A 57671-nucleotide genomic window follows, 5' to 3' on the forward strand; every position below is an offset into this window, starting at 1 on the left:
TATGGGTTGTTGGTTCGATTGCTTCTATTATGACCGCTTTTTATATGTTCCGATTGATGTATTTAACTTTCTTCAACGACTTTAGAGGAACGGAAGAACAAAAACATCATTTACACGAAAGTCCTGCTTTAATAACTATTCCATTAGTAATTTTAGCAACATTGGCCGCAATTGGTGGTGCAATTAGTTTACCAGGACACAGTTGGTTAAATCATTATTTAGCGCCATTATTCGCACATAAATCACACGAAGCCCATACTTTAGGAACAACTGAATATACGTTAATGGCAGTGGCAACTATTGGAGCCTTATTAGGAATCGCAATAGCTTACTCTAAATATTTAAAGAAAAAAGAAATTCCAGTTGCCGATTCAGAAGTTAAAGGTATACACAAAGTTTTATCTAATAAATATTATTTAGATGAAATTTATATGGCAACAATTGTGAAACCAATCTATATGATATCCAATTTTGCTAAAAAATATGTGGAGAAATTTATTTCACAAGCAGTTATTGGAATAGGTGGTGCAACATATGCATTATCTATTAAAGGGAAGAAAATTCAAAATGGTAATATTGGTGTGTATTTATTTGCATTCATATTCGGAATGGTTGGGTTTTTAGTTTATGTATTTATAATTCGAGATGTAAAATAATGGATATTAGTATCGTTTTAATTGTATTATTAGTTGGCGCAATTGTCACCTATTTATCAGGGAACAAGTTCGCACCTAAAATAGCTTTAGTTTCAAGTATTGCTGCTTTCGGAGTGACACTATTATGTTTAAATGCTTATCAAGCAGGTGAAAATTTAGATGTAAATACATCTTGGATTACTCAACTAAACATAAACTTCGCCTTACACGTTGATGGTTTATCTTTAGTGATGTTATTATTAACAACTGGATTATTACCCTTAATTATCTTATCTGGATTTATTACAAAATTTGAAAATTCAAGATCTATTTATGCATTAATGCTATTTATGGGATTTGCAATGGCAGGAACGTTTTTAGCCTCTGATGGAATTTTATATTACATTTTTTGGGAAATTGCATTAATTCCAATTTATTTTATTGCCTTAAATTGGGGTAACGGTGATTTGGAAGAACGTAAGAAAGCGATTTTAAAATTCTTTATTTACACGTTTGCCGGATCCTTATTTATGCTTTTAGCTTTCATTTACTTGTACACAAAAGGTGGTAGTTTTGATATCAATAAATTATATGCATTACAACTAACAACTTCAGAAAAAACATATATTTTCGTTGCTTTCTTTTTAGCATATGCTATTAAAATTCCTTTGATTCCTTTTCATACTTGGCAAGCTAACACGTATAGCAAAGCGCCTGCTGTAGGTACGATGTTATTGTCTGGGATTATGTTGAAAATGGGATTATATAGTGTGTTAAGATGGCAATTGCCGTTAACGGATGAAGTAGCAAAAGCACACATTCCATATATTGTTGCATTATCAATTGCAGGAATTATTTATGGTGCGATTGTAACATTAAAACAAAAAGACATTAAAAAGTTTTTAGCCTATTCTTCTTTATCACACGTTGGACTGATAGCTGCTGGTTTATACTCTTTAACTTTTGAAGGATTTCAAGGTGCAGTTTTACAAATGCTTTCTCACGGAATTGTAATTGTTGGATTATTTTATGTTGTAGAATTAATTTATAACCGATACAACACCTACGAAATTAAAGAAATGGGCGGAATCAGAATTCAAGATACTTATTTTGCTTCATTATTTATGATAATAATGTTAGCCTCTGTTGCGTTACCAACTACATTTAATTTTATTGGCGAATTTAATTTACTTTACAGTTTATTTAAAGTAAACATTTGGTACGCGGTAGTAGCAGGTACAACAATTATTTTAGGCGCATTTTATATGTTACGAATGTTTCAAAAAGTAATGTTAGGATCAGAAACAAAATCATTTCAAAGAATAACAAATCAAGAAAGCATTGTATTAGTAATAATTGTAGGTTTAACAATTTTCTTCGGATTATTTCCACAACCAATTATCGATTTAATTACGCCAAGTTTACAATCAATTTTAACTCAAATTAAATAATAATCATCATAAAATGACTACATTAATTGCTATAATAGGAATCGGAATATTTTGTTTATTAGCAGAAATAATGAATCTAAAAAAGATTATTATTCCTGTATCAATAATCGCCTTAATGGCATTATTTGGTGTAAACTTAATTGATGAATTACCTGAAATATCAGGTTACGAATCTATGATAATTTCAGATAAATTTGCAAAAGCATTTTCAAGTTTATTTATTTTATTAACGGCTTTGCTTATTTTAATGAGTGCGCCGAGCTACAAAAACAGTTCAAAATTATCAGATTTTATTTCGATAAAAATATTTATGCTTTCTGGAGCAGTGGCAATGGTAAGTTTCAGTAATTTAGCTATGTTTTTCTTAGGAATTGAAGTGTTATCTATTGGATTATATGTATTAGCAGGAAGTGATAGATTAAACATAAAAAGTAATGAAGCCGGTATGAAATACTTTTTAATGGGTTCTTTTGCTTCAGGTATTTTATTATTTGGAATTACGATGTTATACGGTGCAACAGGTACTTTTGATATCGGAACATTATACGAAGCATCAATTTCTGCAAGTACTGAATTTTGGTTTTACATAGGTGTGATTTTAATTACAATTGGAATGCTATTTAAAGTAGCCGCTACACCAATGCATTTCTGGGCTCCAGATGTGTATGAAGGTTCTCCAACTCAAGTAACGGCAATAATGAGTACGTTAGCTAAAGTTGCTGCTATGGCTTCCTTCTTTAAATTGATTACGATATTAAACAGCCAAATGCTTTACAGTTATACACAAGTAATAGTTGTAGTGGTAATTGCAACTATGTTATTTGGAAACGTAATGGCACTTCGTCAGAAAAAAATAAAAAGAGTTATTGCATATTCAGGAGTTTCTCATACCGGATTTATGCTTTTAACTTTATTAAACATAAATGCCGCAGAAAACAATTTATTATTTTACGCCGCATCCTATGCAATAGCAGGATTAGCAGCATTTTCAGTAATTCTATTTGTTACTAAAAATGAAGACAATGATTTCATAGACAACTTTAATGGCTTAGGTAAAAAAAATCCATTAATGGCTTTTATTATTACCATTGCTTTATTATCAATGGCTGGAATTCCAATTTTAGCTGGATTTTTTGCTAAGTTTTTCTTGTTAAATCAAATAATCGCAAGTGGTTTTATTGGATTGGCAATTGTTGCTATTATTAATTCAATGATAGCTGTATACTACTATTTTAAAATAGTAATTGCTATGTATACAAAAGAACCTACTTATGGCAAAGAATACGCTAATCATTCAGAATATTATATAGTTGGAATAGTTGCTACAGTACTATTAATTCTGATAGGAATTTTCCCAGATTCGATACTGAATTTAATATAAGAAATAAGAGAGTCCAAATTTACATTTGGACTTTTTTTACAACTCAATTAAAACAGAAACAGCATTACCGCCAAATCCAACGGCATTTACCAATACACTTTTTAATTTCTTAGTCGTATTTTGATTTTTATAAAAAGGGGATTCAATGAAATGTTGATTTTGAAGCATTAATATAGCCAATTCTATACTTAATAATCCAGAAGTAGCAAACGTATGCCCTACTTTCCACTTATTTGAAGTTAACAAAGGTAAATTGTTACCAAACACTTTTTTTATAGCTTCAAACTCCGTTTTATCACCCTGAATAGTTCCAGGTGCGTGCATTACTATCGCATCTATATCATCAACGACATAGCTCCCAATAGCCATTTTCATCGATTTTTGAAAACATTCTGCCTCAGTTGAAATAGAAGTACTACTTGATAAAATTTCTGTGGCAAAGCCAATTCCTGTAATTTTTGCAATTGCTTTTTCTGAATTAAGTGATAATGATAAACAAGCTGCCGCTTCACCCAAAACCATAGTATTTGAAGCTTTTTCTAAATCCAAACATCTATTGGCTAAAGCAGTATCTTCATTAGAATACACTTTTAAGGCCGTCATTTGACTTAACGTAAATGGTGTTAAAGGTGCTTCACTTGCCCCAACTAAAAACTCATTGCTCATTCCCGATTGCAACCAAGCAATTCCGTTTAACAAAGCGTGTAAACCTGTAGAACAAGTAATAGAATGGGAGATTTCTGGGCCATCTGTTTGTAAATCGTGCGACACCCAACTCGAAATATTACCTAAAGTTGTAGCTGGAGAGGTAAACGAAGAAACCGATCCTTCATTAATAAAATCAGTATGGTACTTTTCAAATAATAAAGTGGCGCCTCGAGAAGAACCAAAATTAATTCCAATATTTTTTTTGGAAAAATTACAGTTTTCAAAGCATTTTCTGGCAACCAAAATCGACATTACTACCGATTTATCTAGATGTTTATATTTTGAATCTGAACTTATAATAGTATTTAAAAAAGTAATTTCTTTATCTGAAAATTTAGAAACCCAATATTCTTTTTTATTGGCTGTCAGCTTTTGAAACAATGAATTTTTCTGCAAATAATTGGCCCAAATTTCGGCAGAAGTAATTCCTAATGCAGATATAGAAGCAATTGAATGTATATAAACGGGTTGTTTTAACATGGAATCTCGTTTAAAGCTTGTTCGATAGTGTTATAAATTTGTTGTAAACTTTCTTTTGAAATAATGTAAGATGGTAAAATATAAATCACATTGCCGACTGGTCGTAAAATAACACCTTTATCTATAAAAAAATTATAAAATTGATTGCGCAAATTACTATAATACGATTGTTTTTCAGAAACCTGAATTTCTAAAGCAAAAATAACCCCTAAAACACGAGTAGATTTTACCTTTGAATGTTTAGAAATATGTTTTTCAAACTCAAGATGCGAATTGTTAATTCTATTGATATTTTCATAAGTATCAGGCTTTTCTAATAAAGAAATACTCGCTAAAGCTGCCGCACAACCTGTTGGATTTGCCGTAAATGTGTGCCCGTGTAATAATGCTTGATTCACGTTATCACTCACAAAACCATCAAAAATTTCTTGTGAAAAAGTCGTTATCGCCATTGGAATTGTGCCACCCGTAAGTGCTTTACTCAAACACATCATATCGGGTTGGTTTTTCAAATAATCACAAGCGAAAAGTTTTCCTGTTTTTCCAAATCCTGTCATCACTTCATCTGCAATGGTGAAAACGTTATTTTTCTTACAAAATGAAAGCAACTTGTCTAATTCAGCAGCATCGTACATAACCATTCCAGCAGCACCTAAAACCAAAGGTTCGAAAATAAAAGCAGCGACTTCATTTTCAGAAATTGCTTTTTCTAATGCTAATTTAGAAATTTCTTCATTGCCCTTTGTAGGTACTGGAATTCGGATTACATTAATTAATGCTTCTTGAAACGCTTCGGTAAACAAGCCAATACCACTTACTGCCATAGCTCCAAAAGTATCCCCGTGAAAAGCATCCTCAAAAGCAATTATGGTGTTTTTTTTAATTCCTTTATTATAATGATATTGAAAGGAAGCTTTTATAGCCACTTCCACTGCCGTAGAACCATTATCAGAATAAAAGAACTTTCTTTGATTTGAAGGTAAAATTTCAACTAACTTTTCAGCTAATTCTACTACGACATTATGCGTGAAACCACCAAATAAAACGTGCTCTAACGTCGTAAGTTGTTTGTAAATAGCATCGGCAATAATCGTATTACTATGCCCGAAGGGATTCACCCACCAAGACGCAATAGCATCGATATATTGCTTCCCGTTTTCGTCCCATAAAAATTCGTCTTTCCCTTTTACAATTGCAGGAAAATGCGAATTTATTTTATGTTGTGTATACGGATGCCAGTTATATAAACTATCTTTTTCTGAAAGTGTCATTTTTTTTTAGAATATAGAAAATAGAGATTAAAAAATGATGCTCGTAAATTCTAAAATTATAATGCAAAGATAAAGGCTATTTCTATATTCTATTCTATTTTTTGAAGATTTTCTCGAAACAAATCCGCGTAATATTTAATTACATTTTGGTCGAAATACGGTTCGTTGTCAATTCTTCCAATCATAGGAACATTTGTTTTCTGTAAAATGATGCTTTCTGTAGCTTTATTTTCATCACCAGAAAAAATAATTCCTGCCACAGTTAACTTTCTTGATTTTAGAATTTCAATGGTCATTAAGGTATGATTGATGCTTCCTAAATAATGACGAGAAACCACAATTACCTTGTAATCAGGTTGAATAATATCAATAACGCAATTCTTATTATTCAAAGGAACTAAAATTCCACCGGCCCCTTCAACTACCAAAACATTTTTAGTTTTGGGCTGCTTAATTTCATTTAAATCTATTGTAATTCCATCTATTTCCGCAGCATAATGTGGGCTTGCGGGAGTTAGCAACGCGTAAGCATTTTCATGAAAAGTTGTAGTAGTATTCGATACGTATTTTTCCACTTTAATTGTATCAGAATTATCTAAATCGCCCGCTTGTATGGGTTTCCAATAATCGGCTTCTAAGGCTTCTACAATAATTGATGAGGCGATAGTTTTGCCCACATCGGTTCCGATTCCTGTTATAAATAGTTTCATTTTTTTGAATTGTTTCGCAGAGATTCACAAAGTGTTCGCAGAGCTACACAAAAATACAAATAAAACTTTGTGAAACTCTCTGTTGAATTTTTTTATTTAAAATTCAAAGTTACAGTTTTCGCATTTATATTTTTGTTTAGAGAATAAGGGCATAGATAAAGTTAGTAAACCATAAATAAAGGCTAAAAAAGATTTAATATCTTTAATAGTGGTGACCATCGTGATTTTTTGAGAACCACAATTTGGACAAGATAATAATTCGCCTTTATCGTCAAGAGAATACTCTGGGATATCATCTAAAATTTGTTTTGATTGTTGAACATCTTCAGAATTTACAAATAATTTCACACCTCCTAAAGCATTACTCAATAATGGATCGGTATTAATTGTGTTTTCATTTTGCAAAAACACTTCAATGCCTTCTGATTCTAATTTTCCTTTAAATAAATACGCTTCGGAGGAGAATTGATAATTAGCAATTTCAATTAATGATTTTCTCATATTTATTAAAGAATTAGTTCACTTAATTCGTCTAATACGCTTTTCATTTCTTGTTCTGTATTATAAGAATGTAAACAAAATCGCAATCTTTCTTGACCTTCTGGAACGGTTGGCGACAAAATTGCTTTCACTTCAAAGCCTTTTTCTTGCAATTGAGCTGCGATTTTTTTAACATTATTATTTCCAGGAATTATAGCCGAATGTATAGCCGATTTACTATAAACAAATAAGGATTTTATCCCTAATAGTTGCTTTTGTTGATTGAAAAAAGTAATGTTCTCTTTTAATTTTTGAAGTTCATCCGATTGATTTAAATTTTGATAGGCTACTAAAATTGTAGCTACAGAATGAGGCGAAAGTCCGGTTGTATATATAAAACTTCTTGAAAAATTGACTAAATATTCAATTAAATCTGCATTTCCTAAAATAGCAGCACCGTGACAACCCAAACCTTTTCCAAACGTCATAATTCTGGCAAAAACTTTATTTTGAAGTTGTTGCGATTGAATTATGCCTTCGCCTTTTTCTCCAAACACACCCAATGCGTGCGCTTCATCAACCACTAAAAGTGCCTTAAATTTTTCTGAAAGCTGCACTAATGTTTCTATGTTAGGCGTATCGCCATCCATAGAAAAAACAGATTCTGTAACAATATAAATGGTTTGGAATTCGGAGTTTGTAGTTTGAATTTTGGAAATTTTTGATTCTAAATCTTCGTAATCGTTATGTTGAAATTTATACGATTTGGCGTGACTCATTTGAATGCCATCACGAATGGAAGCGTGACATAACTCGTCATATAAAATAACATCATTTCTTTGCGGCACAGCGCTAAAAAAACCAACATTAGCATCGTAACCCGAATTAAAAATTAAAGCGGCTTCAGATTGATGAAATGTCGCAATATATTTTTCAGTAATATCATACAAATTATGATTTCCTGAAATTAATCTGGAACCTGTTGCTCCATTTACTTTAATATTATTCTCAACTAAATATTGGTGTGTGGTTTCGAATATTTCTTCGTTTTTAGCAAACCCTAAATAATCGTTGGATGAAAAATCAATTCCATTTATAGGCGTAGGCAATTTTCGTAAAGCATTTGTTTCTTTTCGAAAAAGTAATTTTTGCTGAAGTACATTTGGAATTTTCATAATGTAAAAATAAAAAAATCCCGATAAGAAAACACTTATCAGGATTGTTATTTTAATAAATAACGTTTTAGTCTGCTAAAACAATTACTTTATTGTTATTCATTTCTATAGTACCAGACTGAATGGCTAACCAATACGTTTGCTCATTTACTTTTGTAAATTTAGCTTCGTTGTTTTTATCAATATTAAAACTTGCTGCACTGATTTTAACATTTCCTTTTTGTAAAATGGAAACTACAGCCGCGTGATTGTTTAACATTTGAAACTCGCCATTAATTCCTGGAACAGAAACGGATGTTACTTCTCCTGAAAATAAAGTGGCTTCTGGTGATACTATTTCTAAAATCATACTTTTATTATTGATAATTAATAATTGAAATGGATAATTAATTGTCAATTATCAATTGATAATTGTCTATTTATTATGCTTCTGCTAACATTTTTTCTCCAGCTTCAATAGCTTCTTGGATACTTCCTTTAAGGTTAAATGCTGATTCTGGTAAACGATCTAATTCACCGTCCATAATCATATTAAATCCTTTGATAGTATCTTTAATATCAACTAAAACACCTGGAATCCCTGTAAACTGTTCCGCTACGTGGAAAGGTTGAGATAAGAAACGTTGTACTTTACGAGCACGAGATACGACTAATTTATCTTCTTCAGATAATTCTTCCATACCTAAAATCGCAATAATATCTTGTAATTGTTTGTAACGTTGTAAAATTTCTTTTACTCTTTGCGCACAATCATAGTGCTCATCACCTAAAACTTCAGGCGTTAAGATACGAGAAGTAGAATCTAATGGATCTACCGCTGGATAAATACCTAACTCAGCAATTTTACGAGATAATACTGTTGTTGCATCTAAGTGAGCAAACGTTGTTGCTGGTGCCGGGTCAGTTAAATCATCCGCAGGTACATAAACCGCTTGCACCGATGTAATAGAACCCGTTTTTGTTGAAGTAATACGCTCTTGCATTACCCCCATCTCTGTTGCCAAAGTTGGTTGGTAACCTACTGCAGAAGGCATACGTCCTAAAAGTGCAGATACTTCAGAACCCGCTTGAGTAAAACGGAAAATGTTATCTACGAAGAAAAGAACGTCTTTTCCTTGTCCTGTTCCAGCTCCATCACGGAAATATTCCGCAATAGATAATCCTGATAAAGCTACACGAGCACGAGCACCAGGTGGCTCATTCATTTGTCCGAAAACGAAAGTAGCTTTAGATTCTCTCATTCCTGGCATATCAACTTTAGATAAATCCCATCCTCCATTTTCCATAGAGTGCATAAATTCATCACCATATTTTATAATTCCAGACTCTAACATCTCACGAAGTAAATCATTTCCTTCACGCGTTCTTTCACCTACTCCTGCGAATACTGAAAGTCCACCGTGACCTTTTGCAATATTATTAATTAACTCTTGAATTAATACCGTTTTACCAACTCCAGCACCACCGAATAAACCAATTTTACCTCCTTTTGCGTAAGGTTCAATTAAGTCGATTACTTTAATGCCTGTAAATAAAACTTCAGATGAAGTAGCTAAATCTTCAAATCTTGGTGCGGCACGGTGAATTGACATTCCGTTGTCTCCGTCTTTAGGTAATTCACCTAAACCATCGATAGCATCACCAATAACGTTGAATAAACGACCATAAACATCTGGTCCAATTGGCATTTTGATTGGATTTCCTGTTCCAACCACTTCAGTACCTCTTGATAAACCATCAGAAGAGTCCATTGAAATAGTACGTACCGTATTTTCTCCAATGTGAGATTGTACTTCTAAAACCAATTTAGTACCGTCTTTTTTAGTAATTTCTAACGAATCATAAATTTTTGGAAGTTCTCCGTTAGTAGTGTCAAACACTACGTCTACAACTGGTCCAATAATTTGTGCAACTTTTCCTGTAACTTTAGACATTGCTTATGTATTTATTTAATAGCTATTTATTATTGAAAAAAACATACTTTTTTCAGAGTGCAAAGATAGTTTTTTTAGATGCAATTATGCAATATATTTTTTGACTTTTTTTCAATAAAAAAGCGAAATAGTAATTATTTCGCTTTTTTGTATATTTTATATATTTTATTTTGTTTTATTATTTAATTCAAAAATCCTTTTAAGTATGAAAATAAACTAACATTATGAATCTCAAAAGTTACATTTCAAAAAAACCCGATTCATTCTATGAATCGGGTTTGAAGTTAATTTATAATTAATTTTTTAATTTGCTTTATTAAAGTATCGGAAGTAATTTCAACCATATACAATCCTTTAGACAAATCAGATGTATTTATTTGCACCTCTTTGGAGTTTACTCCATTTACTTCTTTCACTTTTTTCCCTAAAATATCATAAATTACAATTGATTTTATATTTTCAGAATTACTTTGTAAATAAACTTGAACAAAATTTGAAGCAGGATTTGGAACTAATAAAAAATTACTCGTTTCAAATACTAAATTCCCTAAAATTGAAACAAATTGTGTATTAAAGGTATTTGTTACAATTGCAGGATTTGTATCAAAGTAAATATTTGCAGTATTTGGAACAATATCTCCAATAGCAAAACCTGGTTTTAATTTTATTTTAAAGAACACATAACCTTTACTCATCTCCTCATTTGAAAGCGCAGGCGGTAAATTAATATAATCAAACTTCCATATGATTTGGTTATTTATTCTTTCCATTACGTAACCATGACTTGCATTAATCATTTGTATGCTAGTTTCATCTAATTTTGAATCTAGTAAATCTTCAATTTTTACACTAATAGCATTTGCGGTTCCTTCGTTTTGGAAACGAATGGTGTAGTAAAGGTAATCACTAGCGGCAAATTGATTAAATTGAATTTCTTTTCCATGCGATTCCATTTTATCATTTGGATCATATGAAGCTACTACAATTTGAGAATTTGAAAAAGCATTATTAGATACGTTAATATCTGAAGATGGAGCAGAAACTGTTGCGTTATTTATCAGTACATCATTAATATTCACAATAGGTATTGCTGGAACACTCATTGTAACATTGATAAAACGAGTTTCATAAGGAGTTAAATTTGTGAAATCATATGTAAATCCTGTTGCACTACTAACAATTCCAGGCTGAGAAACAGATGTTATTGTAGCGTTAGTGTCCTTTGTAAATGAGATTTGTCCACTTGCTGTTGCAACACCTAAATTCCTATATACAATTTTATTAGTATAGTTAAATCCAGGTCTTGGTGGAGAAACCGAGACTATGGAAACAGCTACATCATTATAACCAGAAACTAGAGTTATAGGGAAATATAATGTTTGTGTACCACTTCCTAATGCAATGCTTACATCATTATAATTGGTTGTTCCAGCAGAATAATATGGCGCATATTCTGAACTTAATGTATAACTAAAATCATATGTGTTAATTGGGTTTGAATCATAAACGGTATACATTCCAAAAGGAGAAGAAATATTACTTATTGGTCCTGAATTATTTTGTTGTGATACAAATGAGCCATAAGTGAAATTAACCTCACCACTATCTTTAACACCGTTATTATTTGCATCAACATAGGAAATTAAATTAACTTTATCTGAACATTGCGGCGGGCCAGTAGTAAAACTTCCAGCTTTAATAAAAACAGCAGAGTCAAAAGCACTATCACTTCTATCAGCAACAACTAATTTAATATGATAAGGATGATTAGGAATAATAGCTGATGAAGCAGTCATTTCAGCAGTTTGTCCATTAAAATTTATTGCTGAAGTATAATTAGTAGCTCCCGAATAATAAGTGTCGAAAAAACCAGGGTTTACGGAAGCACAACTACTGTTATAAAGTGTATCTCGAATTGTAACTACTGATACTGGCGCTGATGTTCCAGGTACAACTGCTAAATTTGTGGTAACACCTGTTACTAAATCTGTAAGTAAAAAAGCAAAAGCATCTGCAAAAGTACATTGAAAAGTTCCATATTCATCAGAAGCAAATAAAAAATTAAAACTCATAAATTCGTTCAAACTTGTGAAATCAAATTCAAGTTTTGATGCGTTTTTTGAATTCATTGCTGTTCCTGTAGCTGTTAAAATAATATTTTCAAGCTCTGAATCACCTGTCCAAGTAGCAGAGCCATCACTTAAAATGGATGTATTCGGCCCAGGTACATTATTTACATTCCCAGTAGAAAGAACAATTCCAGATGATAATGGAAAAGTTGGGTTTGTATTTGTAAAATATCCAATACCGTTAGTTGAACCAAAATTCGTACCCGTACTAGAAGTCACATTAGAAATTGTGATACATGGATTATTTACTAATACATTCGTAACTAATTGTTCATTTGTATACGTTGTTGAATTTGTGACTAAAGGTGGTAATGTTATATATGGAGTAAAAGCATAACCTGCAGACCAATTACTAATAAAATTAACCCCACAAATTGCTCGTACATAAAATTTATATGTAACTCCAGTTGTTAATCCAGATACAGTATGAGAATTCACATTTACTATTGTTCCAACAGATGTATTTGTTGGTGCAGTTTCAGTTGCCAATGTAACAATTACTTCCCATTGGGTTGCAGAACCAACAGCCCAAGTTAATATTGCACTTGTCGGACTAATCCCATTTGTAGTTATTAGAGTGGGAATTGAACATGTTGATGTTGTAAAAATTGATGATAATGCCCAATTGCTTGAACTTGTTGAAGAACAAACTGATCTTACATATGCTTTATACGTTGTGCCAGATAATAACCCTGAAGCTGTATAAGAATTTGTATTTGTCAAAACACCTGTTGAAGACCCAGTTGGAGCAGCCATAGATGATGGTTGAATGATTATTTCCCATTGAGTTGCTGCATTATTTTCAGTCCAAGAAACTGTTGCTGAATTAAATGAAATTGCAGATGCTACTACATTTGTTGGTTTTTGACAAAATGTAAATGGTCCGCAAATTACATTTGCATCCCAACCAGGTTTATTTACTGAACTATCACTTCTGAATCTAAAGGTTAGACAACCATCAGGACTAGAAGAAGTAATTACTTCGGGAATTGATGTACCCCAAAAAGCTCCAGGTAATCCACCAGGAACATTTGCCGCTGGATTCGTACTAGAAATTTGTGGAGCAGTAATTGAATTCCCATTGTAAACATATAATCCATCCCAGTTTGCTTCTGTATCAAATGAATTAAAAATTACACTTACCATTTCACCTGCCGTTGATGGACAAATAACATAAGTAATATCTGAACTGTTTGCATAATTTGCTGTCAAACCTCCATTATCAATAAAGGTTCCCCCACAAACTGGAGGTGATAATTCAGTTGTTACAGTAACAGGAATTGACCAAAAGCTTGATTCTGAAAGAGAACAAACTGATTTAACATAAAGATTGTAACATGTCCCTGGTAATAATCCTGTGAAAACAAATGGATTTGTGGTGACATTTGTACCAATACTTGTATTAGATGGAGCTGTACCACAAGGCAAAGCAATAACTTCCCAAGAAGTTGCAGTACCAGTTTCAGTCCAAGCTAATGATACTGTATTTGTAGTTACTAACGAAGTTAATAGCGTTGATGGCATTAAACATGTTGCAGCTGGAGCACATGTTACATTAGCAATCCAACCTGGTTTGTTAACTGCATTGTCACTTCTAAATCTAAAAGTTAATGAGCCATCTGAACTTGACGACGTTATAGATCCAGGACTAATAGTACCCCAGAAAGCTCCAGGTAAAGCACCAGGAATATTTCCTGCTGGATTTGTACTAGAAATTTGTGGAGCAGTAACAGAGTTTCCATTGTAAATATATAGCCCATCGAAATTTGCTTCTATTTCGAAAGACGTAAAAGTTACTGTTACAAAATCTCCTGGATTATTTGGATAAATAGTTACTAAGTAATCACTATTATTTGCATAATTTGTAGTTGCACCTTCAGGATCAGTAAAAATTCCTCCACAAACTGGTGATGTTTGTGCAAAAGTTAATAGGGTTCCGAAAAATAATGCAAAAAAACTTAAAAGTAATTGTTTTTTCATGATTTGTTGATTTATAATTTCCAAATATAGATTGATTTTTAATGACTTACAAACAAAAATCAAGTTTTTATATAAAAACAATCTCAACTTCAATGAAATATAGTTATAGCTAAAGACAATATAGAAGATTTCAACAACTATTTTATTGTTTATTAACAGAATTTTTTGTGTTTCGAAATTTAAATTTGTAAGAATAATTATTAATTAATACTTAAAGGTATAATTATACTATTTTATTAATAAGAACATTTTGTTAAAATTAAAATCGAATAGGTATCTAATTTTAATATTTTTCAATAAAAAAGCGAAATAGTAATAATTTCGCTTTTTTATTTATTCTACTGTAACGGATTTTGCTAAATTTCTTGGTTGATCCACATTACAACCTCTTAATACTGCAATATAATAGGATAATAATTGCAACGGTATTGTAGTTAATAAAGGCGTTAATGCTTCCGAAGTTTCTGGGATTTCAATCACGTGATCTGCTAAAGCCCTTACTTGCGTATCCCCTTTAGTTACAACTGCAATAATTTTTCCACTTCTAGATTTTATTTCTTGAATATTACTTACCACTTTATCATAATGCCCTTTATTTGGTGCAATTACTATAACTGGCATTTGTTCATCAATTAACGCGATTGGTCCATGTTTCATTTCGGCAGCTGGATATCCTTCAGCGTGAATGTATGATATTTCTTTTAATTTCAATGCGCCTTCTAATGCTACCGGAAAGTTAAACCCTCTTCCTAAATATAAAGCGTTAGGTACATCTTTATAAATATTTGCAATTTGTTTACAAACTTCATTAGTTTGCAACGCTTCTTTTACCTTTTCTGGAATCATTTCTAATTCCAACAAATATCGTTGGTAATCAGAATGATTCATAGTTCCTTTAGCTTTAGCTAATCGTAATGCTAAAAGAGTAAGAATTGTAATTTGAGTAGTAAATGCTTTTGTAGAAGCTACTCCGATTTCTGGACCCGCGTGTGTGTATGCTCCAGCATGAGTTTCTCTTGAAATAGATGAGCCTACAACATTACATACGCCAAAAACGAAAGCGCCGTTTTCTTTGGCTAATTTTATAGCCGCTAAGGTATCAGCGGTTTCTCCTGATTGAGAAATAGCAATTACCACATCGTCTTTATTTATGATAGGGTTTCTGTATCTAAATTCTGATGCATATTCTACCTCAACAGGTATTCTTGCAAATTCTTCAATAATATATTCGGCTACCAAACCTGCATGCCATGATGTACCACAAGCAATAATTAAAATTCGTTTGGCATTAGTAAATTTTTCTAAATTGTCTTCCACCCCTGACATTTGAATGATTCCTTTATTGGCCAACAATCTACCTCTATAAGTATCTTTAATTACATTTGGTTGCTCATAAATTTCTTTTAACATGAAATGTTCGTAGCCTCCTTTTTCAATTTGTTCTAAATTCATTTGCAATTCTTGAACGTAAGGATCTACTAAAGAATCATCTTTAATTTTACGAACTTTCATTGGTTTATTCAAACGAATAATTGCCATTTCTTCATCTTCTAAATATATAGCATTTGAAGTAAATTCAATAAATGGAGAAGCATCTGAAGCTACAAAATATTCGTCTTCACCAATACCAATTGCTAAAGGTGAACCTAAACGCGCACAAACAATTTCGTCTGGCTTGTTTATATCAAATACTACAATTGCATAGGCACCGACTACTTGATTTAAGGCAACCTGTACTGCTTTTCCTAATTTTAAATTGTCTGTTTTCTGAACGTCTTCAATTAAATTAATTAATACTTCAGTATCCGTATCAGAATGAAAAACATAACCTCTTTTAATTAATTCTTTTTTTAAAGGTTCGTAATTTTCAATGATTCCATTATGTACAATGGCTAATTTCCCAGAATTTGAAAAATGGGGATGTGAATTTACATCATTTGGAACTCCGTGAGTCGCCCAACGTGTATGTCCAAAACCTATATGACCGTCTATAGTTATTTCTTTCGCAACTTTTTCTTCTAAATCGGAAACTTTCCCTTTAGTTTTACAAAGTTTTAAATTTTTTCCGTCATATAAAACTAAACCAGCACTATCGTAACCACGATATTCTAATCTTTTTAATCCTTTAATAATTATTGGATATGCTTCTCTATGACCAATATAACCTACGATTCCACACATATAAATAGTGATTTAATTTGGTTTTGTATAATGTATAACTAATTTTAATTTTTTAGCTGCGTCTGCTGGTGCATTCGGATTTGTTCCATGAAGTACAACACCTTGTTGTTCCATAATTGAAGCTACTGGGAAATATTCAATGTCATCTGTTGAAACAGTTGGTGTATTATTCACATCAAAAGGTGATTTGTAATAATAATTATTGCTGTAATTAATATTATCTGTAACTGTAAGTCCTAATCTAACGTTTTTATTCAAATCAACATTTGTACTGTTAATTAAATTATTTATATGTTGTGTAATTCTAATTTTATATTTAATTCCTTTTTTATCCGCAGTATCATCACGTTCGATAATACCTCCATAAATTAATTTATTGTATTTTGTATTTGAATTTGTTGTAGCATCAAAAGAATAATCTACTAAAGGTTTTTGATTCGTAGCATCAAATAAATATAACCTTTCTGCTTCTAATTGATTGGCGCCTGCCATTGCTGTTTTATCTATATAAAACTCTAAGTATGCTTCATTAATTAACCATCCTTTTAATCGTAATTGATCCAATTCATCTGGGATTTGATTGGCTCCAGTAACCAATTGTCCATTAACTGGTTTTAAAACATCGGTATCTCCAAAAACATCCAAATATACTACAGAACCTTTTCCTCCTTTTAGATATAATTTAGAGTCTTGTCCTGTTACTTGGTTTGAAGCTGACAAACCAGCATCATATGCTCCAGAATAGGAATAATCTTGCAAAGAAACTGAATTCGCGCCAGAACCTACACCAAAGTTCAATACAAGACTTTTTGATGTAGCAGCTGTTCCTGAAGCAGCACCATCGTTTATTGAGCTATAGTTTACGTTTAATTTAGCATTTGAGAAATTTAACATTGCCATAGCGCCTTCTTCTCCTGGAAGTTGTTCCATTTTAAAATACAATCCTTTAAAATATTGTTTAAAATCATTGTTATTAAATAAATTTGCACTTCCTGTTTCTAATATTCTTTTCTTAAAAAAAGCTTTGTTTAAGGTTAAATATATCCCTGGAGCTAAACGCTCTTTAACTACTCGTAATGATACATCATTTTGATTGGCTAAAACCACATCATTTGCATCAACATATTCTAAAATTCCTGTTGTGGTATTAAATTTAGTTTTATAAATAATAATTTCTGCTTTGTTAAAAAAGAACTGGTCATTTTCTGCAGTATTTGGACTATCATTTAATCGTGTTCCGTTTTGTACAGAATTTCCATTCCCATCATTTCCTCTTTTTAGATTCTCAAAATTTATTAGAGTTCCGTTTACAGAGCCATCTGAAAAATAACGTTGTTGAGTTTGAAAATTATCATTTGGATTGAAAGCATTTAAATAATATCCATTTTCGTAAACGCTTAATTTCATTTTACTTTCTTTATTTGATCCGTAAATAGATTGCAAAGAATATACTTTTGAACCATCTGCATTAGTGGTTTCTACCGTGTTGAAATACGGAACATATAGCGTCACATTTTCTATTTGCACACTGGTTCCGAATTTTGGCTGCTCAGTTACTAATGAAACTTGCGTAACAAAATTTGCTTTAGTAACACCAAAATATGGATTGTTATAAATACCCAAAGGATTAATTGGTAAATTATTGGTTTGCACTTCTTCTGTTTTAACAGAATACGCTTTCAATTGCGCTTCGTGTGTACTGAAATCAAAATGTTCATCACCAACTATATCGGAACCAATAGTATTAAAATCTTGATCACAAGAAATAAATACTAATGCAAAAACTAAAAATAAAACGGTTATATTTTTTTTCATTATTATTATTGTACTTTATTTTTTAAAAACTCTAAATATGTTTCTTTAAACGATTCTTTCGGAGTGAAAGGTAAAAAAGGTTTTTTAGAAGTTTCTATATATTTTGTTAAATCTGAAGTTAAGTTTTCTGATGCCATAATTATAGCATCTGAGTGATCAATTGTTGCCTTCATTAAATTAGTAAAAACCGGCTCTTTATATTTAGAAATAGCATCCTGTGGTAAATTATCAAATGCTAATTTAGTAATCAATTCTGTATCAAGTGTTCCATCAAAATCAGAAGCATAAACAGAAGTGATAATTTTTGTATCTTCAAAAATACCTTCATCTTTATAATAATGTTTTAGGTATACAGGCAACAAAGAAGCCATCCAACCATGAACATGAATAATATCAGGTACCCAATTTAATTTTTTTACGGTTTCTACAACTCCTTTTGCAAAGAAAATAGCTCTCTCATCATTATCTGCATACAACACGCCTTCTTCATCTGAAAAAGTAGCTTTTCTTTTAAAATATTCATCGTTATCAATAAAATAAACTTGAATTCTTTCTTTTGGTATAGAGGCAACTTTAATAATTAAAGGCATATCCATATCATTCACTACCAAATTCATCCCAGAAAGACGAATTACTTCATGTAATTGATGTCTGCGTTCATTGATATTTCCGTATCTTGGCATAAAAATTCTTATCTGCCCTCCTACTTCATTTATCATTTTCGGCAACTCATAAGAATGTAGTGATACTTCGTTTTCAGCTAAATAAGGCACTACTTCAGATGATACATATAATATCCTCTTGTCATTCATATAATAAATGTTATGTTTTTGTTTAATATGCAAAATTATAAAAATTTATGGACTTATCTACTAAAATAGTAAGTTTGCACTTTATTATAATATATTATGCCTGTTTTTCAAACACAAAATGCGTTACAAATTGAATTAAAAAAAGCTCAAAATCAATCAAAAAAAATTGGTTTTGTGCCTACAATGGGCGCTTTACACATGGGACATCTTTCGTTATTAGAAGAATCTTTATCTGAAAATGAAATTACCGTTTTAAGTATTTTTGTCAATCCTACGCAATTTAATAATGCTGATGATTTAAATAAATATCCTAGAACTCTAGAAAAAGATGTAGAGCTTGTTAATAAATTAAACAAAAACATCTTTATTTATGCACCAAGTGTTTCAGATATTTATGAAGGCAATACCGTTTCTGCTTCTTTTGATTACGATGGATTAGAACATCAAATGGAAGGCAAACATCGGCCAGGACATTTTGACGGAGTGGGAACTATTGTGAAGAAATTATTTGAAATTGTAAAACCAACAAATGCCTATTTTGGTGAAAAAGATTTTCAGCAATTACAAATTGTAAGAAAATTGGTCTCAAAACATAAAATTCCAGTAAACGTAATTCCTTGTAAAATTTACAGAGAAACTTCTGGGTTAGCGATGAGCAGCCGAAACGAACGGCTTTCTGAAAAAGCTCGAAACGAATCGAAATTAATACACAAAATACTTTTAGAAGCTAAAGATAAATTTAGACTAAAATCAGCCAAAAAAGTTTCTCAATTTGTAGTAAGCGAATTTAATAAACATAAAAATTTTACTTTAGAATATTTTGAAATTGCCGAAGAAGAAACGCTATTAACTTGTAAAAGAAAAATAAAAAATAAAAATTACAGAGGGTTTATTGCTGTTTTTATTGAAAATATACGATTAATTGATAATATTTCGTTAAAATAAATTATAAAATTTACATGAATTAATTAACTTTGCGGCATGCAAATACAAGTAGTAAAATCTAAGATACACAGAGTTTCTGTTACTGGAGCCGATTTAAATTATATTGGAAGTATTACAATTGACGAAGCTTTACTTGAAGCTGCCAATATTGTAGAAGGTGAAAAAGTGGCCATTGTGAATGTAAATAACGGAGAACGTTTAGAAACTTATGCCATTAAAGGGCCTAGAAACACAGGTGAAATCACATTAAACGGACCTGCTGCACGAAAAGTACATCGGGGTGATATTATTATTATTATTGCTTACGGAATTATTGACTTTGAAGAAGCAAAAACATTTAAACCTTGTTTGGTGTTTCCAAATGAAAAAGATAATTCCTTAACCTAGTTTTGAGAACAAAAGTTAGCAAAATTGCCTCTGTTTTTATTCCCTTATTATTGGGTTTCGGACTTATATATTATCAATATACCTCACTATCTGTTGAAGAATTAAATAAAATAAAATTTTGTTTTCAAAAAGCCAATTATTTTTATATTTACCTTTCATTAATAATCTCACTTTTTGGTTATTGGGCAAGAGCCTACCGTTGGAAATATTCCTTACAACATCTAGGATACCAAACAAATTTCAAAAACGATTTTATGTCGGTTTGTGTTTCTTATTTTATGAATTTAACCATTCCTAGATCGGGCGAAATTACTAGAGCTGCCTTATTAAAAAAATATGAAAACGTACCCTTTGATAAAGGATTTGGAACTATTGTAGCGGAAAGAATAGTAGATTTAATACTATTTTTATTATTTGTAGGTTTAGCATTTGTTCTTCAATTTGAAAAACTTTACCATTTCATCAAAGAAAAAATTGCGTTTGAAAAAATAATTTTCTTCGGAATTATTGGTCTATTCCTAGGAATCGTATTTCTTTTAATTTGGATATATGCAGAATGGAAAATAATAAAAAAAATAAAAAATAAATTTTCAGGATTAATTGAAGGCATGTTGAGCATTGTAATGATGAAAGATAAATGGAAATATATTTTCTTATCTTTTTTAATTTGGTTTTCCTATTTGTTAATGTTTTACATTCCTATTTATGCCTTACCTGAAACAGAAAATATTGGTTTTAACATCGTGATAATGGGATTCATTTTTGGCAGTCTTGCCGTTGGATTCACAAATGGCGGACTGGGCGCTTATCCGTTAGCCATTGCGATGATTTTTTCGTTATACGGTATATCAAATGAGATTGGAACGGCTTTTGGCTGGCTGGCATGGACTTCACAAACGATACTAACCATTATTCTTGGTTTACTATCTTACGTATTTTTACCACTTTATAATAAAAAATAAGTAGTATATTGCTACATTATTAAACCAATTACTTATGAAAATTAAATTTATCCTACTGTTTTTTATGGTCGCAATGTCTGCTTTTGCTCAAAAAGTAGCTGATAAAATTCAATCTAAAAAACTTAACGAAGAACGAAATTTTTCAGTTATTTTACCGGATTCATATGAAAATAGTCCAGAAAAAAAATATCCGATTTTAGTATTATTAGATGGCGAATATTTAGCTGATCCTTTTTCAGGAATTTTAAAATACGGGAATTATTGGGACGATTTACCTGAAATAATTATAGTTGCGGTGAATCAGAATTATGGAGAAACCCGTTTTAACGATAGCAATTATGGTGAAGATGGCTTACCGGCAGAATCAGGTGCTAAATTTTTTGAATTTATAGGATTTGAGTTATTGCCGTATATACAACAAAAATATAGAACACTTCCGTTTAGAATCATAGCGGGTCACGATACTACAGCCGGGTTTTTAAATTTTTATTTATATAAAGATGACCCAATATTTAATGCCTATATTTCTATTTCACCAGAAATGGCTCCGGAAATGGAAGTTCGAATTGCAGAACGATTAGCAAAAACACAAAAACCGGTGTTTTATTATCAAGCTACATCAAAAGCCGATTTAGAGGAAATTCAAGAAAACACAAAAAAACTTGATGATGTTGCAAAAGAAATTAAAAATACGAATCTTAACTATCGATATGACGTTTTTCAAAATACCTCACATTATTCATTAGTAGCAGAAGCTATTCCAAGTGCATTTTACTTTATTTTCAATGGTTATCAACCCATTTCAAAATTAGAATTCAACGAAAAAATATTAAAATTAGAAAGTGGTTATGCTCAATATTTAATTGATAAATACGATAATATTGAGAAAAAAATCGGGTTAAAAGTACAACCAAGATACTCAGATTTTAAAGCCATAGAAGCAGCAATAATTAAAAATAAAGCGTATTCAGATTTTGAAATATTAGGTGCTTATGCCGACAAACAATTTCCGAAAACTATGTTAGGAACCTATCATAGAGGTTTATATTTTGAGAAAATTGGGGATTACAAAAGAGCCGCAAAAGAATATCAAAGCGCTTATACCAAATCAGAAATTGGGGATTTAACCAAAAATTATATTTTAGATCGAGCAGAAGCTTTAAAATCAAGAAAAGAAGAACCTAAACAAGAAATTGAAGAATCAGCGCCAGTAGAAACGCCAACTGAAACACCTACAGAAACTCCAAAAAAAGACGAATAATTTCGAAAAATAAAAATACAAATGGCTAAATTAAAAACGTCCTTCTTTTGCCAAAGTTGCGGCACCAACTATTCTAAATGGCTTGGACAATGTACGTCTTGCAAGCAGTGGAATACAATTGTAGAAGAAATTATTCAAAAAGAAGAAAAACAAGCCTGGCGAAGCACTACTTCTGAATCAAAAAAAGTAGCCAAACCTTTAAAAATTAACGAAATTTCCACTTCGGAAGAAGTCCGAATGAATACAACTGATGGCGAATTAAACCGCGTTTTAGGTGGCGGATTAGTGCCTGGTTCTCTTACACTTTTAGGTGGCGAACCTGGAATTGGAAAAAGTACACTTTTACTTCAAATTTCTTTAAAATTACCTTATAAAACGCTTTATGTTTCGGGAGAAGAAAGTCAGAAACAAATAAAAATGCGTGCCGAAAGAATTACGGGACAAACGGATAATTGTTTTATTTTAACCGAAACCAAAACACAAAACATATTTCGTCAAATTGAGGAAATTGAACCTCAAGTAGTAATTATTGATTCGATTCAAACTTTACATACCGAATATATTGAATCTTCTGCAGGAAGTATTTCACAAATTAGGGAATGTACCGCCGAATTGATAAAATTCGCTAAAGAAACCAACGTTCCTGTCATTTTAATTGGACATATTACGAAAGATGGTACGATTGCAGGACCGAAAATTTTAGAACATATGGTTGATACCGTTTTGCAATTTGAAGGCGATAGAAATCACGTGTACAGAATTCTACGAGCTTTGAAAAATCGTTTTGGTTCTACAGCCGAATTAGGGATTTACGAAATGTTAGGAAACGGCTTACGCGAAGTTAGTAATCCATCGGAAATATTAATTTCTAATAAAGATAATTATCTATCTGGTACAGCAATTGCTACTACAATAGAAGGTATGCGTCCGTTAATGATAGAAATTCAGGCATTAGTTTCTACTGCCGTTTATGGCACACCTCAACGTAGCACAACCGGTTATAATCTGAAACGATTAAATATGATTTTGGCTGTTTTAGAAAAACGTGCAGGATTCCGTTTGGGAGCTAAAGACGTATTTTTAAACATTACAGGTGGTATAAATGTGGACGATCCGGCAATTGATTTGGCTGTAGTTGCCGCTATATTATCTTCTAATGAAGACATTACGATTGATAAAGATTTTTGTTTTGCTGGCGAAGTAGGTTTAACAGGCGAAATTCGTCCGGTAAATAAAGTAGAACAGCGCATACATGAAGCTGAAAAATTAGGTTTTTCGACCATTTTCGTATCCAAACACAATAAAATTAATCCAAAAGATTTTATAATTGATGTGCGATTGGTTAGTAAAATTGAAGATTTAGTGGAACAATTGTTTGGATAACTGGTATTTAAATTAAAAAACCCTTCGGAAGTGCAAAACTATCGAAGGGTTTTTTACTTTATGGCGCTGGGTTTGGAATTAATTCTTGTATTTTATTGATTTCTTCAAAAACGGAATCCGTTAACATCACATCAAATGCATTAATATTTTCTTCAAGCTGGTCAATTGTGGTAGCACCAATTATGGTTGATGTTACAAATTCTTGATGGTTTACAAAGGCAATCGCCATTTCGGTTAGGGTTAAGCCCAAACTGTGTGCTAATTCTTGGTATAATTTTGTGGCTTTAAAACAATTTTCATTTGTATAACGAACAAAATTTGGAAATAATTTCATTCGTGAATTTTCTGGAGTACCATTTAAATATTTACCAGATAAAAATCCGAAACCTAATGGTGAATACGCCAATAAACCAACATTTTCACGCATTCCAATTTCAGACAAACCTACTTCGTATAAACGATTTAACAAAGAAAATGGATTTTGAATGGTGACAATTCGAGGTAAACTGTGTTTTTCACTTTCCATTAAAAATTTCATTACGCCCCACGGATTTTCATTAGAAATACCAATATGTTTTATTTTTCCTTCTTTAATTAAACCATCAAAAACGGTTAAAACTTCAAAAATATTTTCTTGCCAATGTGTATCTAATTTCTCCACACCTCTTTTTTGAAACATATTCATAATACGTTCTGGCCAATGTGTTTGATATAAATCAATATAATCCGTTTGTAAGTTTTTTAAACTTAATTCTACCGCTTCAGTGATGCTTTTCTTAGAGAAGTCCAGTGGTTTACGGATATAATCCATACCTCTATTGGGTCCTGCTATTTTAGTGGCTAGCACTAAATCATCTCTTTTGTGTTTGTTTTTGGCTAACCAAGTTCCAATAAAACGTTCGGTACTTCCAAAAATATGCTCGTTACCGCCAATAGGATACATTTCGGCTGTATCAATAAAGTTAATATCTCGTTCTACGGCATAATCTAATTGAAAATGAGCTTCCGCCTCAGTATTTTGATTTCCGAATGTCATCGTACCTAAACAAGCTTTGCTGACTTTTAAATTGGTATTTGGGAGCGTAGTGAATTTCATTATAAAAATTTATTGAATGACGAAGTTACAAAGTTTTAAAAACAGAAAACTGAATGTGATATAGATTTTATTTATTTCAATATATCTTGTATTATTTTTAAATGATGTTTGGTGTGAATCGTTAAAAATTTTTTGGTTTGTTTTACATTTAAATCCTTAAAATAAGGGTGATTAAAAAACTGATTTTCAGAAAAAGTATCCAGTTTTAAAACATTGTTTTTTGCTGCGGCTAATTTTGCGATTAGTTCCTCTTGAGTAGCAACCTGAGTTGGAATAACGACTTTTGGCGCTTTAGCTTTACCTCTTGGGATTTTACCTGTTGTAAAAACCATAAATTTAGGAAAGGTCCATTTGGGTTGATATTTAGATGGGGCTGAAATTTCTAATTGACCAATAATGACATTTATCACTAACAAACAATGATCTATTTGCCAGCCAATAGTGCTGTTGGAGACTTTAAAATTGGTTTTGTCAAGATTTGGTAGATGACTTTCTAATTGAAGAAGTAAATGTTCGAGTGGGTTCATAATTTCTGAAAATAAGAAAGTTGCCTAAAAAAATAATTTCCTCTTAGGCAACTTTTATTATTATATTAAATTTTACAATTCGTTCAACAACTTAGACAATTCGTCTAATTTTGGTGTTAAAATAAATTCAATTCTACGATTTTTTGCTTTTCCTTCTGCGGTTTCATTTGATAATAAAGGTGCGAACTCACCACGACCAGCTGCTGTTAAATTTTCTTTTTTAACTTTGGCATTAGCCGATAAAATGGTTACAATTGCTGTTGCACGTTTGGTAGATAAATCCCAGTTATTTTCTACACCACCACCTATAGAACCAACAATTTTATCATTATCTGTATGACCTTCAATAAGTACTGAAATATCAGGATTATCACCTAAAACTTTCCCTACTAAATCAACTGCTTTTTTACCTTCTGTTCCAACAGTCCAACTTCCCGACTCGAAAAGTAATTTATTTTCCATAGAAACATACACTTTTCCATCTCTTTCAGTAACGGTTAACCCTTTTCCTTCAAAGGCTTTAAGTGATTTAGATAACGTTTCTTTCAGTTTTTTCATAGCCGCTTCTTTGTCGGCCATAATTTTTTCTAATTCTGCTAAACGCGTAGATGATTTTAATAAATCGGCTTTCAATTTATTTAATTTATCTTGTTCAGCAGCCATTGCTTTTTGTTTGGCTTCTAATTCGGCTAAAAGTTCACGATTTTTTTTAATATTAGCATCTAACGCTTCATTACTATCTTTCTCCAATGCATCGTAAGATGATTTTAAATTGTCTAAACTTTTCTTAGTTGCCGCATAATCAGCAGCTAATTTATCGCGTTCTGCCTTTAATTTTTCTGCTTCTGTTTTGTATTTGTTTAAATCGGTTTGCAAAGTAGAATTATTGGTTTTCAACCCTTCATTTTCATCTGCTAACGCGTTGCGTTCTTTTTTTAAATCCGCAAACTTGTTTTCTAAATCTTGATAGATTTTTTTTGAAACACAAGATGTACTCAAACTTAATATCGCAAGTCCTAATGTGATTTTTCTTATCATCTTTTTATTTATATTTGATTCTGTTCGAATCGGTTATTATTATTTACTTTAGACGTTTCTTTTTCTAATTTGGTTGTGTACTATTTATCTAACCTATTTCTACCAAAACCGGACAATGATCTGAGTGTTTGGCTTCTGGTAAAATTAATGCTCTTTTTATTTTATCTTTTAATGGTTCGGCAGCTAAACAGTAATCAATTCGCCAACCTTTATTGTTATTTCTTGCATTTGCTCTATAACTCCACCAGCTATAATTATGTGGTTCTTTATTTAGATGACGAAATGTATCAATCATTCCTGTTTTCATAAAACCATCTAACCAAGCACGTTCTTCGGGTAAAAATCCTGATGTTTTTTCGTTTCCTTTTGGATTATGAATATCAATAGCTTCGTGACAAATATTATAATCGCCACAAACTACTAAATGCGGAATTTCTTGTCGCAAGTTTACGATATAGTTTTGAATTTCGTCCATATATTGAAACTTATATCCAAGTCTGTCATTATTGGTACCAGATGGCAAATACATACTCATTACGGAAAGGTTTTCAAAATCTACACGTAAATTCCTTCCTTCAAAATCCATACTTTCTATGCCAGTTCCAAAAACAATATTTTTAGGTTCCGTTTTACATAAAATGGCAACGCCGCTATACCCTTTTTTTTGGGCTGAAAAATAATATTGATACGGATAACCCGCAGCCGTTATTTCATCTGTAGGAATTTGATCTTCAGTAGCTTTTATTTCCTGCAAACATATCACATCCGGATTTGCACTTTGTAACCATTCTATAAACCCTTTGGTTATGGCTGCTCTAATTCCGTTTACATTATATGAGATAATCTTCATTAACTATTTTAAGTTTAAAACTGTACTAAATTTTTATTTTCAAACCTACTTTTGCTTATTTTCAGAATGTACGTTTGTGTTTAAAAATCTAATTCTCAAAAATAGAAAAAGTTTTCAATAAAATGTGTCATTAAATGAGTAATTTATAAAAAATTTAGCAAAAAATGCCAATTATTAAATTGTTAGCAATTGTTACAGCAAGTTATACGGAAATTGAATAGAATTGCTATCTTTGTTTCTCTGTCTAAACACAAATAAATGGGATTAGTTACTGCAAAAGAAGTAGCGAAAGCGATAAAAACGGATAAGTATGGTTTTTTAGGAACTTTTTCTGGGTGGTTACTCATGAAAGTTCTCAAAATTTCTACACTCAATAAAATATACAATCGAAATAAACATTTAAGTGATTTAGAGTTTTTGAATGCTATTTTAGATGAGTTTCAAATTAAATTTGAAATTCCGGAAGAAGATTTAAAACGTTTACCAAAAGACGGCGCTTATATTACCATTTCAAATCATCCTTTAGGTGGAATTGACGGTATTTTATTACTGAAATTAATGCTTGAACGCGAACCTAATTTCAAAATAATTGCCAATTTTTTATTACACAGAATTGAACCGATGAAACCGTATATTATGCCGGTTAATCCGTTTGAAAATCATAAAGATGCTAAATCAAGTGTAATTGGAATAAAAGAAACCTTACGTCATTTGAGTGATGGTAAACCTTTAGGGATTTTTCCTGCGGGAGAAGTTTCCACATACAAAGACGGCAAATTAATAGTAGATAAACCTTGGGAAGAAGGCGCTTTAAAAATTATTAAAAAAGCAAAAGTACCAGTTGTTCCTATTTATTTTCACGCTCAAAACAGCAAGTTATTTTATAGTTTATCCAAATTAAATGATACATTACGTACGGCAAAATTACCAAGCGAATTATTAACTCAAAAACATCGTATAATAAAAGTTCGAATTGGAAAACCCATTTCGGTTAATGAACTAAATGAACACGAAAGTATTCCAGAATTAGGAAAGTTTTTAAGAAAGAAAACCTATATGCTTTCTAATTCTTTTGAAGAAGAAAACTTTAAGTTGACGTTTCCAAAATTCACAAGTCCTAAAGCAGCGAAACAAATTGTAAAACCTGCCAATCACGAACAAATTATTGAAGAAATTAATTTCTTAAAAGAAGGTGATTATCAATTATTGCAAAGTAAAAACTATAAAGTATTTTTAGTAACTGCCGAAAAAATTCCAAATATTTTACACGAAATTGGTCGTTTACGAGAAATTACTTTTAGAGAAGTAGGCGAAGGCACGAATGAAGCCATTGATTTAGACAAATATGACCAGTATTATCATCATATGTTTTTATGGGATGACGATGCTCAAATGATTGCCGGAGCATATAGAATGGGATTTGGCTCGAAAATATTTCCTAAATATGGTTTAGAAGGTTTCTATTTAAACGAACTTTTTAAATTTGAACCCGAATTAAATGATATGATGAGCCATTCTATTGAAATGGGAAGGGCTTTTATTATTTCGCAATACCAACAAAAACCGATGCCCTTGTTTTTACTTTGGAAAGGAATTGTGCATACGACTTTACATTATCCTGAACATAAATTTTTAATTGGTGGTGTGAGTATTAGTAATCAGTTTTCAGAATTTTCGAAATCGTTAATGATTGAATTTATGAAATCCAATTATTACGATCCATATGTGGCGCAATATATTAAACCGAAAAAAGAGTTTAAGGTAAAATTAAAAGACGCAGACAAAGATTTCGTTTTCAATGAAACTGAAGCCGACTTAAATAAATTTGATAAAATTATTGATGAAATTGAACCAGGATCGTTACGATTGCCTGTTTTAATTAAAAAATACATCAAACAAAACGCTAAAGTTGTAGCGTTTAACGTTGACCCAATGTTTAACAATGCAATTGACGGGTTGATGTATATAAAAATTTCAGATATTCCAGAAAGTACAGTAAAACCCGTTATGGAAGAATTTCAAGCGGAATTAGAAAGAAAACATAAAGGCTAATTAAAAATTATTAATTAGCCTTTAGTTTGGTTTAAAAATTATTCTCTGTTTTTAGCAACATTTTCTTTAAATGCTTTAAATGCTTCTTTTGAAAGAATTGCTTTAGATTTAATTTTCTTTCCTTTTAAATAATTAAGAATGTATTTCGCACGATCTTCCGCTTCTGGGTGCGTAGTTATCAAATAAGTATATTTATGCATTTCGTTATCTAAAGACAAATCATACATAAAATCTGCAAAAGGTCTTGGGTCTATTTTTGCTTTTAGCATATATCGAACACTTTCCATATCGGCTTCTCTTTCCAAACTTCTATCATAAGCAGAAGAGGTTAACGTATTCACCACTTTGGCAATTTGACTACCATTTGCTCCTGTTGCCATTGAAACCAAAACTGAAAATCCAATTTCCTTTGATAATTTTTTCATAACATGGTTTTTTTCAATGTGAGCCATTTCATGCCCTAAAACCCCTAGTAAAGCTTGTTCGTTTTTACTAGCTTCAATCAGTCCAGAATAGACTACTAAATGATTATCTGGCATAGCAAAAGCATTTACTTGACTGTTTTTTACTATATGCACTTTTAAACTATCTCTTTCTATATTATTTGCTTTACACAATGGCAATAATAAAGCATCTAAAGTTGACACAATTGAATCATCATAAATTACATCCTCATTTTGTTCAATTTCGTCCCAAATAATATCTCCAATTTTATCTTCTGCAAATACTTTATTTTGTTCTATTTCAAAAAATGAAACAAAATCCACTTGTGCAAGTAAAAACCAACACAAGAAAAACCCGCCATAAACGAGTATTGCTTTACTTATAATTTTCATCTTTCTTAACTAAAATATTTGTTAAATCACTAAAGAAAAACAGCTGAGCATGTATTCCTTTTCTTGTTCTTGACGCTAAAATAATAGTTGAAATAAATTCAACTAAATTAAATATAATTAAAGTTAACATGTATCCAAAATATACGTTTGTGACCTTTTCATCGTAAAAAATAATTGAAACCGTCCACCAAAAACCGGTGCTATTTAGAAAAAACAAACCAAATTGCGACAATAAATTTTGAGTACAATGCCATTTTACAAATGGCGTACTTTTTCTATTTCCTAAATAGAAAAATATGGATGCTAATAAATTCAAAATTGGCAATGGCAATCCTCCAATAACCGCTACTAAAGACATTAAGTAACTATTTGAAGCGCGTTCTAATTCAGAATCATTAGGCTTGTAATAAAAGTTTGTGTTTGAAATCATAATTATATATTTTTTTTAATATTCCAATACCAATTTAATATAACCAATAAAAATAAAAGAATTGCTATTGGTTTTTTTGAAATAAATCGTTCTGACGCTTTATAAAATTTAAAAAAACTATCCGATTTTTTTATTAAATCTATGCCAATCCAAAATGGCACCACCAACATAATTGTTGCTACAAGAATGCCAAATGGATTTAAAAGTAGTGAAGAAAAAAATTCTCCATTAAATACCAATTGAACAGACCTAGTTGTTCCGCAAGAAGGGCAAGGATAAGTAGTGACTTTTTTAAATAAACAACCAATATGCTTTTCTTTAAAAAAAGTTACGTTTGAAAAAACGAGCCAAGCATATCCAAAAGCAATTGCAATTAACAGAAAAATATACAGTTTGTTTCTCTTCATTTCCATTAATCGTTTAAAAAAATTGTCTAAAAACATCAGAGATTTTAGACAATTTTATTTAATACATCATCGCTTGATTAAATTTTTCTAGATTCTTTTGTTTCGTTGCTCCTTGTATTAAGAACCAATCTACAATTGCCCATATTCCGACACCACCACAAGTAAGTAGTTTACCCACTCCCATTCCTGTATCTCCTATGTAAAATCTATCAATTCCGTAGGCTCCTGCAAAAATTGAAATCAATAAAGCAGTAGTAGGGTCTTTAAATTGAACCATTTGTATCATGGGCCATTTTTCATCGTCTAATGCTAATAATCTTTCTCTAATCGCATGTAAATTGTGTCCTTCAAAAAATTTTGTGTTTGACATCATAAACATGTCCACTTTGTTTGCTTCCATAATAGTTTGGTTATTTGTTTAATTTACGAATATATTAATTTATTTGTTTTTTTCAAACATCTTAAATTAAATTTCATACAGTTTCAAAATTTTATTTACAATAACTTGGGCAAGTTTTTCTTTACTTTCAATTGTCCAACCTGCTATGTGTGGTGATAAAAGCACATTATTAGCGTTTAGCAAGTATTCAAAAGCAGCTGGTTTTTCACCTTCAAATAAGGTTTCAAATGATAGTTTTTCGTATTCTAAAACGTCTAAACCTGCTCCTAAAATTTTACCAGATTGTAAAGCAGAAACTAAATCGGAAGTAACTACACTTTTCCCTCTTGCGGTATTGATAAACCAAAATGGTTTTGAGAATTGATTAATAAATATAGTATTTACCATTTTATCTGTTTCTGGTGTCCACGGAATGTGTAAACTTAAGACATCTGCTTTTTGTTGTATTTCTTGTAAGGGAACTTGTTTCGCATTTGAATCGGCAACATTTGGTAAAATATCATAGCACAAAACATCAACTTCAAAACCTCTCAATTTTTTTGCGAATGATTTTCCCATATTTCCATAACCAATAATCCCAACAGTTTTGCCGTCCAATTCAGTTCCGCGATTACTTTCACGATTCCATTGTCCAGATTTCACTTCCTTATCGGCAGTATTTAATTTATTAAACAGCGACAAAAGCATCCCTAAAGCATGTTCGCCTACAGCTGAAGCGTTTCCTTCAGGAGCTGCAATTAGTTTTATGTTTTTACTTTCGGCATATTCACAATCGATACTTTCTAAACCAGCGCCCACTCGTGCAATAAATTGTAAGTTTTTAGCTTTATCAATAAAGGTTTTATCAATTTTAAATCGGCTTCTAATGACAATTCCGTGATAGTTCTCTATTTTACTTTCTACTTCTTCTTTGGTGGAAGTATAATCTGCTTCATTCTGAAAACCTGCCGTTTCTAATTGCTCCCAAAGCAACGGATGATTGGTGTCAAGATGAAGAATTTTAATCGTAGAAATAGTTTGCATAATATCAATTTTGAAAATGGAAAGTTAAGGATTTAGGGATAGATTCGCAAAATAGTTTTATGCAACGCAGCGAAACTATAAATTAAACCAATTGTTCATAATTCGCATACACTTCTTTTATTTGATTGAAAATATCAAATAATTCGTTGTGCCCGTCTGTTGTAACTAAACGTTGTTTGTATTGTTTGAAATCTTGAATACCTTTAAAGTAATTGGTATAATGACGACGCATTTCTACGATTCCCACTCGTTCGCCTTTCCATTCCATGGACCAAATTAAGTGGTTTTGAGCCGCTTCTACTCTGTCTGCAACAGTTGGTGGGGCTAATTTTTCGCCCGTTTTGAAAAAGTGTTTGATTTCGTTAAAAATCCAAGGGTAACCAATGGCGGCACGACCAATCATCATACCGTCTAAACCAAATTTATTTTTATATTCTAACGCTTTTTCTGGAGAATCAATATCACCATTTCCGAAAATTGGCATAGAAATTCGTGGATTATTTTTAATGCGCTCAATATGTGTCCAATCGGAATGTCCTTTATACATTTGTGCTCGGGTTCTAGCGTGAACGGTTAAGGCTTGTACGCCAATATCTTGCAAACGTTCGGCTACTTCATCAATATTTATAGAACTTTCGTCCCAACCCAAACGGGTTTTTACAGTAACCGGTAAATGTGTGGATTTGATTACCGCTTTGGTTAATCGCACCATTAAGTCGATGTCTTTTAATACTCCTGCACCAGCACCTTTACACACTACTTTTTTAACGGGGCAACCAAAATTAATATCTACCAAATCCGGTTGAACGGTTTCTACAATTTTTGCAGAAAGTGCCATAGCTTCTTCGTCGCCACCAAATATTTGAATCCCAACTGGTCGTTCGTAATCGAAAATATCTAATTTCATTCTGCTTTTCATAGCATCACGAATTAAACCTTCTGAAGAAATAAATTCAGAATACATTAAATCTGCTCCGTGCATTTTGCATAAACGACGAAATGGCGGATCGCTTACGTCTTCCATAGGTGCAAGAAGCAAGGGATAATCGGGCAAAATAATGTTTCCAATTGTTGGCATAGTGCAAATTTGTGCAAAGATAAGTAAAGTTTATGAATTTGATAGGTACACAGATTTTAGGGATTGAACGGATTTACGCAAATTTTAATAAAAATCTATGTAATCTGTGATAAAAAAACACATAGACACTTTAATGGATACACAGATTAAACGGATTTCGCTGAAAGTTTTTTGAAAACAATTGTTGTGTTTTAGCCCCGATAGGAGCGGCATCTTTTTCTTTTATTGCCTTCGAGTGCCTCAGGCAACAAAAGAAAAAATATAGCGGATAGCGGGACCGAAAGTCTTCTGGAAATAAGGGTTTTGCTTCTAAAAATTATTTAGGTTTTAACCAACTTTTTGGATTTAGAACCGTTGTATTTTGATTGATTACAAATTTTAGAACCGAATTTCCTTTGGCGTTGGTTTTAATTTTACCTAACGTTTGTTTTGCCGAAACTTTGTTACCCACAGAAACCGAAACGCTACTTAAATTACTATACGCTGTAAAGAAATCTCCGTGACGCACCAATACAGTATAGGTATTTGTAGTTTGAGACACTTGCACACCTGATACTTCACCAGCAAAAACGGCACGTGCCGAAGAACCAGAATCCGTAGTGATGTCGATTCCACTATTGTGAATTACAATATTGCTATAATCTGGATGCGGCTGATCTCCGTATCCAGTGGAAATATATCCTTTTTCTGTTGGCCAAGGCAATTGTCCTTTGTTGGCTTTAAAACTATCTGAAGATAATTTTCCTTCAGGTGTTAATTCAATTTTTGTGGAAGAAACCGGAGCTGTTTTCACAGGCGCAGTATTCCCTGAAGCCGTTGCAGCAGCTTTTTTCTTAGCGGCATTTTTCTTGTTTTCTGCAGCAATCGCATCGTTAATCATTTTCTTGATTTTTTTATCGATGGATTTTCTTTCTTTATCCATTTTGGCGATATCAGCTGCGATTTTTTTCTTGTCTTTTTGTATAAGTTTTGCCGTTGCTACTTTTTCTTGTTTTAGTTTTTCGTGTTCGGCTTTGATTTTTGTTTTTTCTACAATAACAATTTCTTTTTCTTTTTTATTGGTTTGCAATTCACCAACAGCAACTCCTAATCGGGCTTGTTTTACTTTAATTTCCTCGGCTTGGCGTTTTCTGTAGCCTGCATATTGTTTCATATATTGTACACGCTTGTAGGCCTGTAAAAAACTCGTAGAAGACAACACAAACATAAATCGACTTTGTTCTGAACGACTTTTGTATGATTTCACAATCATTTTTGCATAATCTTCCTTCATTATTTTTAAATCTTTATTTAACTTATTAATTTCTAATTGCGTTAAATAAATATTGTCATCTAAAATTCGTGCTTGTTTGGCAATTGTAGAAATGATCTTTTCTGAAATTCTAATTTGGGCATCTTGTCCTGCAATTTCTTTCAAAACGGATTTTTCTTTTTTCTTTTCGTTCTGAAGTTTGGTTTTTGCTTCAGACAATTCTCTTTGTAATTGTTCTTTTCTTTGTTCTAATTTTTCTTTCTCATCAATTTGTGCCATTGCTGAAAAGGAAAAAAAGAGTACGAATAGGGATAAAAGAAATTTGTTCATGCTTGAATTTTTTTACAAAATTAATCTATTTTTATTTGAGAATAACCATCTGGGATAGAATATGGATACGATAATGCTTCATTAAACGTAATTTTTTTATATTCTACATTAATTTTAACTTGATTTTGTTGATTGGCAATAATAGAAACGCCAGTTGGTAATAATATATTGTCCTGATTTGTAAATGAAGGATAAGTAACCAAAACGTTTCTGTTTTTTGAAATTTGATTGATAAATTGCTCTTTTAATAAATAGTTTGCGGTTTCAAAACGAAATAATTTTTCAATATCAGCTTGTTTTTTTAATTTTAATTGGAACAAATTAGTAACAATTTCTGCTATAAAAACTTCTTTAGTTAAATCATCAACAGGTCGTCCTAATAACAAATTCTGCACTTTTTGAAAATCTAAATCGGTGCCTAACATTTTAGTTAAAATAGAATAATTGCCATCAAAATAGGTACCATTTGCTTTTTCATAATAACTTACTCGAGTTGGTGAGATAAGTGCTTTTGCCATTGGAATTCCGAAAAATTTTAGATTGATCCAAATGATTTCATCTTTTTTAATTCGGATATCTGCACCAATGGAAATGGATTGTTTTTGGTCTTCATAATCCGCAGCAGAACGAATAGAAACCGTTTGAAAATCTACTTTATTTTCATAATGTTTTTCAATAATTTCTTTAGCCATATTATCTACAACTGTCTCTTTAGCAACAGATTGTTCTACGACTGTTTTTTTCGTTTTACACGAAACTATAACGACTACTAATATCAGGAATGTGAAAAATTTTTTCATATTATTTTTTAGAAATTACATCTAATCTTTTTTGATAGGTTTGTTTCATTTTTGAATCCGATAATCCGTCGGCACAAAAAATAAATTGTTTGCAAAATCCAGCTTCTAAATTTGGATCATCAATAACATAATCAATTCCTATTTCTAAAAAATCTTTTGCTTTTTTATAATTTTTTAAATTGTTATTTCCTTTTCCAGCGTAATAATACAAATTGGCTTTGGTAGGATACAAGTCAATATATGCTTCTGATTTTTTTGCCATTTTTTCAAATTGCTTATTGAAATCATAAATATTTAGAAGCAAATCAATCGCTTCAACGTCACTTTCTTTTGATTGTTCAATATATTTTTGAGCCAATTCAAAATTATTTTTATTGTAGAAAAATTTTCCTAATTCTTTATTAACATCCATTCCAACTGTGTTGTCAAAGAACGTTATTGTATTATCAATTTCGGTTAGTAATTGCGGATTTTTTGTAGCAAAAATTAAATATTCATTTAAAACGCGTTGCTTAATTTTTAAATCGATTTTGCTGCTTTTTACAACTCTTTTGTAAGAATCAGTAGCTTTTGAAATGTCATTCGCTAGAATATGAAATTTAACTAAACTTACGTGTGCTAAATCAGAATTTGGGAGCTCTTTTTCTAACAACAAAGCCGTTTGAAATGCTTTATCTTCTTGATTGTTTACAGAATACGCATAAATTAAATCGATATAATTTTGTTCTGCTTTAGGATTGTTTTTTATAGCTTCAACCAAATCGTTAACATTTGATTTGTTTCCTTTTTGCATACTTTGAATTTGCATTTGGTACGATTCCATAGCTTTGGTCAAAGTGCCTTTGCTTTCAATATCATTAATTACAATTTTAGCTTTATCAAATTGCTGGGTATTCATATATAATGACACCAAATCTTCTTTCATATTCGCATCAAAAGCGACTAATTTTTCAACAATAACTATTGCTTTTTCATAGGCTTTTGTTTGATAATGCACATCGTACAAGCCGTTCCAATACCATCGTTGTTTGGGTTCTAAGTCTACCGCTTTTTGGAAGGCGTTTTCCGCTTCGACATACTCTTTTTGAGCTAAATAATTTATCCCCAATTGGTAGTGAATTTCTGGGTTCAAAGGTTCTTTTAGCAAACACTTTTGTAAGGCTATAATAGCTTTGTCATAATTTTCTATAGCTTTTTCTTTTAAAGCATCAAAAAAATTAGTTTCAAATTCATTTTCCGCAGTTTCCACTTCTTCTGGATTTATTTGTCCGAAAGAAATTTGAAAAAGGAAAAGAAATGCTATTATTTTATACATATTTTGTTTTAAATGAAAGTATTACAAAAATTATTCCATTGTTGAATAGTCACCTAAACTTACGCTTGTAAAATCACCATTATAATTCACGTGATTTCCAATCATAGCATTATCTAATTTTGCATTTTTAATATGTGAATGCGTTTGAATTAAACTATTTTGTATCTTACTATTTTGAATATGTGATCCTTTTCCGATAGAAACATTTGGTCCGATTACGGAATCAATAAGTTGCACTCCTTCACCAATAAAACAAGGTGGAATGATTTGTGAATTATCTAAACGTACATCATCCGCAACTAAATTTTCGCCATCTTGAAGTAAAAATCCTAACATTCTGTTATTGGTATCCACGGTAACATCTTTATTTCCGCAATCCATCCATTCGTCAACTTTTCCTGGTACGAATTTCATACCTTTTGCCATCATTTGTTTGATACCATCATTAATTTGGTATTCGCCACCGTGAATAATGTTGTTATCTAAAACCGCTTGTAATTCGTTTTTAAGAACGGCAATATCTTTGAAATAATAAATTCCGATAACGGCTAAATCAGATACAAATTCTTTTGGTTTTTCTACTAACTCTATAATTTCATTAGCTTCATTTAAGTTAATTACACCAAATGCTTCCGGTTTATCAACTTGTTTTACCCAAATTACGCTATCGGCAGTTGCATCCAATTCAAAATCTGCACGAATTAACGTATCTGCGTAAGCAATAACTGCTGGTCCAGATAAAGAATTCTTCGCACACATAATAGCGTGACCCGTTCCTAAAGCTTCATTTTGGTAATATATGGTTCCTTTTGCTCCAATTTTAGTAGCAATCGCAAGTAAATCTTTTTCTACAGCTGCACCGAAGCTTTCGTGAATAATAAACGCTACTTCGTTAATTGGTTGATTAATTACTTTTGCAATATCTTCTACTAAACGGTGTACAATTGGTTTTCCTGCAATAGGAATTAATGGTTTAGGAATGGTTAATGTGTGTGGGCGAAGACGTGAACCACGACCAGCCATTGGTACTATTATTTTCATGTTATTTTTTTTAAAACTTCAAAATTCGTTATTCAAAATTGAATATTCAACATTTTTAAACATACATATTCAACTTTGAATAATGAATTAAATATTATTTGTTTTTATTTCTTGATGTTTCAATGCTTTTTACAAAAATTGATATTAATTCATCACTTTCTTTAATTGCAGAAGTTATTTCAATTTCTTGTCCTATATACAATTTTGCTCTAAATATAATCTTTAAATTAGATTGGGTTTCTCTGAGTTCTTTCAAAACAACTGACATTTTATGAACAAAATCATTTCTTGATTCAGCACTTTGTGCTTCACTATAGTTCAAAGATGGTGCTGTTCCTGATCTAACAATTTGACCTGACAAATGATTACCAGCTTTTGATGTTTTTACATTATCTGTAATGTTAATGATTTGAACGGCAAAATCAATTAGTCTCTCATGTAAATCAAATTTTTTCATGGCTTATATAATTATTTCTGTTACTATTTACTTTTTCAAAATTCGTTAATCAAAATTGAATATTCAACATTTTTTAACTTGGAATATTCAACTTGGAATTTTGAATGTTGAAGTTTTACTTAACTCCGGTACTACCAAATCCACCTTCTCCACGAGACGTTTCGGTTAATTCTATGGTTTCTTGCCATTCGGCGCGTTCGTGTTTGGCGATGATTAGTTGTGCGATGCGTTCTCCGTTTTCAATAACAAAATCCTCATTGGATAAATTGACTAAAATCACACCAATTTCACCACGATAATCCGCATCCACTGTTCCAGGTGAATTTAAAACGGTAATTCCTTTTTTTAAAGCCAAACCACTTCTTGGTCGCACTTGTGCTTCATAACCAATTGGTAATTCTATAAAAAGACCTGTTTTAACTAAAGTTCTTTCTAAGGGTTTTAAAGTTATTGATTCCGTTAAATTCGCTCGTAAATCCATTCCTGCAGAAGCATTCGTTTCGTAGTTAGGTAATGGATGTTGCGATTTATTTATAATTTTTATTTGCATTTTAATCTTATTTTTAACTGCTAAATAGGTTTTATTTTCGTTTTATAATTTTTAAAATTACTTCTTTTTCATTTTTGTAAATATAATAACTAAAGCCAATGATTGCAAGTATTCCGAAAACAAACGTTTCTCTTAGTTCTTTAACGTAAAATGAAATACAAGCTAATGTTATGGACGCAAAAAGATAGGTTAAGATCTTTTTCATTTCAAAGGGAATTGGGTATTTTTCTTTTCCTAAATAGTACGAAATCAACATCATACTCCCATAGGCACAAATAGTTGCAATAGCTGAACCCAAATAACTCAGGTTGAATTTTACAATTAAAATATAATTCATGCTTAATGTAATAATGGCGCCAATTGCCGAAATGTAGGCGCCAATTATTGTTTTATCAATTAATTTATACCAAACAGACAAACTGGTGTAAATCCCTAAAAAGAAATTCGCGATTATTATTAATGGCACTATTGACATAGCTTCCCAATATTCAGGTTGTCTTACTAAAAAGAATTTAACAACATCAGCAAAAACTACAACCACTAACAAAATTAATGAACCTAAAATAACAAAATATTTAGTAATTGTAGCGTACGTTTGAGGCGCATTGTCATTTCCAGCTTGACTGAAGAAAAACGGTTCAATACCCAGTGAATATGCAGTACGAAACAAAACCATAAACAAGCCAATTTTATAACAAGCCGAATATGCCCCAACTGCCGCCTTTGCAGTTATAGGGTCTAACCATTCTGATAATAAAATTTTATCTAAATGTTCATTGATTCCAAAAGCCAAACCTGCAAATAATATTGGCCAACCATAATGAAGCATTTTTTTCCATAATTCATTATTAAAAACCCAGTTAGGCTTAAAATAATGCGGCATAAATAATACAAAAGTGAATAAACTCGCCATTAAATTTGACAAGAAAACATACCCAATTTGATAGTCTTCCACATAAAAAGAACTCCAAAAACCTTGCGGATTGGCTTGTGCTAATTTGGGTAATATTGCTAATAAAAAGACGTTTAATAGCAAATAAATAAGCACATTAGAAATTTTTAGTACAGAATATCTAATCGGCCTTTGTTCAGCGCGAAGCTTAGAAAAAGGTATAATTACAAGCGCATCGAAAGCTAAAATCCAAATGGCATAGTTTACGTATTCTTTATCTATGTTTAGTAATCCTGCAAGTGTTTTTTGAAATAAAAGCGCTACTGATAAAAATAAAATGGTGCTCCAAAAAATAGAAACTGTAGCGGTACTAATTACCTCTTTTTTATTTTCTTCTTTATGATAAAATCTAAAAAAAGCCGTTTCCATTCCGTAAGACAATATCACATTGAAAAATATCATATAGGCTAAAAGAATAGTAATTTCTCCATAGGCTACTTTCGGCATTAAATCCGTATGTAATCCTACCAATAAAAAACTCATTATACGAGGCATTACAGTTGCAATACCGTAAATAAGGGTTTGTTTAAGAAGTCTTCTGTTTGAACTCAATTTATTTTATTTAAAGAACAAAAATAGTTAATTATTTATTGGTTTTGCAGAAGGATAAGCTAACATTGGTAATTCTTTTACATCTTCAATGATAATGGTGCTTTCCTTACTATTAATTTTGAAAAAAATCTGAGCTTGATTGGGTTTTAAATTCGTTTTTATTGTTGGTGTTGGAATCGTTTCAGACTCGTTATCAAATGTTTTAATTGAAGCTTGATAAGATACATCATTCAATTTTATGATATTTCCTTCTCTATTTTGAAATTGAATTTTTATAAATTGTGTATTTTCCGGAATACTTTTAAGTAAATTAATATTAATAATAGTTCCGCCTCCAGCGCCTTTTATGCCACCAACCCAATTTTGAAAGGTTGCTTTTTCGATATATTGCTTGGTTTCTTGTTGTGCTTTATTAGAAGAACAAGAAACTAAATTCAAAAACACTATTGCGAATAGTCCAATTATCTTCATTTTATTTTAATTCAATATTTTAACAAAATGGAATCCTTTTGGTTGAAATCCGTGATTGATATAAAATTTTCCAGCTGTAAAATTGGTTGTAAATGCATCTAAAACAATCTGATTTGCACCTTCTTTTTCAGCAATTTTATGTACTTCTTCAATTAAAATATCACCTATTTTTTGACCTCTAAAATCTTCGTGAACTACAAAACTATCAATTTCTATGTATTTCCCTGACCATAATTTTGTTCCAATCCAAACACCTGTTAACGCTATTGTTTTATTGTTTTTTGTAACAATAACTTGTTGGTAGTTGGCTTTAAGCATTTCATCTAAAAGTGTGCCATATTTTTCAATGGTAAAATCAGGATATAATTGTTTTACAATATCCAAATGGGCTAACATTTCTGATTTTTGAAATAAAATACGAATTTCCATTACTTTTTACCTAATAAGTTTTCATTAAATAAGTCTAAAATTCTTCGGTATTCATCTACCCAAGAATAGGTTTTTTGAAATCCGTGTGCTTCAACTGGAAATACGGCTAAATCCCAATCTTTTTTACCAAGTTCAATAAAACGCTGTGTCAATCTAACAATATCTTGAAATTGTACGTTATCATCAACCATTCCGTGAAGCATTAACAACTTGTCTTGTAAATTATCCGCAAAATAAATTGGCGAACTTTTTTTGTAAGCTTCCGGGTCTGTTTCAGGAAAATTTAAAATATTTGCGGTGTATCCTTGGTTATAATGTGCCCAGTCTGTAACTGAACGTAATGCTGCGCCAGCTTTAAATTCACCAGGTTTGGTTAAAAGTCCCATTAGCGTTATAAATCCACCATATGATCCGCCATAAATTCCAACTTTATTAGCATCAATGCCTAATTTTTCAACTAAATATTTTTTTCCATCTAATTGATCCGATAAATCTTTTCCTCCCATATGACGGTAAATTCCGGTTCTAAAATCGCGTCCGTATCCATCACTCGCACGGTAATCTATATCTAAAACCGTATAGCCTAAATCGGTTAACAAATTATGAAACATATATTCTCTATGATACGTACTCCAATACTTGTGAGCGTTTTGCAAATAGCCAGCTCCGTGAACAAATATAATTGCAGCTTTATTTTTATTTTCTGCTTTTGGATTGTAAACTCTAGCGAAAACATCGGTACCGTCAGTTGCTTTAAAAGAAATGACTTCAGGCTTTTTCCAATTGTATTTTTTGAAGGCATCTGAAATTGAAAACGTAATTTGTTTTAAAGTTGGATTGGGTTTATTCTCCGCAAGATATATTTCCCAAGGTTTGTTGCTAAATGAATATCGTACTGCTAATTGGGATTCATCTGGAGATAATTCAATTTCATACGCTCCATCATTGGTTAAAATTGGTGTTTTTTTTCCTGAAGAAATATCTAATTTATAAAACGAACGATTTCCAGGGTGGGTTTCGGTACTTGTAATATAAAAGGAATTTGATAATTTTGATAAAACTACATCACGAACTTCCCATTTACCTTGCGTGAGTTGCGTTTTCTTTTTTGTTTCCAAATTGTACGTATACAAATGAGAAAAACCCGTTGCTTCTGATTGAAAATAAATGGTTTTGTTGTCGGCTAAAAACCCTAACGTTCCATTACTAAAATTATAGCCTGGAATTCCAGGTCCACCTATCCAAGCTTCATCGTGTTGGTAATCTAATTCGGAAACCGTTGCGTCATTTAAGTTTAGTTGTAAAATCCAACGGTCTTTGTTATCCAAGCTTCTGGCTTCAAAAACAGCTAAATTCCCCAATGCATTGTATATTGGCGCTTGCATCGTTATTACTTTTTCAACTGGTTCTAAAGATTTTAAATTATCGTATTCTTGATAATAGTTTGGAAAGATTTTTATCCCTGTTAAATTTGAAAAAGAAATTGGCATCACGCTATCTTTCTCGATACTATAAACATACATTTTATGTTTGCTATTATTGTTTACAGACACTTTTTCTCGTGCCGATTTACTTTTTGTGTATCCATCAGAAGTTATAAAATTTTCAACTTTTGTGTCTTTAGCCGTTGGATATTCCGATAGATTATAAGTTACAAACTTTCCGTTTGGACTAATTTTTATAGCTTCTAAAGTAGTTGCGCCATAAAAAATTTCAGAAGGAAACTTTAATTTTTTCTCTTCAGATTGGGATTTATTCCATTCCGATTTGGCTTTTTCTTCGTTTACAAATTGAAACAAATCTTTTTGTTGTAAGCTTAGAAAGTTATCTTTATTAGAATCAGATGAAGCTGTTCCAGATTTAAAATTAGTTAGTTGAAGTAATTGAAAATTCTTTACATTCAATTGATACAGGTTTTTATTTTGTTGAAAATAAATTACATCAGTATTACTACTTCTTTGAACAGCATTGATATTTGAAGTTGTTTGATAAATTATCTTGTTTTCTTTCGTTTTTTTATGATATGAAAATAATGCACCTTGATTTGTGTAATATACAACATCAAATTTTTCTTGACCTTGATATTGAATATTCGAAAAGTTTAAGGCGTCTTTTGCTACTAATTTTGGTTGAGAAAAACCTATTTGCCAATGATATGTTTTATCGGCAATTTCATTGTTTGGATTCCAATCAAAGTAAATAGTTTTCCCATCTACCGACCAACGTTGATTGGAAGGTTGATGACCAATAAATTCGTTCCCTTTCATTATTTCTTCTAATTGAAGGTTTTGAGCTAATAAATGAGAACTGAAAATTAAAAGAAGCGCGGTATAAATATTTTTCATATCAAATCGGTTTTTACAAATATATAATTTTTTTCGCCACGGATTAAACTGATTAAAAGGATTTAAAATTTATTTGGAAATAAGTGCAAATAAAAAAAGTCCCAATAAATTGGGACTTTAAGAAGTTAAAAACAGTAAATAAAATTAATTATTTAATGCTTCCGCACCACCAACAATTTCTAAGATTTCTCCTGTAATTGCAGCCTGACGTGCTTTGTTGTATGTTAATTTCAATTGATTTCTTAAATCAGTTGCGTTATCTGTTGCTTTGTGCATTGCTGTCATACGTGCACCGTGCTCTGCCGCGAAAGAATCTCTAACTGCTTTATACAATTGCGTTTTTAACGATTTTGGTATTAATTCTAATACAATTTCTTCTTTTGATGGTTCAAAAATATAGTCCGATGATATTGCAGCAGCGCCTTTAATTGGTGCTAATGGCAAAAATTGTTCGTTTACAACATTTTGTGTAGCTGCATTCACGAACTGATTGTAAACCAATTCTACTTTATCATATTCACCATCTAAAAATAAATGCGTTAATGACTGAGCTATTTCTGCTGTATTATCAAAAGTTAAATCGTCAAAAATATCACTTCTGTTGGCTATTACATAGTTTGTTTTATGTAAACCATCATTTGCTTTTTTACCAATGGCAAAAATACCAACATTATCGTGACCGTATTTCTCAGTTAAAATTTTAACTTGTTTTAATACATTTGAATTTAAAGCACCACATAATCCTCTGTTAGAAGTAATAGCTACAACTAATACCTTTTTTACTTCTCTTTGAGTCGTATAATTAGCCGCAACATCACCTTCTAAAGAAGCACTTAGACTTTGAATTAACTCGGTTAATTTTTCAGAATAAGGTCGCATTGCTGTAATAGCATCTTGTGCTTTTTTTAATTTAGCAGCCGAAACCATTTTCATAGCAGAAGTGATTTGCATCGTTGACGATACAGATACAATTCTATTACGTATTTCTTTTAAATTTGCCATTTTTATTGGGTATTGGGTGTTGGGTTTATGGTGTTGGGTATCCTTTTTACTGAATACCCAAGACCTTTTTCCTTATACCTAATTAATTAGTATTTTGCAGAAATTTCTTTTGCAGCAGCTTCTAATACATTTGTGATATTATCATCAAATTTACCTGCTTTTAATGCATCTAAAACGTCTTTATGTTTTAAGCTTAAGAATTGTAAATAATCTTTCTCAAATTCTTTTACTTTATTTACAGGAACATTTCTTAATAAGTTTTTTGTTCCCGCATAAATAATTGCTACTTGATTTTCAACAGCAAACGGATCATTTAAACCTTGTTTTAAGATTTCAACGTTACGTTTTCCTTTTTCAATTACATTTAAAGTAACTGCATCTAAGTCAGATCCAAATTTCGCGAAAGCTTCTAATTCACGAAATTGTGCTTGGTCTAATTTTAAAGTACCCGATACTTTTTTCATTGATTTAATTTGAGCATTACCTCCAACACGAGATACAGAAATACCTACGTTAATTGCAGGACGTACTCCAGAGTTAAATAAATCTCCATCTAAGAAAATCTGTCCATCCGTAATCGAAATTACGTTTGTTGGGATATATGCAGAAACGTCACCCGCTTGTGTTTCGATAATTGGTAACGCTGTTAATGAACCACCACCTTTTACAATTCCTTTCAAAGAATCTGGTAAATCATTCATATTTTTAGCAATTTCATCATCGTTAATTACTTTACAAGCTCTTTCTAATAAACGAGAGTGTAAGTAGAAAACGTCTCCTGGATATGCTTCACGTCCTGGAGGTCTTCTTAATAATAAAGATACTTCACGGTAAGCAACCGCTTGCTTAGATAAATCGTCATAAATAATTAATGCAGGACGACCTGAATCACGGAAGTACTCACCAATTGCAGCACCTGCCATAGGAGCATATACTTGCATTGGCGCTGGGTCAGAAGCATTTGCTGCAACAATAACTGTATAAGCCATTGCGCCTTTTTCTTCTAATGTTTTTGCGATTGATGCAACAGTAGACGCTTTTTGTCCGATTGCAACATATATACAGAATACTGGTTGACCAGCATCGTAAAATTCTTTTTGATTTAAGATGGTATCTAAACAAACTGAAGATTTACCAGTTTGACGGTCACCAATCACTAACTCACGTTGTCCACGTCCAACAGGAATCATGGCATCGATAGCTTTGATACCAGTTTGTAATGGTTCTGTTACTGGTTGACGGAAAATAACTCCAGGTGCTTTACGCTCTAAAGGCATTTCGTATAATTCGCCACCGATTGGTCCTTTGCCATCAATTGGGTTCCCTAATGTATCCACCACACGGCCAACCATTTGTTCACCAACTTTTAAAGACGCAATTCTGTTAGTTCTTTTTACGTTAGAACCTTCTTTAATTCCAGTTGATGGTCCTAATAAAACCACACCAACATTGTCTTCTTCTAAGTTCAATACGATAGCTTCTAATCCGTTGTCGAATTGAACTAACTCACCGTACTGAGCATTTGATAAACCATATACACGAGCAATACCATCACCAACTTGTAGTACAGTACCTACTTCTTCTAACGTAGCGCCAGATTGAAAATCTGATAATTGTTTCTTTAATATTGCTGAAATTTCAGCTGGTTTAATTTCTGCCATTTTATATATATTTAATGGTATTTATTTAATATGTAAATTCTCTTTTTAACTGTTGTAATTTGTTTGCAACAGATGCATTATATTGTTTGTCGCCAATTCTTAAAACAAAACCTCCAATAATTGAAGGATCTACTACATTAGTAATAGAAATTTTGTTTGAAGAAAATTCTTTCAACTTATTTGTTACTTGTGCTTCTAATTCGGCAGTTAACGGAACAGCTGTAGTAACAACTGCTTGCTCAATACCGCTTGCAATATCAAATAATGTATTGAATTGAAAAGTAATTGCAGACAAAATTTCAAATCTTTTATTTGCTAATAACAATTGAAACAAACCTTTAGTTTCTGCTTGTAAAGATGGAAATATTTCAGTTAATGCATTCATTTTTATCGTTCCATTTACAATAGGATTTGATAAAAAATCGTGTAACTCATTATTTTCTTTAATTGCAGCGCCAATAGTTTTCATATCGTTATTTACAGCTAAAGCGTTATTGCTTTCTGTAGCGATATCTATAATTGCTTTTGCGTATCTAATCGCAGCTCTTGACATAACTTTAGATTAGTTTAATTTAACATCAGCTAACATTTTCTCTACTAATTTAGTTTGAGATTCTTTGTTAGATAATTCTTCTTTTAATAATTTTTCAGCGATTTCTAAAGATAATGAAGACACTTGATTTTTGATTTCAGCAACTGCATTATTTTTTTCGCTTTCGATTGTAGCTTTCGCTTGTTCAATCATTTTTGCGCCTTGAGATTGTGCTTCAGATTTTGCATCAGCAATCATTTTTTCTTTGATAGCAGTTGCTTCTTTAATCATTGTATCTCTTTCAGCTCGGGCTTCATCTAATAATTTTTGGTTATCCGATTTTAAAGCCATCATTTCTTTTTTTGCATTTTCTGCCGAAAGAATAGCTTCTTTAATACCTTCTTCACGTTCGTTTACTGCATCTAAAATAGGTTTCCAAGCAAACTTTTTAAGTAAAAGGATTAACCCTACGAATAAAACCGTTTGCAAGATAAATAAACCAAATGAAAATTGACCTAATAATTCTTCCATTATATATATTGTTTAATTTTAATTTTCAGTGTAAACAATTGTTGTAACCAACCGTTACAACAATTGTTTGTTTTAATTATTTTACTGCGAATAACGCTGCAAAACCAATTCCTTCAATTAACGCTGCTGCAATAAGCATAGCTGTTTGAATTTTTCCAGACGCTTCTGGTTGACGAGCAATAGCATCCATTGCTGATCCACCAATTCTACCAATACCTAAACCAGCACCGATAACGATTAATCCAGCTCCTACAAGGTTAAGAGTTCCTTCCATAATGTATATATATTTAATTAAACATTCAATTTATTAATGATGAGCTTCCTCATCATGGTGATGTTCTTCTTTAGCAGCTCCAAAATATAAAGCCGTTAACATCGTAAAAATATAAGCTTGTAATAAAGCTACTAAAATTTCTAATATTGATAATACGAAAGCCAACACGAATGATAGCGGACTTCCGATTGGACTACTAAACGTATACATTAACGCAATGATACTCATTAAAACCACGTGACCAGCTAACATATTCGCATATAAACGAATCATTAATGAAAAGGGTTTGATAATAGTTCCTAAAAATTCAATTGGCGCTAAAATAATTTTCATTGGAACCGGCACACCTGGCATCCAGAAAATGTGTCCCCAATAATTTCCATTAGCAGTAAACGTAGTAATTAAATATGTAATAATAGCTAATGAAGCAGTAATTGCAATATTACCTGTTACGTTTACTCCAAGTGGTGTTAAACCAAACATATTTAAAAACCAAATAAAGAAGAAAACAGTCAATAAATGACTCATATATTTTTTATAATGTTTCTCTCCAATATTAGGTATTGCAATTTCGTCTCTGATATATAGTACTAAAGGCTCGAAAAATCTTCCTACACCAGTAGCAATACCACCATTTTTACTGTATGATTTACCTAAATTTCTAAAAATCATAAACATTAATAAAGCAACGATTAATATCATTACAATACTTTTTGTTATAGAAAAATCAATAGGTTTTGTATTTGTAGTGTGATGCTTTTCATCAACATTGAAAGTCCCTTTTGCGTCTGTATTATAAATCATTCCATCGTGATGATTTATTTTGAAATATTTCCCGTTTGACTCGGCAACAGCTTCACCGTGGTGAAATTCAGACGACATAAAGAAATGCAATCCATCTTCCCATAAAATTACTGGTAAAGGAAACCCAATGTGTGTTTCGTGACCTGTTTCTTTTCCATAAGAAAATAAATGAAAATCGTGAGAATCTAATAAGTGATGTTGAATGAATTCCGCTCTTTCTTCTTGCGCTTTCATTTCTTCAGAAACAACTTCTTTAGTTGTGGTATTTTCGTGATTTACAACTTCAGAATGTGCTGGTTTTGCAACGTGACTTGTATCTGCATTTGCAAAAGTAACTACTGGCAAAACCGCAAAAATTGTGGCTATAAATAATTGAATTGTTTTTCTTGAAATCAACATAAAATATATATTCTAAAAAATAGTGTCCTAAAAATTTTTGCAAAGGTATATTTTTTCTTTAAATTACAATACTAGAAAATTACTTTTTTTACCAAATTATTCAAAATTAAATTGGTTTATTGTTTTTTATTTAAAATACCGATTGTAATAATCGTTTCAATTGCTAAAAAACACATAAAAACAATTAAGCAATTTGTTTTTTCAATTTGATGATTTGGTAAATTTATAATTGGTTTGACGATAAAATAAACTATTCCAGTTTTTACGAAAGTTGCTATCATAAAAACCATTCCAGTGTTATCAAAGCTTTTTTCTGAAACCTTTTTTACAATAAATAAAATCAGGCTTGAAAGTACAAAAAATAATAAAAACAAAAAGGCGATTGGGAAATGGAATTTTTCTTGGGCTTGTTTTAATACCGGCAGCATAAAAACCAACCGATTGATGGCGAATAACGAAAGTGTAAAAAAGAAAATTTGTTTAAAAAACAAGACGTTATTTTTCATTTTTACTCATTTGGTTGACTTGACGAATCACATTATACAAGGCTAAAAAAACACCAAGAACTGTAAAAATTTTTACATAGTTTTCGGATTGGTATTTTTCGTCTAAATATTGACCTAAATAGGCAAACAAAAATATAACTATCCCCATTTGCGCTGGAATACTTATCAATTGAATCCATTTATTTAATGGTTTGTTTTTGTTGTTTAGCATTGTTTTTGTTAGGTCAGTAGAAACCCTATTCCTAAAAATGGTGGTTGCTCTAAATTCGATACGTTTTTACTAATAAACGTAGTATGATTTTTTTACTTATTTAATTTTAGCTAAATATTCTTCAATATTTTTTCTTACCTGAACTACTTTATAATCTTCATTAGAAATAATTATAGGCGAATCTTTTAATTTGTACTCTTTGTGTTCTTTAAGATAATTAGCCACCGATTCTGCAGTTGCTTTATTTATAATGCCGTGTAAAACTATCATGTTTTTATCTACATTATAAATGTCATTTGACACTTTAACTTTGCTGTCACCAGATTCTTTGGCATATTTATTTAATTTTTCAATTAAATTTTTATGCGAAACTTCGTTTGGATAATTGGTTATAAATACCAAATTATAGGTTTTCGGTTTTTCTCCAAATTTTAATGATTCTAAAACAGGGATATCTGAATTTAAAATTGACTCTATCTTTTTCGTTTCATCGGCTTTTGGATAGTTTTTTACAATCTTTTGCAATGCTTCTTTATATGCAGAAAGCCCAAATAATCTTGCCGTAATTTTTGCTTTTAAAACATCGAATTTAGCATTTAATTCATCACCGTCGTATTTTTTTAGCAAAGCATCTATTTCTAAATTTGCTTCTCTAAACAATCCTTTTTCAACTTTCGTATACAACATATTAAATTCGGAATCCGCTGTAATATCTGCATTTATTGTAGTGTTATTAAAAGCTGAAGCATATCTACTTTCTGGATATTCAGTTAAAATTTTTTGTTTATAAACCAGAGCTTTTTCGTTATTTAATGTGCCATATAATTGGTATAAATTATAGTAGGTTGGCAATACTAATTTGCTTTCTGGTTTGTATGCTAAAATGTCTTCAAAAGAAGTTATGGCCAATTGATTTTCTTTAAGTTTTTCTTTAAAAATAGAACCTAATTGAAAGCGAGCGTAATTGGCCTCAACATTTAAACTATCTAGTGTTTTAGAATCTTTAGGTAACTTATCAATGTAAAAGGCTGTTTTGTATTTTGGCTCAACACCAACTTCATCTGATTTATCAGCTGTTTCTTCTTCTGATTCCTCTTCAGATGCAGTATCTGATTGGTTTTGATTTGAAACCGCGACAGATTTCCAATTGTCGCCATATTTAATATCGCCCCATTTTTTCTTAAAATTAATTTTACCCTGTGCAACCGTTACGGCATTGTAAAAATAAAAATTACTTTGTAAACCTCCTGAATTCACTGGTGATTTTGTTAAATTTGGTTCTAAAACTGGATTTTTAGCCATTGAAATTCCGCCTGCTGAATTTTTATCTTTTGGGCTTAGGTTATCACTAAAATTATCTCCAGAAAACATATCTGCTTTTTGATTTTGTTTGGATAACGTTAAATTGTCTGCTGCTTTTTTGGCCGCAATAGAGTCGGATATTTTTAATTTAGCAATATGGTTTTGATAAAATTTTACTTTTTCTGAAGCAGACATTTTTGAAACACTAATGATACTATCCGAGTAACTAATAATGTCTAGATATTTTACAACATCTGTAATGATTTCTAACCTTTTTTTGGTCGATTTTACTTCGATATGTTTTTCAGGTAACTGCACCAAAGTAGAATCTAAATATTTTTTTACGAAATGGAAATTTCGATTTCTGTAATATATTTCCGAGATATTTCTATAATTTAATGAAGCTAAATATTTATCTGATACACTATTTTTTATAGATTTATTATAGTTTAAAATGGCTAATTTGTCTTTCCCTTTTTTATCATAAAAAACCGCTCTTTGATGGTGAATAACATCTCTAAAATTTTTATTTTCGATATTCTCAAGTAATTTATCTAAATTTTTATGAAAAGCAACCGTGTCGCCTTTTGCAAAATCAAACTGATTCGCTTGTTTTAAATGCGAATAGATAGTATAGCTTCGTGGCGATTTACGTTTCATATCAATTACTTCCTGATAGGCAACAAATGCACTATCTGAATAATTTAATTTTTCGTATAATTGACCTAAAATAAAAGTATAACGCGCTTTTTCTTCCTTTAGTTTTGTTTCTTTTTTAGATATTTTTACCGATGCTAATGCACTATCTAAGACATTTTTTTTAATATACGCTTGTGCTAAAACGGAATGAATATCAGCCAAATCCTGACCTGTAACTTTTTGTCCTTTTAGTGTTCTATTTAAGTTATTTATGGCTAATTGTTCGTTTTCTAACTTAAGATTAACTTTTTCGCGCCACACTTGTGCTTGGTACACGTTATTACTTGTTGGATATTTATATAAAATATAATTAAATGCTTCCATAGCAGGTAAATAGCGGTGTTCATAATACCTAGATTTACCTAACATCAAATACGATTCGTCAATTTGATTGTTTTTTTCATATCCGCCAATATTCATAGAATGAATTTGAATGGCTTTAGTAGCCTTTGTTTCGGCGCGTTCAAAATTTGCGTTTTTGGTTGCTTCGCCTTCTTTTTGTTCAGTAGGGGTTATTTGCATTCTTTCCAAAGGAAGCACATTCCAAAAGTCATCGGAATAGGTCGCTTTTACATCTGTAATTCCTTTTTCTAACGCTAAATTTCCATTATATAATACATTATATTTTGTATTTGTTGAATGCCATTTTCTGTTTATATAGTTGTCTTTTTTGGTAGAACAAGCCAAAATTAAGGCAAGTATACCAAAAGTGAACATGTATTTTAATTGTATCTTTTTCAATGTATTGTGATTTTTATAAATAACTTTAATTTTGGTTATTTAGTATGCAAACGTGTAAAAATAAGTTTTTTTTTTGAAAAATGAACATTACTTTTTTAAGATTATATCATTTCAATTAATTCCAAAGCTTTATGAATGCTTTTTACGTTTTCAAAAGTGATTAAAAGTCGTAATCCGTTTTTAGTTTCTTTTTCTTTTACTTTACATAAATTTCCGTTTTGTTGTGCAAATTTCATTACATTCATAAAACGATTACTTTGGTAAAAATTAGATTGCTGATCGCCAATAAAATAACCAACCATTTTGTTTTGTTTCAAAATTAAGCGTTCTAAACCAATTTGTTTGGCTTTCCATTTAATTCGTACACTATTTAATAATGAAACCGCTTCTTTAGGTAAAACACCAAATCGGTCAATTAACCTTTTTTCGTAAGCTTCTAATTCCGAATTATTTTTTACCGAACCTAATTCATTATACAAACTAAGTCGTTCCGTAATATTATTGATGTATTCGTCTGGAAACAACAATTCAAAATCGGTATCAATCTGAAATTCTTTTACAAATTCTTTGGTTTCAATATCGTTTTCTTCTTCATACAAATTAGCAAATTCATTTTCTTTTAATTCGTCTATGGCTTCATTCATAATTTTTTGATAGGTATCAAAACCAATTTCATTAATAAAACCACTTTGTTCGCCACCTAACAAATCGCCAGCACCTCGAATTTCTAAATCTTTCATCGCAATATTAAACCCGCTACCCAATTCTGAAAACTGCACTAAAGCATTAATTCGTTTTCTGGCATCATCTGTCATAACAGATTCGGGTGGCGTGATGAAATAACAAAATGCTTTTTTATTGCTACGCCCTACTCTACCTCGCATTTGATGCAAATCTGATAGTCCAAAATTATTGGCATTATTAATAAAAATTGTATTTGCATTCGGCACGTCTAAGCCACTTTCAATTATTGTTGTAGCCACCAAAACATCAAATTCGCCTTCGATAAAGGCAAGCATTAATTCTTCCAGTTTTTTTCCATCCATTTGTCCGTGTCCGATTCCAACTTTTGCATTGGGAACCAAACGCTGAATCATCCCGGCAACTTCTTTGATGTTTTCGATACGATTATTGATAAAAAACACTTGTCCGCCACGTTCAATTTCATAAGAAATAGCATCACGAATGGTTTCTTCATTAAAACGAATTACATTGGTTTCAATTGGATATCGATTTGGCGGCGGCGTAGTAATAACTGATAAATCGCGAGCTGCCATTAATGAAAATTGTAGCGTTCTTGGAATGGGTGTGGCGGTTAAAGTAAGCGTATCAATATTTGCGGCAATGGTTTTTAATTTGTCTTTTACATTTACCCCAAATTTTTGTTCCTCATCTACAATAAGCAATCCTAAATCTCGGAATTTTACATTTTTATTTACCAATTGATGCGTTCCGATTACGATGTCTATTTTTCCTTCTTCCAAACCTTTTAAGGTTTCCGCTTTTTGTTTTGCAGTTCTAAATCGGTTCAAATAACTTACCGTTACTGGCATATCTTTTAATCTATCTACAAAAGTTCGGTAATGTTGGTAAGCCAAAATAGTTGTTGGCACTAAAATGGCGACTTGTTTTCCGTTATCAACTGCTTTAAAAGCCGCACGAATAGCGACTTCTGTTTTTCCGAAACCCACATCACCACAAACCAATCTATCCATTGGACGATCGTTTTCCATATCCATTTTTACATCGTGAGTAGCTGTAATTTGGTCGGGCGTATCTTCGTAAATAAATGAACTTTCTAATTCTTTTTGCATATATGAGTCGGGTCCGAAAGCATATCCTTTATCCAAACGACGTTTCGCATACAACTGAATTAAATTAAACGCAATGTGCTTAACACGTGCTTTTGTTTTTTGTTTTAATGCTTTCCAAACACCACTACCTAATTTATATATTTTTGGTGGTGCGCCTTCTTTTCCAGTGTATTTTGAAATTTTATGAAGCGAATGAATACTTACATACACAATATCATTATCGGCATACACCAATTTAATAGCTTCTTGAGTTTTACCTTCTACTTGAATTTTTTGTAGTCCCCCAAATTTTCCAATTCCGTGATCAATATGTGTTACATAATCACCAATTGACAAAGCGGTTAGCTCTTTTAGAGTTACCGTTTGTTTTTTAGACGCATTATTCTTGATAGAAAATTTATGATATCTTTCGAAAATTTGATGGTCAGTATAGCACGCAATTTGTAATTCTGTATCTATAAAACCTGAAAACAAAGGGAATACAATGTTTTCATATTTTTCTTTCACATGAATGGCTGCGTCTTCATCTATATCTTTAAAAATTTCTTTAAATCTTTTGGCTTGATTTTCGTTCGATGAAAATAAATAATTTTTAATTCCATTATGGAAATTATCGTTTAAATTATTCATCAACAAATCGAATTGTTTGTTGAATGATGGATGTGGTTGCGTATAAAATTCGAAGATTTTTTCCGATTTAAAAACTGGATTTTTATCTAATTCGATTATCGAAAAATCTAAGGCGCGTTTTAAAAATGTTTCCTGATTTACAAATAATTCTTCTGGTTTGGCGTGATGAATCGTTAGCGTTAATTTCGAATAGGCTTCTTTTGCTTTTTCGAATAATCGGTCTAATTTTCCACCTAACAAATCGGTATTTTGAAGCACAATAACGGTTTTTTCAGAAATATAATCTAAGAAATTTTCTCGTTTTTCTTGTAATATTTTATTTTCAACATTAGGTATAATGGAAATTTTTGTAACTTTTTCTTTAGACAATTGCGTTTCAATATCAAATGTTCGAATGCTGTCAATTTCGTCACCAAAAAACTCTATTCGATATGGCACATCATTTGAAAATGAAAATACATCTATAATTCCACCTCGAACAGAAAATTCACCAGGTTCCGAAACAAAATCGACACGTTTAAAATGATATTCAAAAAGCGTTTCATTAATAAAATCGATAGATAATTTATCGTTAACACTAAGTTTTAACGTATTTTTATCTAATTCTTTTCTGGTAACTACTTTTTCAAAAATGGCATCTGTATACGAAACAATTATGGCGGGTTTTTTTCGAGAATTAATTCTATTTAATACCTCAGCACGCAATAAAACGTTGGCGTTATCTGTTTCCTCAATTTGGTAGGGACGACGATAAGAACCCGGATAAAACAACACGTCTTGGTTGTTAATTAACGCTTCTAAATCATTCAAATAATAGGCTGCTTCTTCCTTATCATTAAACAATAATAAAAAAGGAAGTTCCGATTTTTTAAATAAAGCATCAATCACAAATGAAAGTGAAGAACCTACCAAACCAGTAGCATTTATTTTTTTTCTGGACGCAAAAAATTCAGCAATTTGTCCAATTTTTGGATGTTGCTGATATTTTTGAATGATTTCTGATTTACTCAATTTATAGTATTTGTTTTTTATATAATTGAAGTCCTTTTACCCTTTACCTTTAACCTTAAAGTTACTTCTTTTTTGAAATTTCTTTTTGTTCTAAATCGTCAAAATTTATTGCTTTTGCATTTCGGGTAGTATCGCTGATACTTATAATTTTTGGCTCGCCAATTTCAGTTGGAATTCGGTTTTTAATAATAATTTCTTCGCACTGCATATAAAAAGCATTCAATTCTTTATTAATGGCTGCAATTAAATTTTGCACTTTTTCGTGTGGTACAATATCTAATGAAAAATAAGTATCTAATGCTAATATTTTAGTTTGTAACGCTACAATTCTGCTTCGCACTTGAGGAACGTTAAATTTTACAGGTACATTTGTATGTAAAGTACTAGATTTGGCTACTAAATTTAAAACCTTTTGCTTAAAAGCGCTAATGGATGATTTTGGTTTTTGTTGGAGTTCTTCTTCAAAATTTTTCCAATCTTGCCATTGATTTAAAACGCCACGCACTTCAGGACTTGTGATTGGAATGTTTAACTGCCAAGCTTTATTGATTTGCTCAAAAGATTCTCGGTTTTTTTTCTCCATTTTTTTCACAAGTAGTACTTGCTCGTCATTTTGTTTACAAGAAAAAAACAAAATACTGCAAAAAACGGATACTATAAGTAGTTTATAAAAATTCATTCTTTTTCAATTATGAGTCGCAAATTTACAAATGTTTATACGATTTTTTTAAAATTTAAGTGAAATAAATAATTAATAATCTGAATAGCTGGTTTTTACGAAATTCGAAAAAAACTAACAAAATAATGAGTTATTATTGCCAATATTTTATATTTGTAAGACAAAACTACTAACTATGCAAACCAAAATACTTATCATTGGCGCTTGTGGTCAAATTGGTACCGAACTTACTTCTAAATTACGTGCCACTTATGGTGTAGAAAACGTAATTGCTTCCGATATTAGAAAATTAGAAAATGACGTAGTAAATAACGGAATTTTTGAAGTTATAAATGCTTTAGATTACAATCAGATTGAGCAATTAATTGAAAAATACCATATTACTGATGTGTATTTAATGGCTGCTTTATTATCTGCAACTGCCGAAAAAAACCCCGCTTTTGCTTGGGATTTGAATATGAATTCGTTATTTCACGTTTTAAATTTAGCCAAAGCAGGAAAAATTAAAAAAATATTTTGGCCCTCCAGTATTGCTGTTTTCGGACCCACAACTCCAAGAGAAAA

Annotated in this window: 52 protein-coding genes (2 of these 52 cut by a window edge); 10 read left to right on the top strand and 42 right to left on the bottom strand. The window is 31.3% G+C overall.

Annotated elements, in window-relative coordinates; genetic code table 11:
* The 3 genes in view from nuoL to ACIQZ1_RS00820 are tightly spaced (at most 13 nt apart) and all read left to right on the top strand, a layout consistent with a single transcriptional unit that may run on beyond the window.
* Nucleotides 1-656, top strand: partial view of an NADH-quinone oxidoreductase subunit L gene (nuoL, locus tag ACIQZ1_RS00810; RefSeq protein WP_396158137.1) — the 3' end only. The gene continues 1249 nt to the left of window position 1, outside the view; only the last 656 of its 1905 coding nucleotides appear in the window; its start codon lies off the left edge, out of view; it ends in the stop codon at nt 654-656.
* Complete coding sequence (locus tag ACIQZ1_RS00815; protein ID WP_396158139.1) at nt 656-2086, top strand: NuoM family protein; 1431 nt, start codon at nt 656-658, stop codon at nt 2084-2086. The genes nuoL and ACIQZ1_RS00815 overlap by 1 nt, the downstream gene beginning before the upstream one ends.
* A 13-nt stretch (nt 2087-2099) precedes the next feature.
* Nucleotides 2100-3467, top strand: a complete 1368-nt coding sequence (locus tag ACIQZ1_RS00820) for an NADH-quinone oxidoreductase subunit N (RefSeq protein WP_396158141.1) — start codon at nt 2100-2102, stop codon at nt 3465-3467.
* A 36-nt stretch (nt 3468-3503) separates the two neighbouring features.
* Here ACIQZ1_RS00820 and ACIQZ1_RS00825 read toward each other — a convergent pair whose 3' ends face one another.
* The 11 genes from ACIQZ1_RS00825 to ACIQZ1_RS00875 form a co-directional block, all read right to left on the bottom strand.
* Nucleotides 3504-4655 (bottom strand): beta-ketoacyl synthase N-terminal-like domain-containing protein, encoded by a 1152-nt coding sequence (locus tag ACIQZ1_RS00825; protein ID WP_396158143.1) that lies wholly within the window; start codon nt 4653-4655, stop codon nt 3504-3506.
* Complete coding sequence (gene bioA / locus ACIQZ1_RS00830; protein ID WP_396158145.1) at nt 4649-5926, bottom strand: adenosylmethionine--8-amino-7-oxononanoate transaminase; 1278 nt, start codon at nt 5924-5926, stop codon at nt 4649-4651. The genes ACIQZ1_RS00825 and bioA overlap by 7 nt, the downstream gene beginning before the upstream one ends.
* Nucleotides 5927-6015: 89 nt before the next feature.
* Complete coding sequence (gene bioD, locus ACIQZ1_RS00835; RefSeq protein WP_396158147.1) at nt 6016-6636, bottom strand: dethiobiotin synthase; 621 nt, start codon at nt 6634-6636, stop codon at nt 6016-6018.
* Between the two features lie 96 nt (nt 6637-6732).
* Complete coding sequence (locus ACIQZ1_RS00840) at nt 6733-7137, bottom strand: DUF2007 domain-containing protein (RefSeq protein ID WP_396158149.1); 405 nt, start codon at nt 7135-7137, stop codon at nt 6733-6735.
* A gap of 5 nt (nt 7138-7142) precedes the next feature.
* Nucleotides 7143-8291, bottom strand: a complete 1149-nt coding sequence (locus ACIQZ1_RS00845) for an aminotransferase class I/II-fold pyridoxal phosphate-dependent enzyme (protein WP_396158151.1) — start codon at nt 8289-8291, stop codon at nt 7143-7145.
* Nucleotides 8292-8358: 67 nt separating this feature from the next.
* Entirely contained in the window at nt 8359-8640 is a 282-nt protein-coding gene (locus ACIQZ1_RS00850; RefSeq protein ID WP_291241411.1) for a F0F1 ATP synthase subunit epsilon, read from the bottom strand.
* Between the two features lie 73 nt (nt 8641-8713).
* Entirely contained in the window at nt 8714-10225 is a 1512-nt protein-coding gene (gene atpD / locus ACIQZ1_RS00855) for a F0F1 ATP synthase subunit beta (protein WP_396158153.1), read from the bottom strand.
* A gap of 284 nt (nt 10226-10509) precedes the next feature.
* The gene (locus tag ACIQZ1_RS00860; RefSeq protein ID WP_396158155.1) at nt 10510-14334 is read right to left on the bottom strand and encodes a choice-of-anchor L domain-containing protein; all 3825 of its coding nucleotides are present in this window, start codon (nt 14332-14334) and stop codon (nt 10510-10512) included.
* 333 nt (nt 14335-14667) lie between these two features.
* Nucleotides 14668-16515, bottom strand: coding sequence for a glutamine--fructose-6-phosphate transaminase (isomerizing) (gene glmS, locus ACIQZ1_RS00865; protein WP_396158157.1), 1848 nt, complete (start codon nt 16513-16515; stop codon nt 14668-14670).
* 12 nt (nt 16516-16527) lie between these two features.
* Nucleotides 16528-18330, bottom strand: coding sequence for a DUF4270 domain-containing protein (locus ACIQZ1_RS00870; RefSeq protein ID WP_396158159.1), 1803 nt, complete (start codon nt 18328-18330; stop codon nt 16528-16530).
* A gap of 5 nt (nt 18331-18335) precedes the next feature.
* Nucleotides 18336-19142: a glycogen/starch synthase gene (locus ACIQZ1_RS00875; RefSeq protein ID WP_396158161.1), complete on the bottom strand. Its 807-nt coding sequence runs from the start codon at nt 19140-19142 to the stop codon at nt 18336-18338.
* 96 nt (nt 19143-19238) lie between these two features.
* Here ACIQZ1_RS00875 and panC point away from each other — a divergent pair, with 96 nt between their 5' ends.
* The 5 genes from panC to radA are packed head-to-tail and all read left to right on the top strand — an operon-like array spanning nt 19239 to nt 24080.
* Nucleotides 19239-20087 (top strand): pantoate--beta-alanine ligase, encoded by an 849-nt coding sequence (gene panC, locus ACIQZ1_RS00880; protein ID WP_396158163.1) that lies wholly within the window; start codon nt 19239-19241, stop codon nt 20085-20087.
* Between the two features lie 36 nt (nt 20088-20123).
* Nucleotides 20124-20474 carry an aspartate 1-decarboxylase gene (panD, locus tag ACIQZ1_RS00885; RefSeq protein WP_166075636.1) on the top strand — a complete coding sequence of 117 codons (351 nt, stop codon included), beginning with the start codon at nt 20124-20126 and terminating at the stop codon, nt 20472-20474.
* Between the two features lie 2 nt (nt 20475-20476).
* Entirely contained in the window at nt 20477-21436 is a 960-nt protein-coding gene (locus tag ACIQZ1_RS00890; RefSeq protein WP_396158165.1) for a lysylphosphatidylglycerol synthase transmembrane domain-containing protein, read from the top strand.
* Between the two features lie 34 nt (nt 21437-21470).
* The gene (locus tag ACIQZ1_RS00895; RefSeq protein WP_396158167.1) at nt 21471-22697 is read left to right on the top strand and encodes an alpha/beta hydrolase; all 1227 of its coding nucleotides are present in this window, start codon (nt 21471-21473) and stop codon (nt 22695-22697) included.
* A 21-nt stretch (nt 22698-22718) separates the two neighbouring features.
* Nucleotides 22719-24080 carry a DNA repair protein RadA gene (radA, locus tag ACIQZ1_RS00900; protein ID WP_396158169.1) on the top strand — a complete coding sequence of 454 codons (1362 nt, stop codon included), beginning with the start codon at nt 22719-22721 and terminating at the stop codon, nt 24078-24080.
* A 58-nt stretch (nt 24081-24138) separates the two neighbouring features.
* On the opposite strand, the gene ACIQZ1_RS00905 is transcribed toward radA, so the two are convergent.
* The 4 genes from ACIQZ1_RS00905 to ACIQZ1_RS00920 all read right to left on the bottom strand — a co-directional run bounded on the left by ACIQZ1_RS00905 (nt 24139) and on the right by ACIQZ1_RS00920 (nt 27591).
* Nucleotides 24139-25176, bottom strand: coding sequence for an aldo/keto reductase (locus ACIQZ1_RS00905; RefSeq protein WP_396158171.1), 1038 nt, complete (start codon nt 25174-25176; stop codon nt 24139-24141).
* Nucleotides 25177-25247: 71 nt separating this feature from the next.
* On the bottom strand, nt 25248-25703 hold the full coding sequence (locus ACIQZ1_RS00910) for a DUF1569 domain-containing protein (RefSeq protein ID WP_396158173.1): 456 nt from the start codon (nt 25701-25703) through the stop codon (nt 25248-25250).
* A 72-nt stretch (nt 25704-25775) separates the two neighbouring features.
* Entirely contained in the window at nt 25776-26741 is a 966-nt protein-coding gene (locus ACIQZ1_RS00915) for an OmpA family protein (RefSeq protein WP_396158175.1), read from the bottom strand.
* An 88-nt stretch (nt 26742-26829) separates the two neighbouring features.
* On the bottom strand, nt 26830-27591 hold the full coding sequence (locus ACIQZ1_RS00920; RefSeq protein WP_396158177.1) for an exodeoxyribonuclease III: 762 nt from the start codon (nt 27589-27591) through the stop codon (nt 26830-26832).
* 258 nt (nt 27592-27849) lie between these two features.
* Here ACIQZ1_RS00920 and ACIQZ1_RS00925 point away from each other — a divergent pair, with 258 nt between their 5' ends.
* Nucleotides 27850-29643, top strand: a complete 1794-nt coding sequence (locus ACIQZ1_RS00925) for a GNAT family N-acyltransferase (RefSeq protein ID WP_396158179.1) — start codon at nt 27850-27852, stop codon at nt 29641-29643.
* Between the two features lie 38 nt (nt 29644-29681).
* Here ACIQZ1_RS00925 and ACIQZ1_RS00930 read toward each other — a convergent pair whose 3' ends face one another.
* The 27 genes from ACIQZ1_RS00930 to ACIQZ1_RS01060 form a co-directional block, all read right to left on the bottom strand.
* Nucleotides 29682-30479, bottom strand: a complete 798-nt coding sequence (locus ACIQZ1_RS00930) for a M48 family metallopeptidase (RefSeq protein ID WP_396158181.1) — start codon at nt 30477-30479, stop codon at nt 29682-29684.
* On the bottom strand, nt 30463-30909 hold the full coding sequence (locus tag ACIQZ1_RS00935) for a hypothetical protein (protein WP_396158183.1): 447 nt from the start codon (nt 30907-30909) through the stop codon (nt 30463-30465). Before ACIQZ1_RS00935 ends, ACIQZ1_RS00930 begins: the two co-directional genes overlap by 17 nt.
* 2 nt (nt 30910-30911) lie before the next feature.
* Nucleotides 30912-31322: a DUF2752 domain-containing protein gene (locus ACIQZ1_RS00940; protein ID WP_396158185.1), complete on the bottom strand. Its 411-nt coding sequence runs from the start codon at nt 31320-31322 to the stop codon at nt 30912-30914.
* 52 nt (nt 31323-31374) lie between these two features.
* Nucleotides 31375-31716, bottom strand: a complete 342-nt coding sequence (locus ACIQZ1_RS00945) for a TM2 domain-containing protein (protein WP_396158187.1) — start codon at nt 31714-31716, stop codon at nt 31375-31377.
* A 66-nt stretch (nt 31717-31782) separates the two neighbouring features.
* Nucleotides 31783-32739: a 2-hydroxyacid dehydrogenase gene (locus tag ACIQZ1_RS00950; RefSeq protein WP_396158189.1), complete on the bottom strand. Its 957-nt coding sequence runs from the start codon at nt 32737-32739 to the stop codon at nt 31783-31785.
* An 82-nt stretch (nt 32740-32821) separates the two neighbouring features.
* Nucleotides 32822-33817, bottom strand: a complete 996-nt coding sequence (gene dusB / locus ACIQZ1_RS00955) for a tRNA dihydrouridine synthase DusB (RefSeq protein ID WP_396158191.1) — start codon at nt 33815-33817, stop codon at nt 32822-32824.
* A 316-nt stretch (nt 33818-34133) separates the two neighbouring features.
* The gene (locus ACIQZ1_RS00960) at nt 34134-35399 is read right to left on the bottom strand and encodes a murein hydrolase activator EnvC family protein (protein WP_396158193.1); all 1266 of its coding nucleotides are present in this window, start codon (nt 35397-35399) and stop codon (nt 34134-34136) included.
* 20 nt (nt 35400-35419) lie between these two features.
* Nucleotides 35420-36199: a DUF4292 domain-containing protein gene (locus ACIQZ1_RS00965; RefSeq protein ID WP_396158195.1), complete on the bottom strand. Its 780-nt coding sequence runs from the start codon at nt 36197-36199 to the stop codon at nt 35420-35422.
* Nucleotide 36200: 1 nt separating this feature from the next.
* A complete protein-coding gene (locus ACIQZ1_RS00970) occupies nt 36201-37514 on the bottom strand; it encodes a tetratricopeptide repeat protein (protein ID WP_396158197.1) in 1314 nt (437 codons plus the stop codon).
* Nucleotides 37515-37544: 30 nt separating this feature from the next.
* Entirely contained in the window at nt 37545-38555 is a 1011-nt protein-coding gene (locus ACIQZ1_RS00975) for a sugar phosphate nucleotidyltransferase (RefSeq protein ID WP_396158199.1), read from the bottom strand.
* Nucleotides 38556-38649: 94 nt separating this feature from the next.
* Nucleotides 38650-39012 (bottom strand): four helix bundle protein, encoded by a 363-nt coding sequence (locus tag ACIQZ1_RS00980; protein WP_396158201.1) that lies wholly within the window; start codon nt 39010-39012, stop codon nt 38650-38652.
* 115 nt (nt 39013-39127) lie between these two features.
* Nucleotides 39128-39562 (bottom strand): dUTP diphosphatase, encoded by a 435-nt coding sequence (dut, locus tag ACIQZ1_RS00985; RefSeq protein ID WP_396158203.1) that lies wholly within the window; start codon nt 39560-39562, stop codon nt 39128-39130.
* Between the two features lie 31 nt (nt 39563-39593).
* A complete protein-coding gene (locus ACIQZ1_RS00990) occupies nt 39594-41066 on the bottom strand; it encodes a lipopolysaccharide biosynthesis protein (protein WP_396158205.1) in 1473 nt (490 codons plus the stop codon).
* A gap of 27 nt (nt 41067-41093) precedes the next feature.
* Complete coding sequence (locus ACIQZ1_RS00995; RefSeq protein WP_396158207.1) at nt 41094-41537, bottom strand: hypothetical protein; 444 nt, start codon at nt 41535-41537, stop codon at nt 41094-41096.
* Nucleotides 41538-41543: 6 nt separating this feature from the next.
* On the bottom strand, nt 41544-41966 hold the full coding sequence (locus ACIQZ1_RS01000; protein WP_396158209.1) for a GNAT family N-acetyltransferase: 423 nt from the start codon (nt 41964-41966) through the stop codon (nt 41544-41546).
* Entirely contained in the window at nt 41966-44311 is a 2346-nt protein-coding gene (locus ACIQZ1_RS01005) for a prolyl oligopeptidase family serine peptidase (protein ID WP_396158211.1), read from the bottom strand. Before ACIQZ1_RS01005 ends, ACIQZ1_RS01000 begins: the two co-directional genes overlap by 1 nt.
* A gap of 144 nt (nt 44312-44455) precedes the next feature.
* Nucleotides 44456-45313, bottom strand: a complete 858-nt coding sequence (atpG, locus tag ACIQZ1_RS01010; protein WP_353077921.1) for an ATP synthase F1 subunit gamma — start codon at nt 45311-45313, stop codon at nt 44456-44458.
* An 86-nt stretch (nt 45314-45399) separates the two neighbouring features.
* Complete coding sequence (gene atpA, locus ACIQZ1_RS01015; RefSeq protein ID WP_396158213.1) at nt 45400-46974, bottom strand: F0F1 ATP synthase subunit alpha; 1575 nt, start codon at nt 46972-46974, stop codon at nt 45400-45402.
* 25 nt (nt 46975-46999) lie between these two features.
* Nucleotides 47000-47527, bottom strand: coding sequence for an ATP synthase F1 subunit delta (gene atpH, locus ACIQZ1_RS01020; protein ID WP_396158215.1), 528 nt, complete (start codon nt 47525-47527; stop codon nt 47000-47002).
* Between the two features lie 9 nt (nt 47528-47536).
* Nucleotides 47537-48037, bottom strand: coding sequence for a F0F1 ATP synthase subunit B (locus tag ACIQZ1_RS01025; RefSeq protein ID WP_353147465.1), 501 nt, complete (start codon nt 48035-48037; stop codon nt 47537-47539).
* A gap of 76 nt (nt 48038-48113) precedes the next feature.
* Nucleotides 48114-48311: an ATP synthase F0 subunit C gene (gene atpE, locus ACIQZ1_RS01030; protein WP_291242009.1), complete on the bottom strand. Its 198-nt coding sequence runs from the start codon at nt 48309-48311 to the stop codon at nt 48114-48116.
* 33 nt (nt 48312-48344) lie between these two features.
* The gene (gene atpB, locus ACIQZ1_RS01035) at nt 48345-49514 is read right to left on the bottom strand and encodes a F0F1 ATP synthase subunit A (protein ID WP_396158217.1); all 1170 of its coding nucleotides are present in this window, start codon (nt 49512-49514) and stop codon (nt 48345-48347) included.
* 116 nt (nt 49515-49630) lie between these two features.
* Nucleotides 49631-50020, bottom strand: a complete 390-nt coding sequence (locus ACIQZ1_RS01040) for a hypothetical protein (RefSeq protein WP_396158219.1) — start codon at nt 50018-50020, stop codon at nt 49631-49633.
* On the bottom strand, nt 50010-50231 hold the full coding sequence (locus ACIQZ1_RS01045) for an AtpZ/AtpI family protein (protein WP_396158221.1): 222 nt from the start codon (nt 50229-50231) through the stop codon (nt 50010-50012). Before ACIQZ1_RS01045 ends, ACIQZ1_RS01040 begins: the two co-directional genes overlap by 11 nt.
* A 96-nt stretch (nt 50232-50327) precedes the next feature.
* Nucleotides 50328-52973 carry a tol-pal system YbgF family protein gene (locus ACIQZ1_RS01050; protein WP_396158223.1) on the bottom strand — a complete coding sequence of 882 codons (2646 nt, stop codon included), beginning with the start codon at nt 52971-52973 and terminating at the stop codon, nt 50328-50330.
* Nucleotides 52974-53074: 101 nt separating this feature from the next.
* Complete coding sequence (mfd, locus tag ACIQZ1_RS01055) at nt 53075-56428, bottom strand: transcription-repair coupling factor (RefSeq protein WP_396158225.1); 3354 nt, start codon at nt 56426-56428, stop codon at nt 53075-53077.
* 61 nt (nt 56429-56489) lie between these two features.
* Nucleotides 56490-57011, bottom strand: coding sequence for a hypothetical protein (locus tag ACIQZ1_RS01060; RefSeq protein ID WP_396158227.1), 522 nt, complete (start codon nt 57009-57011; stop codon nt 56490-56492).
* Between the two features lie 271 nt (nt 57012-57282).
* Here ACIQZ1_RS01060 and ACIQZ1_RS01065 point away from each other — a divergent pair, with 271 nt between their 5' ends.
* Nucleotides 57283-57671: the beginning of an NAD-dependent epimerase/dehydratase family protein gene (locus ACIQZ1_RS01065; RefSeq protein ID WP_396158229.1), read on the top strand. 565 nt of this gene lie beyond the right edge of the window; only the first 389 of its 954 coding nucleotides appear in the window; its start codon is at nt 57283-57285; its stop codon lies off the right edge, out of view.

This window comes from Flavobacterium sp., from assembly GCF_044341185.1.
Taxonomy (GTDB): domain Bacteria; phylum Bacteroidota; class Bacteroidia; order Flavobacteriales; family Flavobacteriaceae; genus Flavobacterium.

What these genes read in the sequence shown, in the direction of transcription:
- ACIQZ1_RS01005 (WP_396158211.1), bottom strand. Translation starts at nt 44,311, where the DNA reads ATGAAAAATATTTATACCGCGCTTCTTTTAATTTTCAGTTCTCATTTA.
- ACIQZ1_RS00845 (WP_396158151.1), bottom strand. Translation starts at nt 8,291, where the DNA reads ATGAAAATTCCAAATGTACTTCAGCAAAAATTACTTTTTCGAAAAGAA.
- ACIQZ1_RS00920 (WP_396158177.1), bottom strand. Translation starts at nt 27,591, where the DNA reads ATGAAGATTATCTCATATAATGTAAACGGAATTAGAGCAGCCATAACC.
- panC (WP_396158163.1), top strand. Translation starts at nt 19,239, where the DNA reads ATGCCTGTTTTTCAAACACAAAATGCGTTACAAATTGAATTAAAAAAA.
- ACIQZ1_RS00895 (WP_396158167.1), top strand. Translation starts at nt 21,471, where the DNA reads ATGAAAATTAAATTTATCCTACTGTTTTTTATGGTCGCAATGTCTGCT.
- ACIQZ1_RS00950 (WP_396158189.1), bottom strand. Translation starts at nt 32,739, where the DNA reads ATGCAAACTATTTCTACGATTAAAATTCTTCATCTTGACACCAATCAT.
- ACIQZ1_RS00980 (WP_396158201.1), bottom strand. Translation starts at nt 39,012, where the DNA reads ATGAAAAAATTTGATTTACATGAGAGACTAATTGATTTTGCCGTTCAA.
- panD (WP_166075636.1), top strand. Translation starts at nt 20,124, where the DNA reads ATGCAAATACAAGTAGTAAAATCTAAGATACACAGAGTTTCTGTTACT.
- bioA (WP_396158145.1), bottom strand. Translation starts at nt 5,926, where the DNA reads ATGACACTTTCAGAAAAAGATAGTTTATATAACTGGCATCCGTATACA.
- bioD (WP_396158147.1), bottom strand. Translation starts at nt 6,636, where the DNA reads ATGAAACTATTTATAACAGGAATCGGAACCGATGTGGGCAAAACTATC.
- ACIQZ1_RS01040 (WP_396158219.1), bottom strand. Translation starts at nt 50,020, where the DNA reads ATGAAAAATAACGTCTTGTTTTTTAAACAAATTTTCTTTTTTACACTT.
- ACIQZ1_RS00965 (WP_396158195.1), bottom strand. Translation starts at nt 36,199, where the DNA reads ATGAAAAAATTTTTCACATTCCTGATATTAGTAGTCGTTATAGTTTCG.
- ACIQZ1_RS00815 (WP_396158139.1), top strand. Translation starts at nt 656, where the DNA reads ATGGATATTAGTATCGTTTTAATTGTATTATTAGTTGGCGCAATTGTC.
- atpD (WP_396158153.1), bottom strand. Translation starts at nt 10,225, where the DNA reads ATGTCTAAAGTTACAGGAAAAGTTGCACAAATTATTGGACCAGTTGTA.
- ACIQZ1_RS00870 (WP_396158159.1), bottom strand. Translation starts at nt 18,330, where the DNA reads ATGAAAAAAAATATAACCGTTTTATTTTTAGTTTTTGCATTAGTATTT.
- ACIQZ1_RS00840 (WP_396158149.1), bottom strand. Translation starts at nt 7,137, where the DNA reads ATGAGAAAATCATTAATTGAAATTGCTAATTATCAATTCTCCTCCGAA.
- ACIQZ1_RS00850 (WP_291241411.1), bottom strand. Translation starts at nt 8,640, where the DNA reads ATGATTTTAGAAATAGTATCACCAGAAGCCACTTTATTTTCAGGAGAA.
- ACIQZ1_RS00915 (WP_396158175.1), bottom strand. Translation starts at nt 26,741, where the DNA reads ATGATAAGAAAAATCACATTAGGACTTGCGATATTAAGTTTGAGTACA.
- atpA (WP_396158213.1), bottom strand. Translation starts at nt 46,974, where the DNA reads ATGGCAGAAATTAAACCAGCTGAAATTTCAGCAATATTAAAGAAACAA.
- ACIQZ1_RS01000 (WP_396158209.1), bottom strand. Translation starts at nt 41,966, where the DNA reads ATGGAAATTCGTATTTTATTTCAAAAATCAGAAATGTTAGCCCATTTG.
- ACIQZ1_RS01060 (WP_396158227.1), bottom strand. Translation starts at nt 57,011, where the DNA reads ATGGAGAAAAAAAACCGAGAATCTTTTGAGCAAATCAATAAAGCTTGG.
- atpE (WP_291242009.1), bottom strand. Translation starts at nt 48,311, where the DNA reads ATGGAAGGAACTCTTAACCTTGTAGGAGCTGGATTAATCGTTATCGGT.
- ACIQZ1_RS00995 (WP_396158207.1), bottom strand. Translation starts at nt 41,537, where the DNA reads ATGAAGATAATTGGACTATTCGCAATAGTGTTTTTGAATTTAGTTTCT.
- ACIQZ1_RS00945 (WP_396158187.1), bottom strand. Translation starts at nt 31,716, where the DNA reads ATGGAAGCAAACAAAGTGGACATGTTTATGATGTCAAACACAAAATTT.
- ACIQZ1_RS00975 (WP_396158199.1), bottom strand. Translation starts at nt 38,555, where the DNA reads ATGAAAATAATAGTACCAATGGCTGGTCGTGGTTCACGTCTTCGCCCA.
- atpG (WP_353077921.1), bottom strand. Translation starts at nt 45,313, where the DNA reads ATGGCAAATTTAAAAGAAATACGTAATAGAATTGTATCTGTATCGTCA.
- ACIQZ1_RS01045 (WP_396158221.1), bottom strand. Translation starts at nt 50,231, where the DNA reads ATGCTAAACAACAAAAACAAACCATTAAATAAATGGATTCAATTGATA.
- ACIQZ1_RS00960 (WP_396158193.1), bottom strand. Translation starts at nt 35,399, where the DNA reads ATGAACAAATTTCTTTTATCCCTATTCGTACTCTTTTTTTCCTTTTCA.
- ACIQZ1_RS00860 (WP_396158155.1), bottom strand. Translation starts at nt 14,334, where the DNA reads ATGAAAAAACAATTACTTTTAAGTTTTTTTGCATTATTTTTCGGAACC.
- ACIQZ1_RS00935 (WP_396158183.1), bottom strand. Translation starts at nt 30,909, where the DNA reads ATGATTTCAAACACAAACTTTTATTACAAGCCTAATGATTCTGAATTA.
- ACIQZ1_RS00875 (WP_396158161.1), bottom strand. Translation starts at nt 19,142, where the DNA reads ATGAATGACAAGAGGATATTATATGTATCATCTGAAGTAGTGCCTTAT.
- ACIQZ1_RS00940 (WP_396158185.1), bottom strand. Translation starts at nt 31,322, where the DNA reads ATGGAAATGAAGAGAAACAAACTGTATATTTTTCTGTTAATTGCAATT.
- ACIQZ1_RS00825 (WP_396158143.1), bottom strand. Translation starts at nt 4,655, where the DNA reads ATGTTAAAACAACCCGTTTATATACATTCAATTGCTTCTATATCTGCA.
- ACIQZ1_RS00930 (WP_396158181.1), bottom strand. Translation starts at nt 30,479, where the DNA reads ATGAAAATTATAAGTAAAGCAATACTCGTTTATGGCGGGTTTTTCTTG.
- ACIQZ1_RS00970 (WP_396158197.1), bottom strand. Translation starts at nt 37,514, where the DNA reads ATGTATAAAATAATAGCATTTCTTTTCCTTTTTCAAATTTCTTTCGGA.
- dusB (WP_396158191.1), bottom strand. Translation starts at nt 33,817, where the DNA reads ATGCCAACAATTGGAAACATTATTTTGCCCGATTATCCCTTGCTTCTT.
- ACIQZ1_RS00820 (WP_396158141.1), top strand. Translation starts at nt 2,100, where the DNA reads ATGACTACATTAATTGCTATAATAGGAATCGGAATATTTTGTTTATTA.
- atpB (WP_396158217.1), bottom strand. Translation starts at nt 49,514, where the DNA reads ATGTTGATTTCAAGAAAAACAATTCAATTATTTATAGCCACAATTTTT.
- ACIQZ1_RS00910 (WP_396158173.1), bottom strand. Translation starts at nt 25,703, where the DNA reads ATGAACCCACTCGAACATTTACTTCTTCAATTAGAAAGTCATCTACCA.
- ACIQZ1_RS00905 (WP_396158171.1), bottom strand. Translation starts at nt 25,176, where the DNA reads ATGAAATTCACTACGCTCCCAAATACCAATTTAAAAGTCAGCAAAGCT.
- atpH (WP_396158215.1), bottom strand. Translation starts at nt 47,527, where the DNA reads ATGTCAAGAGCTGCGATTAGATACGCAAAAGCAATTATAGATATCGCT.
- ACIQZ1_RS01025 (WP_353147465.1), bottom strand. Translation starts at nt 48,037, where the DNA reads ATGGAAGAATTATTAGGTCAATTTTCATTTGGTTTATTTATCTTGCAA.
- ACIQZ1_RS00925 (WP_396158179.1), top strand. Translation starts at nt 27,850, where the DNA reads ATGGGATTAGTTACTGCAAAAGAAGTAGCGAAAGCGATAAAAACGGAT.
- radA (WP_396158169.1), top strand. Translation starts at nt 22,719, where the DNA reads ATGGCTAAATTAAAAACGTCCTTCTTTTGCCAAAGTTGCGGCACCAAC.
- dut (WP_396158203.1), bottom strand. Translation starts at nt 39,562, where the DNA reads ATGCAAATAAAAATTATAAATAAATCGCAACATCCATTACCTAACTAC.
- glmS (WP_396158157.1), bottom strand. Translation starts at nt 16,515, where the DNA reads ATGTGTGGAATCGTAGGTTATATTGGTCATAGAGAAGCATATCCAATA.